Source organism: Kitasatospora sp. NPDC059646, assembly GCF_042734615.1.
Taxonomy (GTDB): domain Bacteria; phylum Actinomycetota; class Actinomycetes; order Streptomycetales; family Streptomycetaceae; genus Kitasatospora.
Genome location: NZ_JBHWDS010000050.1, coordinates 1 through 55,539, shown reverse-complemented (window position 1 = coordinate 55,539; position 55,539 = coordinate 1). Strand labels below are relative to the sequence as shown.

The following is a 55,539-nucleotide window of genomic DNA, read 5'->3' as shown; positions in this document are numbered from 1 at the left end:
GGGCCGCCCGCCGCTTCCCGGATCAGCGCAGCAGCAGGTCGACCACGCCCGTCAGGTCCTCGCTCCCGTCCGCCTCGGCGAGGCGGCGGCGCATCAGGTCGAAGTAGGGAGTGAGCAGTTCGGAGCTGACGCCCTGCCGTTCGGCGGTGGCCAGGAAGGTGGGGGTGCCGGCGACCTGCATGGCGAGGTTGGAGACGACGTCCGTCGTGTAGTCGCCGGTGCGGAGCCGGTCGGCGGTCTCGTGGACGGCGGGCGTCATCGCGGTGAGCCAGTCGGCGAGGAGGGGCGCCAGCGTGGCCGGGTCGATGTCCTCCTTGCGGATCAGGGCGTAGGCGTGTGCGACACCGGCGAACATGCCGTACATGGCGCTGAGCAGGGCCACGTCGTGCAGGGCGGCGAAGCCGGGGTCCTCGCCGACCCAGCGGGTGCCGGCCGGGACGGCCAGGGTGGGCCGGTGACGGTCGAACAGGTCGCGCGGGCCGCTGTAGAACACGTAGCCGCCGGCCTGCGGGACGCCGATCATCGGGGGGACGGCCATGATGCCGCCGTCCAGGTAGCGGGCGCCGCGCTCGCGGGCCCAGGCGGCGCGGGCGCGGGCCTGCTCGGGCGTGGTGGTGGTCAGGTTGACCAGGTCGCGGCCGGTGAGGTCGGCGCCGGCGAGGGCCTGGTCGATCGAGGCGTCGTCCAGCAGGCAGACGACGACCAGGGTGTTCGCGGCGACCGCCTCGGCGGCCGTGGCGGCGGCGGTCGCGCCGTCGGCGGCGAGGGCCGCGGCGCGGGCCGGGGTGCGGTTCCAGACGGTGAGGGGGTGGCCGGCGGCCAGCCAGGTGCGGGCCAGTGCGGTGCCCATCGCGCCGAGGCCGAGCAGCGTGACGGGGGCCTTGCCGGTGGGGTCAACGGTGGTGTGTGCCATGCCGATTAGGCTGGTCCAGGGCCCGGAGGTGATCAAGTACGCACTTCGAGGTGGGTGGTTACCCCGGGGTGAGCGAGCAGGTCGGAGGGGTGGGGCATGGCGACGTCGAACAGGCCGGCCACGGTGGACGGGCACGTCTGCGGGATCGACACCGCGATGGAGGTGATCGGCGGCAGGTGGAAGGTGCTGATCCTGTGGGCGCTCCACGAGCACCCGTGCCGCCGGTTCGGGGAGCTCCGCCGGCTGCTTCCGGGGGTCACCGAGAAGGTACTGGCCTCGCACCTGCGGGAGTTGGAGGCGGACGGCGTCGTGCGGCGCGTCTCGTACGAGGAGGTGCCGCCGCGCGTCGAGTACTCGCTGACGGCGGACGGCGAACGTCTCAACGACGCGCTCGAACCGCTGGCCGCCTGGGGCCGCGGGCGGCGGACCGGGGGAGCCCCGGAGACGGGCTGACCCGGGCCCCTGCCCGCCACCGGCCCCGCAGCCCGGGGTTGTCGGGCCGGAGGGGTGGCGTCGGGCCGGTCGAGTCGATCCCGGTGGGGCTCGGCGAGTGCGGGCCCGCACCGGGTGCCGGACGGTGCGGAGGCGTCAGTGGCCGAGCGGGACCGTCCAGTTGAGGAGGGTGCCGCCGGCCGGGGGCGCGGTGAGGGTGAAGGTGCCGCCGAGGGTGCGGGCGCGTTCTTCGAGGTTGCGCAGGCCGCTGCGGCGGCCCTGGGCGGGGATGCCGACGCCGTCGTCCTGGACGGTGAGGGCGACCTGGGTGCCGGTGGCCTGGAGGGCGACCTCGACGCGGCCGGCCTTGGCGTGCCGGGCGGCGTTGCTGAGGGCCTCGCCGAGGACCGCCACCAGGTGGTCGGCGACCGCGGGCGGGACGTCGGTGTCGAGCAGGCCCTCCATGCTGAGGCGGGGGGCGAAGCCCAGCGCGGAGTGCGCCTCCTCGACGACCTGCACGGCGCGGGCGCGCAGCCCCTGGCCGAGGGCCGCCTCGCGGACCCGCAGCCCGAAGATCGTCGACCGGATGATCTTGATGGTCTCGTCCAGGTCGCCGACCGCCCGCAGCACCCGGTCCGAGGCGCCGGGGTGCTCGATGAAGCGGGACGCGCTCTGCAGGGTCATGCCGGTGGCGAACAGCCGCTGGATGGCCAGGTCGTGCAGGTCCCGGGCGATCCGGTCGCGGTCCTCCAGAACGGCCAACTGCTCGGCGTCGCGCCGGCGTTCGGCCAGTTCGAGGGCGAGCGCGGCCTGGTCGGCGAAGGCCAGCAGCGGGTCGAGCTCGCGCTCGGTGAACTCCGGCTCGCCGAAGCCCCGTACCAGCAGCAGCACGCCCTCGGTGTGGCCCTCGGCCCGTCCGAGCGGCACCGCGACGGCCGGCCCCAGGCCCGCGTACCGGTCCGCCACGGCCGGGTAGCGCGGGTCCTGCGCGAGGTCGGGCGAGGTCACCGGGGCGCCCTGGGCACAGGCCGCGCCGGAGATGGTGCCCTCCAGCGGGACGTCCGCGCCCATCCGGCCGGTCAGGTCGCCGCCGTAGGAGAGGTCCGTGCGCAGGCCGCTTCCGTCGGGCAGCACGGTCAGTACGTCGGCCTGTCGGGCGCCGCTGATGTCGCACGCCCGCTGGGCGATCAGCTCGACCACCTGGGTGCGGGAACTCCCGGACAGCAGGCGGCGGTTGATCTCGGCGGTGGCGGTCAGCCAGCGCTCGCGGCGCTGCGCCTCCTCGTACAGGCGGGCGTTGTCGATGGCGACGCCGGCCGCGACGGCGAGGGTGGCGATCACCGACTCGTCGTCGTCGTCGAACCCGGCGGCGCCGCGCTTGTCGGTCAGGTAGATGTTGCCGAACACCTCGTCGCGGACCCGGACCGGCAGGCCCAGGAAGGTGCGCATCTCGGGGTGGTGGGCGGGGCAGCCGGTGGACGCCGGGTGCTGGGTGAGGTCGTCCAGGCGCAGCGGCTCGGGGTGGCGGATGAGTTCGCCGAGCAGGCCCTTGCCGGTCGGGTAGGGGCCGATCCTGGCGATCGCCTCGTCGTCGAGGCCGACGGTGAGGAACTGCGACAGGCTGTCGCCGTCGGGGCCGATCACGCCGAGCGCCGCGTACTCGGCGTCGGCGAGGACGGCCGCCGCCTCGACTATTCGGCGCAGCACCTGGGTGAGTTCCAGCTCGCGGCCGACCGACAGGACGGCTTCGAGCAGGCTGTGCACCCGGTCCCGGGTGCCGCGTGCCACGTCGATCCGGGCCTGCAGTTCGGCCAGCAGTTCGTCCAGCCGAAGCTGGGGAAGCCGCGACCGGGGTTCCTCCTGGCGCACCGCGTTCCTCCTCGTCCGTGGGCCTGCTGCCGCCCGATTCTCGCAGACGGCCCGGCGGGGGTGGACGGACGGGGTGGGCCGGAGTGTCGTGGGGCGGCGGGCCGCGGGCGGGCGCCCCACGGCCGGGCCGCCCGCCCGGCACCGGGCGGGGGCGGTTCGTCCCCGTCAGCCCCCGTCGCGGGCGGTGCGCACCGCGAGGGCGGCGAGCGCCTCGGGGGCGCCGGCCTGGTGGCGGATGCCGGGGAAGGCGTTGACGTCGACGGCGATCGGGCCGTCGGGGCCGGGCAGCAGGTCGATCCCGTACACGTCGAGGCCGAAGGCCGGCCCGGCGGCGAGGGCGACGGCGCGTTCCTCCGGGCCGGGCGTCCAGGGGCGGCGGGCGGGCCCGCCGGGGTGGAGTTCGGAGCGGCGCTGTTCGGCGAACAGGCGGCCGTCGACGACCCACAGTTTGCGGTCCCAGCCGTCGCCGGCCACCGGGTGCTGGGTGAGGACGGGCTCCTCGGGCCACTGCGCGGCGAGCGCCCGCCACTGCTCGGCGGTGTCGGCGCGGGCGACCAGGTCGCCGCGGCGGCTGTGCCGGCTCTTCACCACCACCGGGCCGTGCCAGGGGAGCCGGCCGAGGACTCCGTCGGCGACGGTGGCCGCGAACGGCAGGCCGGCGCCGCGGGCGCGCTGTTCCATGGCGGCCCGGTCCTGGCAGGACGCGGTGGCGGCGGCCGAGTTGAGCACGGGCGTGCCCGCCCGCTCGTGGCGGCGGGCGAGCCGGAGCGCGTCCGGGGTGCGCGCCTTGAGCAGCAGCAGGTCGGCGTCCTGCCCGGCGTCCACCGTGAGGTGCCCCTGCCCGTGCAGGATCCGGCGGGTGGCGGCGAGCAGCGGATGGTCGGGGTCGCGGGCCAGGAGGGCGATCCGCAGGGCGGTCACCGGGCGGCCGGGGCGGGGGCGAGCAGCGGGTCGGCGCCGGGGGTGGGCCAGGAGGAGCCGGTGCGGGCGAGCCGGACCACGGCGTCGGCCACCCGCTGGACGGCGCGCGGGACCTGACGGAAGCTCGGGAAGTCGTTGATGTCGACGACGACGGGGCCGTCCGGTCCGAGCAGCACGTCCAGGCCGTACAGGTCCAGGCCGAACACCTCGCCGACCTGCGCGGCGATCGCGGCGACCTCGCGCGGCAGCGGGACGGGCCGTTCGGTGGCGGGCCGGTGCGGGTGCAGCGGCGAGGTGCGCTGGGTGGCGAAGAACTCGCCGCCGGCGCAGTACACCTTGAGGTCGAGCCCGTCGTTGGCGACGTACGGCTGCGCGATCAGCAGGCCGCCGTCGGCGGGGGCGGTCACCCCGGCCAGCTGGGACGGGTTCCGCACCAGGTGGACGGCGCGGCCGGAGGAGCCGTCGGCGGGCTTGACGACCAGCGGATAGCGTTTTCCGGGTATCGCGGCGAACGCGGCCGGGTCGGCGGCGGCCCAGGTGCGCGGCATCGGCAGGCCGTGCAGGGCGGCGACGACGGCGGCCTGCGCCTTGTCGCGGACCGGGCGGATCGCCCGGGCGTCGTTGACGGTGGTCAGGCCGGCCGCGGCGGCGGACTCCAGCAGGCCGAGGCCGGGCCCGCCGGAGACGGTCTTCAGCACCCACGCGTCGTGCTTGCCGCTGCGGACCAGCCGGGCCAGGTCGAGCAGGTCGGCGCCGGGACGCAGCACGTCCACCCGGTGGCCGGCGGACCGCAGTTGGTGCACCACCGCCATCGGCATCCCGTCGTTGCGGTAGTGCTCCTCGACCAGGAAGCAGAACCTCATCTGTGCCCACCCATTCCCCTCTGTCCCCCCGTGCGCTCGCCGTGGGGCCGTTCGCATCGGTCCACCCTGTCACGGTTCTTCGGCCCGGAAGCGCCCAGGGTGTCCGGGAACGGCCACAGGCACGTCACAGCCGCATTGCCGCAGGTCTGGAACCCCTTGCCCGGGGCATGACGTTGGCATGACGTCGTCTTGGCACGCTCTTGAGGGGGACCGTGTGCATCCACAGCTGCGCCCGTACGGCCGGCACGATCTGACGGACCGTCCCGCGCCGGCCGTCCTGGCCTACCCGGCGGGTGACGTCCTGGTGGTCTCCGGCCTGCCCGGCAGCGGCAAGAGCACCCTGATGGCGCGCTGCGCCCGGGCCCGGGTGATCGACTCGCAGCACACCCGGGCCCGGTTCGCGGCGGCCCTGCCCGGCGTCCCGTACGCGCTGTACCGGCCGCTGGTGCGGATCGCCCACTACCTGCGGCTGCGGGCCGCGCTGCGGGCCGGCGGGCCGCTGGTGGTGCACGACTGCGGGGCGCTGCCGTGGGTGCGCCGCGCCATCGCCCGCACCGCCCGGCGCCAGGGCCGCGGCATGCACCTGCTGCTGCTGGACGCGACGCCCGCGCAGGCCGTGGACGGGCAGCGGCGGCGCGGCCGGCGGGTCTCCCGGTACGCGTTCGCCCGGCACCGCCGGGCCGGCGCCGCGCTGCGCGCCCTGGTCGCGGCGGACGTGCCGCTGCCGCCCGGGGTGGCGTCGGCGGTGCTGCTGCCGCGGGCGTCCGCAGCCCGGCTGGCCGTCATCGCGTTCACCGCGCCGCCCGGCCCGGCGGCCGAGCAGCTGACGGCGTCGCAGCTCACGGGCCGTCAGCAGGTGCCCGCCCCGCGGCCGGCGGCGGAGTCCGGCCCGGCCCGGGCGGTGGCGGGCGCTGCGGCGAACGGCTGAGCCGCCCCGCGCGTCGCCCGCCGCCCGGCCCGGCGCTGGCTAGTCTCCGGCCATGGCCACCCCCGAGCGCACCCCGGACGCCGCCGCCGCGGACGTCGCGCCCCCGCCAGAGCGCCCCGAGCCGCCGGACGGGCCGCGGCCGCAGCGCGGCCCGCAGGTGCGGCGGATCGCCGACCGGCTGTCCGTGCAGTTCCGCGTCCCGATCGAGCCGCAGTACGACCAGGCCGGGCACCGCTGGACGCTGCGCTGGTACGACGGGCCGACGGTCGCCGCGGTGCGCTGCGCGCTGGAGCGGCTGTTCCCGGCCGAGGAGCGGCTCGCGGTGCGGCGCGACCTGACCACCCGGGCGCTGGCGCTGGCCGCGATCCGGGAGACCCGGGCCGGGGCGATGCACCGCTCGGTGGGCAGCTGGGGCCAGCGCTACCACCTGGAGCAGCAGCTCGCCGACCAGGAGCACCCGGACCGGCCCGCCGACCCGCGCGAGGCGGCGATGCTGGAGCGGCTGCTGGCGGCCGCGTCGGCCGCCGCCGGGCGGGGCGCGAACGGGCCTGACCTGGCCCGCGCGTTCGACCTGGTGGCCCGGGACGGCGTCGCCTGGCTGCTGCCGGAGCCGTCGCTCGCCGGGCCGGCCGACCCGGACGGCCTCGCGCTGACCCCGCTGGAGTTCCTGACGTCCCGTTACGCGACGGGCGTGCACCGCACCGCGTGGGAGACCGCGCTGGCCACCCTGCCGCTGCGCGCCGCCGTCTCCGCCGCCCACCAGGACCCGGAGGCCGACCCGGACGCGGCCCGCGCCGCCCTCACCCTGCTGCCCGCGCTGCGCGCCCGGGCGTCCGCAGAACTCGACGCCGTCGAGGCCCGGTTGGCGGCAGTGGCGGCCGGCGCGGACCCCTCCGGCAGCGTGTCGACCCCTATTCTGCCTGCTCACGAGCGCTCGCGGTAGGACTCGGAGCACACCCGTTCTCCCTTGTCCCACCGGCCCGTTCGGCCGCAGACTCGTCCGCATTCCCCCCTTTCGGACGAGTCGACGGGAGACGTGTGTCCGCCCACGTGGATCAGGAACTGGCCCTGCGCGCCCGGGTGCTGCTGGCCGGCAGTGAACCCCCCACCCCCTGGCAGGCCTACCGGGCGCACCGCCTGCTGGCCCTCGACAATCCGGCAGTGCACCTGCCGAAGCTGGCCCTGGCGGCGATCGAACTGACCCGCCACCACCCGGTGCTGCTCCGCCGGGACCTCCAACTGCGCCTGCTGGACGAGGCGTTGGAGGCCGCGGCGGCCATCGCCGCCGACGACCCGTACCGGCCGCGGGCGCTGGCCCGCATCCACCACGAGCACGCGAAGCGCCTCGCCGAACTGGGGATCGCGGCGAGCTGACCCGCCCGGCCGGGGTGCGGCGACGGCGCCGCGGGCCTACACCTTGCCCCGGAAGTGCTGCTTCTCCACCAGCACGCCGTCCTTGAAGCAGAACCGCACCACGTCCTGGTCGCCCTCGGGGCCGGACGGCACGTCACCCGCGAACCAGCGGCAGTGCGCGCCGTCCGGCACCGGCGGGCCGATCCGCTTGAACTCGCCGGTGAGGAAGTCGCTTCCGACCGGCAGCCGGCCGTTCACCGCCTCCTCGGACTGGCCGACCTCGACCGAGTCGTACAGCTTGGTCGACACGGTGGCGTCCCGCATCGAGCTGATGAACATCAGCACGCCGACCGCGGCGACCACTCCGACCACCACCAGCACCGCGCCCGCGCCCAGCGCGCAGCCCAGCGCCGGGCTCCGGCGGCGCTTCTCCGGGCCGATCAACCGGTCGGCCAGCGCCTGGAGTTCCTCGTCCTCGGGGACGGCGGCGAGCGCCCCCTCGGAGGCGTACGGGAGCCGGCCGCCCAGCCGGAAGCCGCCGTCCGGCAGCCCGCCGGCCTGCACCACGCCGCCCAGCAGCCGGGCCCGTTCGCGCAGGCCGGTCAGGCCCTGGCCGCCGGAGACCGCCGAAGTGCCGTCCCCGCCGGGCCCGTTCACCACCTCCACGATCACCGCGTCGCGCTCGTGGCGGACCGTCACCACGATCGGCGCGCCCGGCGCGTGCTTGTGCGCGTTGGTCAGGCCCTCCTGGGCGATCCGGTACGCGGCGTGGCCGACCGCGGCGGCGAGCTCGCGCGGCTCGCCCTCGTGCCGCAGTTCCACCTGGGCGCCGGCCGCCTGCGAGGACTCCACCAGGCGGTCGATCGCGTCCACGCCGCCGGCCGCCGGCGCCGCGTCCTCCCGCAGCAGGCCCACCACCTGGCGCAGCTCCCGCATCGCGCCGGTCGCGGCCTGCCGGAGCACGCCGACCGCCTCGCGCTGCTGCGCGCCGAGGGTGCGGTCCACTTCGAGGGCGCCGGTGTGCACGGCGATCAGGGCGAGCTGGTGGCCGAGGCTGTCGTGCATGTCCTGGGCGATCCGGTGGCGTTCGCGCAGCCGCGCCTGACGGGCGATCATCACCCGCTCGCGGACCAGCTGTTCGTTGCGTTCGCGCAGGCTGTCCAGCAGGGCGCTGCGCTGCGCCCGGTACCGTCCGAACAGCGCGGGCAGCACGCCGACCAGCAGGTATCCGACGACGCAGACCCCGAACAGGGCGGGCAGCGGCAGGTGGTCGCGCTGGTTCTGCAGCACGCCGGTCGCCAGGTTGAGCACGAAGCCGGCGGCGAAGTACGCGGGCGCGTGCCACGGCCTGGTGATCCGCCGGCCCGCCGAGTAGCCGGCCGCGACCAGCAGCGGCAGGAAGCCGCTCGGCCCGCCGGCGCCCGCCGCGGCCAGCACCAGGACCGGGCCCGGCAGCCCGCGCCGCAGCAGGTACAGCACCGCGCAGACCGCGACCACCGCCCCCGACGGCCACCCCCCGCTGTCCACCGCCTGGAACAGCGCCGCGAGCCCGCACACCACGAGCCCGCCCAGCGCCTCCCGGGCCACCGGCCACCACGACCAGGGCCCCGGGAACGCCCGCCCCACCCACTTTCGCATCACACCCCCGACCCTAGCCGCCCGCCCTCCCCCGCCCGGACGCGCCTCCGGACCCACGCCCCGGGACGGCCCGGCGCGGGCGCTCAGGCGGTGTCGGCGAGGCGGGCGATCAGGATGGCGACGTCGTCGGCGCGGTGGTCCTGGTGGTGGGCCTGGCCGAGCAGGAGGGTGGCGAGCGGGTCGAGGGCGGGGGTGGCGGCGTGGGCGAGGGTGGTGCGGAGCCGGTCGATGCCCTCGGTGATGGTGGAGCCGGCGGATTCGACCAGGCCGTCGGTGTAGAGGACGAGGGTCGCGCCGGGCGGCAGCCGGGTCCCGGTGACGGGGAAGTCGAGGTCGTGGTCGATGCCGAGCAACGGGCCGCCGTCCAGGTCGAGTTGGTCGGTGCGGCCGTCGGGGGTGCGGAGCAGCGGCGGCGGGTGGCCGGCCCGGACGGCGCGCAGGGTGCGGGTGGCGGGGGTGAGGCGCAGCAGGCAGCAGGAGGCGAGCAGGCCGGCGTCGAGGTCGACCAGCAGGTGGTTGGTGCGCCGGGCGACGGTCTCCACCGGGTCGTCGCTGCTGGCGAACGCCCGTACGGCGCTGCGGAGTTGGCCCATCAGGGCGGCGGCCTTGACGCTGTGTCCCTCGACGTCGCCGATGATCAGGACGACGCCGTCGGAGGTGGGGATGGCGTCGTACCAGTCGCCGCCGATGTCCATGCCGCGGGTGCCGGGGAGGTAGCGGGCGGCGATGTCGAGGCCGGGGATCTCGGGCAGGCGGTGCGGCAGCAGGGCGCTCTGCAGGCCGCGGGCGACGGCGGCCTGGGCGTCGTAGAGGCGGGCGCGTTCCAGGGCCTGGGCGATCAGGCCGCCGAGGGCGGTGAGGACGGAGCGGTCCTCGGCGGTGAAGGAGCGGGCCCGGTCGAAGCCGAGGATGAGGCTGCCGACGGGGTGGCCGGAGGCGATCAGCGGGAGGAACGCCCAGGCCTGCATCTCGTCGCGGGGCAGGCCGGGGTAGGCGGCGGCGAGTTCGCGCTCGGACTCGAAGAAGATCGGCGCACCGGTGGTGAACACCTCGGTGCCGGGCAGCCGGGCCCGGATCGGGGTGCCTTCGAACGGGTCCAGGAAGCCGGGCTGGTAACCGCTTTCCGCGACCAGGTGCATGCGTCCGGCGTGGGCCAGGTACAGGGCGAGTTCCTGGCCGCCGAAGCCGGGCAGGATCTGGTCGATGACGGCGGAGGCGACCTCCTTGACGGTGACGGCCTCGGTCAGCGCGGAAGCGAGTTGCAGCACGTGGTAGACGCTGCCGACGGACGCGGGGGTGGCCGGCGGGGCCTCGGGCAGGGTGACGTCGGCGCTCGGCGCGGCGGGGACGATCCGGCCGGTCAGGCCGTGCGCGTCAGGGTAGAGCGAGAACGCCAGCCAGTGGCCGAGGGGCCGGCGGGCGAGGAAGGCGGTGGGCTGCTGGGAGAGCATCGCGGAGCGGTAGCGGTCCTCGTAGGCGGGGTCGGCGAGCCAGGGCAGCACGTCCCAGGGGCGGTGGGTGAGCAGTTCGTCGCGGGTGGCGTGGAGCAGCAGTTCGGCGCTGCGGTTGAGGTAGCCGGTCCGTCCGTCGGGGTCGAGTGCGAACACGCCGTCGCGCAGTCGCTCGACGGCGGCGGTGGCGGCCGCGGCGGCGGTGGCGTCGACCACGGCGACGACCAGCCGCGGGGCGGGCCCGGGGACGGGGTGGCCGTGCAGGTCGAGCAGGCGATGGCCGCCGCCGGGGTCGCGCAGTCGGACCCGGCGGGTGAACGGGAGGCCGTCGTGGGCGGCGCGGCGGGCGGCGTCCCGCATCAGGGCGACGTCCTCGGGCGAGATCCGCTCCAGCAGGGTCGCGCCGCGGCCGTCGAACTGGCCGAGGCCGAGGATCTCGCGCAGGTCCTCGTCCACGGCGAGGCGCTGGTCGGTGAGGTCCCAGTCGAAGAAGCCGAGCCGGATGCCGTCGCCGCCGGGCACCGGCAGCGGTACCACGGCGGGGTGCCCCTCGGCGTGCACCCGGTCGCCGTACGGCAGCAGCGCGGTGGCGAGGCGGTTGCCGGCGGTGCGCAGCTGGCGGCGGGTGGCGGCGGGCGGGCCGGTGCCGTCGGCGGGCCAGAACACGGCGATCACGCCGAAGGTCTGGTCGCCGGCGGTGACGGGCGTGGTGGCGGAGGCCTGCCCGTACGGGAGTCCGACGGCGAGCTGCGGGTAGCGGCGCATGGTGTCGTCGGCGTCGGCGAGGACGATGGTGCGCCCGCCGCGGTAGGAGTCGGCGGCGGGCAGCGGCGCGGCGACGGCGATCCGGCGGAACGGTTCGAGCAGTTGCAGCGGGATGCCGACGACGGTGGCGACGGCGAGCGAGCGGCGGTCCTCCGAGCGCAGGTACAGCACGCCGCCGTAGGCGGAGGTGGTGCGGACGGCGCGCAGCAGGCCGTCGGCGAGCAGCGGTTCGGCGGCCGCGTCCCAGCGCGGGCCCGGGTCCTCGGGCGGGGCGCGGTCGGTCCCGGGCTGCGGGCGGGCGGGGTCCTGCGGCGGGCCGGTGCGCGCAGCCGGGTCGGTGTGCGGTGGCGGTCGGGAGGGGTCCGCCGGGACGCCCGGGCGCATGTTCTTCTCTGTACGCCGGTCGCGCGGGGGGTGTCAAACGGGGGACGGCGGCGGTCCGTCCGGGTGACCACCCGATTGCATCTGATACGACAAGGGGATCGTCTGCTGGTATGCCGACGAAGAACCGTGACCGCGGCGCCCCGCGCCACCGCCGCCTGGCCGCCCTCACCGCGCTCGCCGCCTTGGCCGCCGGCTGCTCCTCGCTCCATCCCCGCGACGAGTCCGCCACCCGCGCCTCCGCCCCGGCCGCGCCGCCCGCCGCCGCCCGGCCGGCCGCCGTCCTGCCGCAGGGCGCGACCGGGCAGGAGCCGAACAGCCGGCTCGGCGCCGCCGAACGCGACCTGACCCGGCGTCAACTCGCCCTCGCCGCCGAACGCTGGGGCCTGGCCGCCGTCCCGCTCAAGGCGCCCGCCCCGCCCGCCGACCGGCCCGCCCTCACCGCCGGACCGAACGTCCTGCTCGCCGACGGCCTGCCGCCGGTCGTCCGCCGCGTCCCCACCGACGACAACGTGGTCTTCCTGACCGTGGACGACGGCGCCGAGAAGGACCCCGAGTTCGCCGCGATGGCCGCCGAGCTCCACGTGCCGATGTCCGTCTTCCTCTCCGACTACCTGGCACGCTCCGACTACGACTACTTCCGCGCCCTGCGCGACCACGGCGTGAGCGTCAACAACCACACCATCAACCACCCCGACCTGCGCCGCCTCGGCGCGGACGCCCTCCGGAAGGAGATCTGCGGCCAGCAGGACCGCCTGGAACAGGAACTCGGCGCCCGCCCCCGCCTGTTCCGGCCCCCGTACGGCGAGTACACCGACGCCGCGCTGCGCACCGCCGCCTCCTGCGGCATCACCGCCGTCCCGCTGTGGACCGAGGAAGCCTTCCCCGACCACCTCGAGTACCGCTACGCCGACCAGAAGCTGCACCCCGGCGACATCGTCCTCACCCACTTCCGCGCCCCCGCCCCCGGCTGGCGCGGCAGCATGGCCGACATGCTCCGCCGCGTCGTCGACACCGCCACCGCGCAGGGCTTCGCCGTCGCCCGCCTGGAGGACTACCTCTGACCGCCCGTCAACCGCGCCGCCCCGGGGCGGCGTCCGGCTCCTCGGGCTCGCCGCTGTGCGGGCCCGGTGTCGCCGGGTGCGCGGGATCGCCGGTGCGCGGGCCCGGAACGGTGGAGACCGCGACCCGGGGCAGCGCCTGCGGGTGGCGCTCGCGCAGGAACGCCACCAGGTGCTCGCGCAGGTCGCAGCGGAGCGTGAACGCGTCGTCCGCGTTGGCGGCCGTGGCCAGCGCCCGGACCACCAGGGTGCTGGGAGTGGTGTCGACGACCTGCAGGGCGCTGCCCTCGCCGTCCCAGCACGGGTGCTTGGCGAGGTAGTCCTCGAACTCGGCGCGCAGCAGGTCGACGGGCGTGCTGTGGTCCAGGTGCAGCAGGGCGGTGCCGGTGATCCGGGACGAGCGGCGCGACCAGTTCTCGAACGGGCGGCCCGCGAAGTACGACATCGGCATGACGATCCGCCGCTGGTCCCAGGTGGCGATCACCACGGCGGTCAGGGTGATCTCCTCGACGGTGCCCCACTCGCCGCCGACCACCACCACGTCGCCGATCCTGGCCAGGTCGCCGAAGGCCATCTGGATGCCCGCGAACAGGTTCGACAGCGCGCTCTGCGCGGCGATGCCGGCCACCACGCCGACCAGGCCCGCCGAGGCGAGCAGGCTGGTGCCGACCACCCGCACCGCGGGGAAGGTCATCAGCATCGCGGCGAGCGCGAGCAGCGCGATCCCGGCCTGCAGGATGCGCCCGAGCAGCCCCGCCTGGGTGCGGGCCCGCCCGGCCCACGCCGAATCGCGCCGGCGCACCGCGAGGCGGACGGCGCCGTCCAGCACCAGCACGGCGGCGCGGGCGGCCAGCCAGGCGCAGGAGCCGATGGTGGCGAGCACCAGCAGGTGGGCGATGCCCTCCGGCGCCCGCACCCACGGCCCGGCGGCGAGCAGCAGACCGCAGGCCGCGACCGCGAGGATCGGCCGCCGGCAGCCGCGCAGCAGGTCCGGGAGAGTGCGGGAGCGGGCGGCCAGCCGACGCGCCGTCACCTCGGCGACCCGGTCGCAGCAGTAGAGGACCAGCGCCACCGCCGCGCCCGCCGCCGTGAGCCGCACCGCACTCCACCACACGCCGTCCGCCTCCTCGATTCCGTGCCCCGGCCCCGTCCGGCCGGGCCCCGGCAGGGCAGCCGGGGCCGAGAGGCCGCCTTTCCGCAGCGCGCCGGTTCACACCCCCGGGCGACGGACCGGATCCGGTCGAAATGGGTTCGCCGTCGCCGGGCATACGCGGGATGCCGATCGGCGACAGGCCGCCGGAGGCAGCGAGGAGGACGGGCCGTGAATCCGATCGAACGCGCGCTGCGCGCCGTCGACCGCACCCAGCAGCAGTACCGGCCGCTGGCCACGGTGTTCGGCGTGATCAAGAAGTACGGGGACGACCGGGGCGGGCTGCTGGCCGCGCTGATCACCTACTACGGCTTCGTGTCGCTGATCCCGCTGCTGCTCCTGCTGTCCACGGTGCTGGGCTTCGTGCTGCACGGGCATCCGGAGGCGCAGCAGGCGGTGGTGAACTCCGCGCTGGCCGACTTCCCGATCATCGGCGACCAGTTGCGGGAGAACGTGCACTCGGTGCAGGGCAGCGGCCTGGCCCTGGTGATCGGCATCGCCGGTCTGCTCTACGGTGCGCTGGGCATCGCGCAGGTGCTCCAGCACGCGATGGCCGAGGTGTGGAACGTGCCCGGCGTGCGGCGGCCCGGCTACTGGCCGCGGCTCGGGCGCAGCCTGGCCCTGTTCGGCGCGCTGGGCACCGGGCTGGTGGTCAGCACGGCCGCGGCGGCGCTGGTCGGCGCCTCGGTGAGCGGGACGCTCGCCCGGATCGGCGGGCTGCTGCTGTCGGCGGTGCTGAACTCCGCGCTGTTCCTGGCCTGTCTGCGGATCCTCACACCGAAGGACGTGACGACCCGCCGACTGGTGCCGGGCAGTCTGCTCGCGGGACCGCTGTTCACCGTCCTGCAGGCGTTCGGCGCGGCCCTGGTGGCCCATCAACTGCGGCACGCGTCGGCCGTGTACGGCTTCTTCGCGACCGTGATCGGCCTGCTGTCCTGGCTGTACCTGGCGTCGCAGATCACCGTGTACGCGGCCGAGACGAACGTGGTGCTGGCCCGCCGGCTGTGGCCGCGTTCGCTGCTCCAGCCCCCGCTGACCGGCCCCGACCAGGAGGTGCTGGCCTCGCTCGCCCGCCAGGAGGAGCGCCGCCCGGAGCAGCGGGTGGACGTCGAGTTCCACGATCCGGAGACCGGCTCCGAGACCGGCTCCGAGACCGGTTCCGGCTCCGGGCCGGATCGGGACGACGGCCCGGACAGCCCCGGCCCGAACAAGCGGACGTAGCCCCGCACCCCGCCCCGCCGGCCGCCCCCGCCGGCGGGCGGACGTCGAAGCCCGTCGTGGAGGGCGGCTCCGGCGCGCGAGGCAGCCTCGCACAGCTTCTGCCCATACGCTCCGCATTCGTTCAAATCGCTTCGCTTCCCGCCCAGTTGACCGGACACTGGCAGCGACGGCCGGGTGACCGGCCGCGTCTGGCTTCCTTGTCGGCGCCGCCACCCGGCGGTGCCGACCGCCGAGGAACGCGGGAGGGCCGATGAGCATGCGGAGCGAGGCGACGGGGCCCGGCCGGCCCGGTCGGTGGCGGTGGCGGTGGGTCGCGGTCGCGGCCGTGCTGCTGGTCGCGGTGGCGGCGGGCGTGGTGTGGTGGCAGTGGCCGGCGGCGGAGGAGGAGCCGCCGGTGGTGGCGGGCACCGTCCAGGCGGTGGTGCTGCCGGCCGACGAGGTCAGCCGGGCCGTGGGCAGCACGCTGAACGCGCTGACCCGGGCGAGCGAGCCGGCCCCGCCGCTGCCGGCCGACCCGCCGGGCTGCTCGGTGGCGGTCGGACCGGCCACCACCGTGGTGTACCAAGGGGGTTGGACGGCGTTCGTGTCCGTCGTTCAGCAGGACGCCGCCGACGCGGCGGACCACACCGCCACCCAGACCGTCGGCCGGTACGCCGACGCCGCCAGTGCCGGGGAGGTGTTCGGCACGCTCACCGACGGCGTCAAGGCGTGCACCGCCGCGGTGCGGGACGCCTCCGGCGCGAACGCGTCCCGCTGGACGTACCGGGTGAACAGTGCCACGGACTCCGCGCTGTCCTGGACGGCCACCCAGGACCGGGGCGGCGGTTGGGCGTGCTACCGGGAGGCCCGGCTGACCGGGTCGACCGTCCTGCAGGCGGCGGTCTGCCAGTCCGGCGACGGCGGCCCGGCGGCCCGCGCGCTCGCCGACCGGATGGCGGAGCGCGCCAAGTGACGGGCCCGCTGCGGCGTCTCGCCGCCCTCGCGCTCGCGCCCGTCACCGTCCTGTTCGCCCTGGTGCTGCCCGCCGGGCCCGCCGCGGCGGCCGCGGCCGACGACCCGCCGGCTGCCGCCGCGATCGCGCCGGTCGCCCCGAGCGCCGCCTACTCCCCCTCCCTCAACAAGCAACTGGCGGCGTTCAACCGCCAGTTGGCGGAGCTTCCGACCGACCGGAGCCTGGCCGACAAGCAGGCCGAGCTGGACCGGCGGACCACCGCCTACAACGAGCAGTCGAAGGCGGTCCTCGACGCGCTCGACGCCAACGACAAGAAGATCGACCAGCACAACGCGGAGGTGGCGCAGTACCCGAACGGCGCGCCGCCCGCCGTCGCCGATGCGCTCAACGCGGAAGCCGCGGCGATCAACTCCGAGCAGCAGCAGCTCAAGGACCGGGCCGGGAAGATCGCCGACGAAGGCGACGCGATCACGTCCGAGCAGCGGGACCTGGACCGGCGGAAGAGCGACCTGGGCAGCAGGCGCAGCACCTTGCAGAGCACCCGCGGCCAACTGGTGACGCAGATGGCCGCCGAGCTGCTGGCCCGGCTCGCCGCCCCGGCCGCCGCCACCGGGCCCGCCATCGGCAGCGACCGCAGCCGCCCGTCCGGTGGCACCCCGTCCGCCGGCGCCCCGCGCGTCGACGGCGGGGACCGGCCGGCCGGCTCGGTGCGCCGCCAGCCGCTCGAACGGTACGCCGACCAGCACGGCGTGCGGATCGACGGCCGTCCGGTCGACGCGGTGCTCTCCCCCGCCGCCCTGGGAAAGCTCTCACCGGCGAACGCGGGCGTGCTGGAGCCGACCCGCAGCTACGACGGGCTGGTCGAGCAGCGCGACGGCAGCTACCGCGCACTGACCCTGCGCGACCCGTCCCGTCCGCCGACGGCCGCCCAGCGCGCGTTCGACGCCACCGTCAACGGCGGCGGCTCGGCGGTCACCACGGTGAACGGCAGGAAGGCGGTGATCAGCGGCGTCGACAGCGTCGACGCCCCGGCCGACGCGCCCGCCGCCCCGCCGCAGCGCAACCTCGCCCTCGGGCTCGGCGGCCGGGTGCAGCCGTTCGCCGACCGCAACGGGTACGAGCACCTGATGGACTTCGACATGACCCAGGTGCGCCGGGAGCTGCTGGGCCGGCTGAACGACCCGAACTACCGGATCCACGTCTCGCTGAAGGACCTCAAGGACCTGCCCAACACCCTGGCCCGCGGCTGGGCCTGGGAGCACAAGAACGCCAGGGGGAGGATCCCGTTCGAGAACGGCAGGCTCCCCGAGTGGGCGCTGACCTGGGAGCGCGCCCCGAGCGTCACCGACTGGGAGATGTACCTGATCCACACCCTGCCGGGCGTGCTGGAACGCACCACGTTCTACGACGAGAACGACAACGTGGTGCCCGACCCGTTCCTGACCGGGAACAACGACTGATCGGGAACAACGACTGACCGAGGACGACCGACCGGTTGAACCCGATGGACAACAACCGACCGGCCCCCGCGTCCACCTGCCGGACGGTCCGGTGGGCGGGCGGCGCGGCGTGGTCGACTGGGCGTCACACACCCACCGCCACGGCATCAGGAGGCCTCATGCTGCCCTCGCTCGACGGACTGCAGTTCGCGCCGGTCGCCCGCCCCGCGCAGGGGGAGGTGGACCCGGGCACCCGCTTCACCTACCGCGAGCGCGACGGGCTGGTGTGGGCCGCCTACCGGGGCGGCGAGATCGTCCACGGGCACCTGGTCGGCACCCGGACCGGCGACACCGTCGAGTTCCGGTACGTGCAGCTCAACCGGGCCGGGGAGACCAACTCCGGGCACTGCGTCAGCCGCCTGAGCCGCCTCGCCGACGGGCGGCTGCGGCTGGACGAGCGCTGGCGCTGGGAGTCCCGGCCCGGGTCGGGCACCAGCGCGGTCGAAGAGGTCCTGCCCGGCCGCTGACCGCACTGTCGGTGGCGGCCGCTAGCGTCCCGGCCATGAAAGATCGTGAGAGCTACGCCCCGCTGGTGTTCGTCGAGTACGACCACCGACCCGGCTCGTACTGCCTGATGCTGACGGACGATCGGATGGTGGCGGTGGACGAGGTGTTCGAGGCGGCCGACCGGCAGAACGGCGGCTACGGCTGGGAGGCGGTGGCCCGTTCCGCGGTCCGCTCGCGGGCGCCGCACCTGGAGGGCCGGTTCCGCTACGACCCGGAGGCGGGCATGTTCGTCGCGTACGGCGAGGACGCGGCGGCGCTGCGCGAACTCGGCGCGCTGCTGTCCGGCGCGTTCCGCGACCGCCCGACGCTGCGCGAGCTGATCGACGCCGCCGAGCCCGACTGGTTCGACTGATCCCCCGTCCCTCCCCCGCCGCCGCGCGGACGCGCGAACGCCGACGGCCGCCCCTCCCGACATGAGGGGCGGCCGTCGGCGTGTGCGGGTGGTCCGGTTTCACGGACCGGTCGGGCGGAGGTGCCTCAGATGGAGAGGACCTGGCCCGGGAAGATGACGTCGGCGCTGGCGCCGATGGTCTGGGCGTTGGCCTTGAACAGCGCGTCCACGGTGGTGCCGTGGGCGGCGGCGATGGCGCTCAGGGTGTCACCGGACTTGACGGTGTAGCTGCCGCCGTCGGTCTTCGCGGCACCGGAGTTGTGCTTCTTCCAGGACTGGCCGCCCTGGTACTTGTCGGCCTGCGACGCGCCCTGGGCCTTGGCGCCCTGGGTCTGGTCGGCGGCCGCCGGGGCCTGGCCGCGGGTCTGCGAGCGCGAGGCCGCGCCGTCACCGGCGGTGGTGTTGGTGGAGGCCGCGTCGCTCTGCGTGGTGGCCGGCTTCGAGGACTTGGTGGAGCCGGTGGCGGCGGTCGAGCCGGTGGCGGCGCTCGACGAGGACGAGGTGTCGACCTGGGCGGCGGCACCGCCCTGGGTCAGACCGGCCTGGATCGAGCACACCGGCCAGGCGCCGGGGCCCTGGGAGGCGAGCACCTTCTCGGCGACGGCGATCTGCTGCGCCTTGGTGGCCAGGTTGGCCTGCGGGGCGTAGGCGGTGCCGCCGTACGCGGCCCAGGTGGAGGAGGTGAACTGCAGGCCACCGTAGAAGCCGTTGCCGGTGTCGATGGACCAGTTGCCGGTCGACTCGCACTGGGCGACCTTGTCCCAGGTGGACACGTCGGCGGCGGAGGCCGAGGTCGCCGTAAGGAGGCCGGCCACCGGGAGAGCGGCCACCGCGGAGCCCGCCACGATGGCGGCCCGGACGCGGTTGCGGTTGCGGCTGCCCTTCTCGGCGGTGGTGGCGGTCTTGGCGGCAGCGGTCTCGTTACGGAAGATCATGCGATTCCTTTCGGATGCCCCGGGCAGGCAAGGCGGAACCAGAGCCCCTGGCGGGCCTGCTGTCTCTCGCGCTTGTGGATCGGACGGTGCCGTCTCTTGCCGACGTGCTCTCCGTCGCGGTCACCCTGCCCGTGCGGGCGGCTCGGTGGCCGCTCCGGGGCGTTGGTGTCGGGTGATCCCGGGTAGTGCGCCCTGCACTGGTTACGAAGCTACGGGCGTCCGGGCCGAACTCCAAGCATTCCAAGGTCTGTGCAGGTCAGAGCCATGTTACCGGCGGTACAGCGGGGTTTTCCGGCGGCCCGGCCCGCGAAATTCCGGGCCCGGGCCGCGCGCGCTGTGACCGGCCTCACCGGATTCGACCGCCTTCCGCCGGGGAACCGCGCACCCTGTGTGACGGACGGCCGACCGACCGCCGACCGTCCGGCCCCCCGGCTATGGGCCGGGCCACAGCGACCACGGCCGGTGCACCCGGCGGTCACCCGCCGTGGCCGGCGCGCCGTCGTTCGGCCCGCCGAACTGCCGCGTCAGGACAGCGCGGTGAGGACGCGGGGCCCGTCCTCGGTGATCGCCACGGTGTGCTCGGAGTGCGCGCCGCGCGAGCCGTCCGCGGACCGCAGCGTCCAGCCGTCGGGGTCCACCCGCAGCTTCGCGGTGCCCGTGCACCACCACGGCTCCAGCGCGAGCGTCAGGCCCGGGCGCAGCTCCAGGCCGCGGCCCGGCCGTCCGACGTTGGCCACGTGCGGGTCCTCGTGCATGGTGCGGCCCAGGCCGTGGCCGCCGAAGTCGGTGTTGATGCGGTAGCCGGCGCCCTGGCCGACCGCGGCGATGGCCGCCGAGAGGTCGCCGATCCGGTTGCCGGGGACGGCCGCCGCGATCGCCGCGTCCAGCGCGGCCCGGGTGGAGTCGATCAGCCGGACGTCCTGTTCGGCGGGCGTCCCGGCGACGACGGTGACGGCGGAGTCGGCCACCCAGCCGTCGATCGACACCGCGAAGTCGAGGCTGATCACGTCGCCGTCCCGGAGCACGTAGGGATGCGGCTGTCCGTGCAGCACCGCGTCGTTCACCGACAGGCAGATCACGTTGCGGAACGGCCCGCGGCCGAACGACGGCGCGTAGTCCCAGTAGCAGGACACCGCTCCGCGCTTCTCGATCAGCTTCCGGGCCCGGTGCTCCAGGTCCATCACCTCCCGGCCCGGCTCGACCATCCCCGACAGCTCCGTCAGCGTCTCGGCGACGAACCGCCCGGTGGCGGCCATCTTCTCGATCGCCTGCGGCGTCTTGAACTCGATCACGACACGACTCCCTGCACAGCGGCGTCGCGCCGCCCGCTCGGACTGCCGGTATTTGAATACCGGCCGGACGCAGACACCCTAGCAGCCAATCGGTATTTAAATACCGCCCAACGGGGTCGAAGCGGAACGGCGCCCGGTTCGAGTCCGGTTGCGGCAGCAGCCGGCCCCCTACGGCCGGGCGGCGTGCAGGAGGGCCTCGATCGCGATGCGGGCCCGGTGGGGTGCGGTCGGGTCGCCGGTGATGGCGGCGGTGACGATGGCGCCCTCGGCGAGCAGTTGGACCGGGGCCGGGTCGGGGATGCCTGCGGCGCGGGACCAGTCGGCGAGGTGGCGGTGGAAGGCCTCCTTGTGGGTGCGCACTTCGGCGAGGACGGCCGGCGAGGACGGGCCGAGTTCGCCGAAGGCGTTGATCCAGGCGCAGCCGCGGAAGCCCGGCTCGGCGCACCATGCGGCGAGCCAGTCGAAGGCGGCCAGGAGTCGGGCCCGGGGGTCGGCGTGCGCCTCGACGGCGCTGGTCAGGCGGCCGCGCCAGCGCAGGTCGCGGCGGCGCAGGACGGCGACCACCAGGTCGTCCTTCGCGGGGTGGAGGCGGTAGATGCGCTTGAGCGGCAGCCCGGAGGCGGCCCGGACCTCGTCCATGCCGACGGCGCGGATGCCCTTCTCGTAGAACAGCGCCTCGGCGGCGTCGAGGAGCTTCTCGCGGTCCTGCCGGGTCTGTTCCTCGGTGGGCGGGGCGGGCATCGGGCGGCTCCCTGCGCGGCATTGACGTGGAGAACGGTCGTTCCCTAGCCTAGCGTCCACGCCCGGTCGAGAACGCTCGTTCTCGACCGGCTCCGAAGGACCCGCCAAGCCCAACGAGCCGGACCCGCCGAGGAGGCCGCCGTGACCGAGGACCGCCCGCCCCACCCGCCGTTCACCCGCGACAGCGCGCTCGCCAAGGTCCGGGCCGCCGAGGACGCCTGGAACAGCCGCGACCCGCAGCGCGTCGCCCTCGCCTACACGCCCGACTCGGTGTGGCGCAACCGCGACGCCTTCCTCACCGGCCGCGCCGCGATCGTCGAGTTCCTGACCGCGAAGTGGGCCCGCGAACACGAGTACGCGCTGCGCAAGAACCTGTGGGCGTTCGACGGCGACCGGATCGCCGTCCGCTTCCAGTACGAGTGGCACGACGACGAGGGCCAGTGGTGGCGCAGTCACGGCAACGAGCTGTGGGAGTTCGACGCGAACGGCCTGATGCGCCGGCGCGAGGCCAGTATCGACGACGTGCGGATCGCCGCCGCCGAGCGCCGCATCCTCGGCCCCCGGCAGGACGGCGAACCCGAGCTGCCCGTGCGCTGAACCCTTCCGCCGCCCGGCGGAGGAGACGCCGGGCCGCCGCGTTCAGTAGCGTGGCGGCATGGTGCGAGTCCCCCTCACCCCCGAACAGATCGACGCCGGCCGGCGCCTGGGCGCGCTGTTCCGCGAAACCAGGGCCGGCCGCGACCCGGTCGCCGTCGCCCAGAGCGCCGGCATCTCCCCCGAGACCCTCCGCAAGATCGAGATGGGCCGGCTCCCCAGTCCGGGCTTCGGCACGGTGGTCGGCCTGTGCGCCGCGCTGGACGTCCCGCTGGACGACGCCGCCCAGGTGTGGCTGGGCGTGGTCGCCGACGAGCGCCGCGCGGCGGGCTGACCGCCGACCGTCGGACCCTCGCACCACCGCCCGTCCGGCGGCCCCGAGCACCGCGTACCGCTCGCCCGGCACCGGTCCGCCCCGGAGCCCGGCGTCCGCCGACAGCGGTTCGATCCACGGCCCGGGCGCCAACGGCCGTACGGCGCCGGCCGGTTCGGCCGCCCCGCCGCCGCCCGCCCAGGGCGGTTCGCCCGCGCCCGGCGGGTACGGCCCGGCTTTCGCGCCCGGCGGGTACGGCCCGGCCTTCGCGCCCGCCTCCCGTCGGCGGTCCTCGACCCGCACCGGCCGGCCGCCCGGGGGCGGCAGGGTCGGCCGGCGGCGGAGCGCGGTCTCCGGGTCGGGCAGCGTCCAGCAGGTGCCGGCCGAGCACCGCGTCGAACCGCTCCGCGCCGCCGGGCGGCCGCACGGCGGCGCCCGTCGGGAACCGCCCCGGCAGGCGCGTGCCGGCCGGCTTCGCCCGGGCCGCGCGACCGTCCCCGCCGCCGGGTCCACTCCCGTGACCCGGTGTCCGGCCTCGCCGCGCGGCAACGACAGGGAGCCCGTCCCGTGCCCGGCGTCCAGGACGTCCAGCGGCCCGCCCGGCAGCCACCCGGCGGGCCTCCGCTCCCGTGCCCGGGGCAGCCGCCCGCCCGTCCGCTGCCCACCGCTTCCCCGGGTCGCCGAACCGGCTTCCCGTCGGCGAGTTGAGGGCTCCCGCGACTGATCCCGCGTCAGTTCGGCGCCGCCGCCGGCCGGGCGGGGCTCCGGCTGAGCAACTGCGCGGTGCGGTCGGTGAGTTCGAGCAGCCAGTGCGGGTCGCCGTGCCGGCGTCCCCAGTGGGCGGCGGTCACCGCCCGGACCTGCGCCCAGCGGCGGACGCGTTCCGGGTCCAGTTCGGCGGCCTCGGCGTAGATCGCCAGGCGGCGCAGCAGCGCGCGGTGCGGGTCGGCGGCGGCGAGCAGGTCCTCGACGCGGGTGCGGAGCAGGGTGAGGCCGTCGTACGCGGGGTCGCCGACGTGGCCCTTGGGGTCGATGGCCAGCCAGGGTTCGCGTCCGGCGCGCAGGACGTTGCCGAAGTGCAGGTCGCCGTGGACGAGGGTGTCGGGCTGGTCGGGCCCGAGTTCGCGGAGGGTGGCGATCGCGGCGTCCACCACCCGTCGCGGCAGCGGCCGGGGCAGCCGGTCGGCGTCGCGGCGGAGGTCGTCCGCCCACGGCCCGGCCTGCTCGCTCAGTCGCGGCAGGCCCGGCGGCGCGGCGACGGCGAGCGTCCTGGTGAGGCGGCCGGCGACGGCGACGGCTTCGTCCACGTCGGGGTGGTCGGCCAGGGTGTGCGCGTCGGCCCGTTCCAGCAGCATGGCGAGCCGGTCGTCGTCGCGCCGGTGCAGCCGCACCGCGCCCCGGCCGCCCCACGCGGCGTACGCGTCCGGTTCGTGCACGTTCCCCGGGTGCGGGAACGAGACCTTCAGCACCGCCGGCGCCCCGTCGGCGCCCCGCACCGGCAGCACGAGTCCGACCTGCCCGTGCGTCGGCGCCCCGTCCGGCCGGCACCCCCACTGGTCCAGCAGCGCCTCGACCAGCCCGGGCAGCGCGGCGATCCACGCCCGGCCCGGCTCTCCCTCCCGCGCGACGGTGCCCCGCGCGAGCCCCTCCGGAATCCCGATCACCGCCGCACCCTACCCCCCGCTCAGCCCGTCAGGGCCAGTCGCAGGGCCAGCACCGCGACCAGGCCGTAGCCCGCCGCGTAGGTGGAGCGGCGGACGGTCGGGCCGAGCCTGGCGCCGGCGAAGGCACCCGCGGCGGCCAGGACGTGCTGCCAGGCGAGGGACGCCAGGAAGACGCCGGTGACGAAGGCGCTCGCGCCGGCCCGGACACCGGTGCCGCGGGCGGCGACGAGGGCGGTGAAGTAGAGCGCGGTGGTCGGGTTGACGAGGGTCAGGAGGGCGAAGCGGACGAAGGCGCGGGCCGCGCCGCGCGGTGCCGGGGCGGCGTCCGGTTCGGCGGTGCGGCGCAGGCCGAGCAGGCCGCGGACGGCGATCGCGCCGAGCAGCAGGGCGGAGACGGCCCGCACCGCGCCCTCGTGGCCGGCGAGCAGCTCGGCGACGCGGGGGCCGGCCAGGACGGCGACGGCCGCGTACGCACCGTCCACCGCCGCGACGGCCGTGGCACCGCCGGCGGCCGGCGCCCAGCCGCGGCGGCCCTCCTGCAGCAGCAGCACGCCGACCGCGCCGAGCGGCACCGCCACTCCCAGACCGGCCACCGCGCCTTCGACCACCGCACCCGTCGTCATCCCCCGACGATGGCGGGCGGGCCCGGCCGCCCGCACCTCATTTTCGGCCCGCACCGCCCCGCCGGTGGGCGGCCCGCAGCGCGCGCACCGAGCGGTACGACCGCACGGACAGCGCCGACCGCGCCGACAGCACGGAGGCGGCGCTGCGCCAGGACCCCACGGACAGCACCGAGCACGCCGACCCGACCGAGCCCAGCGACAGCGCCGAGCAGACCGACCCGACGGACAGGAAGGAGCACACCGATCCGACCGACAGGAAGGAGTACGCCGATCCGATCGACAGCAGCGACCCCGTCGAGCCGATCGGGCGTCCCGCGTCGACCGCCCTGCGCCACGCGTTCCGACCGTCCGCCATGCCACGACCTCCCGTTGTTCCCGATGGTGTGTCAGGAGTACCCGTCCGCGACCCGGCCGATCGCCGCGCCCACCCGGTCGGCGCGTCGGCGCCCGCGCCTGCTTGGATGGGGGCCGGTCGCCGACGGGGCGGGTCGTCGCTGGTCAGGAGGTTGCGGTGGGTGCCGAGGTGCTGTCGCTGGGCTTGTTGGGCCTGGTGCTGTGGTCCGCGGTGCGGCGGCCTTTCGGGTGGCCGGAGGCGGTGGTGGCGGTTCCGGCGGCGGGGCTGCTGGTGGCGGTCGGGGCGGTGTCGCCCGCGGCGGCGTGGGCCGAGCTGGCGCGGCTCGGGCCGGTGGTGGGGTTCCTGGCCGCGGTCCTGGTGCTGGCCCAGCTCTGCGACGACGAGGGCCTGTTCGAGGCGTGCGGCGGCTGGATGGCGAGCGCCTCGGGCGGCCGGCCGGGGCGGCTGCTGGGGCAGGTGTTCGTGGTGGCGGCGGTGGTGACCGCGGTGCTCAGCCTGGACGCCACGGTGGTGCTGCTGACGCCGGTGGTGGCGGCCACGGCGGGCGTCCTCGGGGTCCGGGCCCGCCCGCACGTGTACGCGTGCGGCCACCTGGCGAACACCGCGTCGCTGCTGCTGCCGGTGTCGAACCTGACGAACCTGCTGGCGTTCACCGCCAGCGGCCTCACCTTCGCGCGGTTCACCGCGCTGATGGCGCTGCCGTGGCTGGTCGCCGTCGGCGTCGAGTACCTGCTGCTGCGCCGTTTCTTCGCCGCCGACCTGGCCGTCCCGGCGTCCCGGCCTGCGCCCGTCGAGCGCCCCCGGCTGCCGCGGTTCGCACTGTGGACGGTGGCCGGAACGCTCGCCGGGTTCGTGGTGGCCTCCGCGGTCGGCGTCTCCCCGGCGTGGGCGGCGGCGCTCGGCGCGGCGGTGCTGGCGGTCCGTGCGCTGGCGGCGGGGCGGACGAACGGCCGCCGGCTGGTGCGCGCGGCGTCGGTGCCGTTCCTGGCGTTCGTCCTCGCGCTGGGCGTGGTGGTGAAGGCCGTGGTCGACAACGGGCTGGCGGGGTGGCTGGCCGCCCTGGTCCCGGCCGGCGGGTCGCTGCCGACGCTGTTCGCGCTGGCCGCCCTGGCCGCGCTGCTGGCGAACCTGGTGAACAACCTGCCCGCGACGCTGCTGCTGGTGCCGCTCGCCGCGCCGGCCGGGCCGGGGGCGGTGCTGGCCGTCCTGCTGGGCGTCAACATCGGCCCCAACCTGACCTACGCGGGCTCGCTCGCCACGCTGCTGTGGCGGCGCATCGTGCAGACCCGGGCGATCGACGACGGCGGCCTGGCCACCTTCACCCGGCTCGGCGCGCTCACCACGCCGGCCACCCTGGCCGCCTCCGTCCTCGCCCTGTGGGCCTCGCTGCGGCTGATCGGCGCCTGACCGGCAGCCGGTCGGCGCCCGACCCCGCCCACAATCCGGCCCCGAACGGCGCCGGACCGCCCCGGCTCGGCCGCTGACCAGCGGCGGAGCGGGCCCGGCGGGCATCCGGGGGACGCCTGTCCGGCATCCGGGCGGCGCCCCGCCCGCCCGAACAGCCGAGCGGATGCGCAGCCCGGATGAAACCCCGGCAGCCTCACCCGCCACTCCTGGCCCGGGCCGCCCCGGAGGCCGTAGGGTCGGCTCCGCCCCGGGTCGGGGAGATTTCCCCGCACTTTTCCGTTATCCGTCGGCCGCCGGCGGATCTCCGAAGGTGTGAGGGCAGGACGCGAGAACACGAGGACGGACCGGGCTGTGGACAGTGGGCGGGTGGCGGCGCTGGTCGGCCGGGCGCAGCACGGCGACCGGCAGGCGGTGGCGGAGCTGGTGGGCGGTCACCTTCCGCTGGTGTACAACGTGGTCGGCCGGGCGCTGTCGGGGCATCCGGACACCGACGACGTGGTGCAGGAGACGATGCTGCGGGCGGTGGACGGGCTGCCGGGGCTGCGGGATCCGGCGGGGTTCCGCAGCTGGCTGGTGGCGATCGCGGTGAACCAGGTGCGCCGCCGCTTCCGTGACCAGAGCGCGGCGGGCGCCGCGCAGGCGGTGCCGGACCCGGTGGCGGTGGCCGATCCGGCGGCGGACTTCGTCGGGCTGACGATCGTCCGGCTGGGGCTGTCGGAGCAGCGGCGGGAGGTCGCGGAGGCGACCCGCTGGCTGGACGAGGGCGACCGCGACCTGCTGGCGCTGTGGTGGCTGGAGGCCGCGGGCGAGTTGTCGCGGGCGGAGCTGGCGGCGGCACTGGAGGTGTCGCCGCAGCACGCGGCGGTGCGGGTGCAGCGGATGAAGGGCCAGCTGGAGGCGGCCCGGGTGGCGGTGCGGGCGCTGGGTGCGGTGCCCGGCTGCGCGTGGCTGGCGGAGCTGACGGCGGGGTGGGACGGGGTGCCGAGTGCGCTGTGGCGCAAGCGGATCGGCCGTCACGTGCGCGAGTGCGCGGTGTGCGGGGAGCACCGGCGCGGTCTGGTGCCGGCGGAGGGGCTGCTGGCCGGTCTGACGCTGGTGCCGCTGCCGGACGGCGGGGTGGGCCTGCCGGCGGAGTGGACGGGTGCCGCCTCGCCGGCTCCGGCGCGCGGCCCGGTCTCGCACCGGCGGGGTTCGGGCGGCGGGGCGGCCGGGGGCGGCTCGCACCGGGCCGGTGGGCGGTCGGCGGACGGCCCGGCGGACCGGCGGGGCCGCCGGGAGGCGCGTCGCCGCGGCCGGCGCCGGGTGCTGGTGGGCGGCGGCGCGGTGACGGTCGCGGTGGGGCTGCTGGTGGCGGTCGCGCTGCGGGACGGGCCGGCGCCGGCGGACGTGGCGGACGCGCAGGTTCCGGTGGCGGCGGGTCCGGGGGCGGCGGAGGCGCTGGTTGATCCGGCGGGCGGCACCGCGCCGGCCCGGTCCGTCCCGCCGTCCGGGTCGCCGAGCGCCGCGCCGTCGCCGTCCGCGCCGCCGTCGTCGCCGCCGTCGAGCCAGGCTCCGGTGCCGGCGCCGCCCGCGTCCCGGCCTGCCGCGTCGCCGACGGCGGCGGCTGCCGCGAAGCGGTCGGCGGATCTCGGGCAGCAGGTGCTGGACCTGGTCAACGTGCAGCGCGCCCAGGCGGGTTGTCCGGCGATGCGGTCGAACGCGCAGTTGACGGCGGCGGCGCAGGCGCAGTCGGACGACATGGCGGCGCGCTCGTTCTTCGACCACACCAACCCGGACGGCGAGGGTCCGCAGCAGCGGATCGACGCCGCCGGGTACGAGTGGAGCGGCTGGGGCGAGAACATCGCGCGGGGTCAGAAGGACGCCGCGGCGGTGATGAACAGTTGGATGAACAGCCCGGGCCACCGGGCGAACATCCTCAACTGCAAGTTCACCGAGCTCGGGGTGGGGGTGCGCCAGGGCGCCGGCGGGCCCTGGTGGACGCAGGACTTCGGCACTCCGGGCTGATCGGGCGGCGCGCCGCCCGCCCACCCGTCCGGTCGCCCCGCCCGCCGGGCGGGCGGTCAGTCGGCGACGGCCTTGGTGCCCTCCCGGGGGCGCGGGACGGCGTCGGCGGCGTCCGCGGCCGTGGCCACGGCCGGCGCGGGCTCGGCGAGGACGGCCGCGCGCAGGTCGGCGAGGGCGTCGTCGACGGAGTCGTGGACCTCGAAGATCCGCTGGATGCCGAAGAGTTGGAGGATCTTGCGGGTGTGCGTCTCGGGGCCGGGCAGGACCAGCCGGAGCCGGCCGCCGCGGGAGGACAGCATGCGGCGGGTGGCGACCAGGACGGCGAAGCCGGTGGAGTCGCAGAAGTCGACCCGGCTGATGTCCACCACCATTCGCAGGCAGCCCTCGGTGACCAGTCGCTGGAGGCGCTCGCGCAGTGCGGAGACTCCGCTGATGTCCACCTCGCCGGCGACCTGGACGACCGTCCAGCCGTATCGCTCCCCGTAGCTCACGCTCAGTGCCACTCTGGTGCCTTTCTCCTGGGATCGCTGGGGGTATGCGGCCTCTGCCCGATTCCGGCGGCGCGAACCCTGTTCCGAGTGACGATTTCGCGGCTGGAGGGAGGAATTTCCGCGAAATGTCATGGCCAGGGTCCGTTCGACGGTCGAATTCGATGCTCCACCCGACGATCTGCACAGGATTTCCTCCGCTTGGCGGTACCCGGCGCGGCGCGCGCCGTCCCGGCCGGGACGCGCCGGCCGGGGGCCGGTGCCAGGCTGGGTAGGGAGTGCCCGGCGAAGGGAGAGCGCCATGATCACCACCGATTTCGTGCCCGGCTCACCGTGCTGGCTGGACCTGGGCGCGCCGGACGTGTCGGCCGCCGCGGACTTCTACGGGGCGGTGCTGGGCTGGGAGTTCGAGCCGCTGGAGGGCTCCGCCGACGGGTTCGGCCTGGCCCGCTCGGACGGGCGGGCGGCCGCCGGGATCGGGCTGCTCACCGAGCAGGGCGCCCGGTCGGCGTGGATGGTGTACTTCTTCACCCCGGACGTCCACGAGACCGCGGCCTCCGTGCTGCGGGCGGGCGGCACCGTGCGGGTGGAGCCGCGGGACGCCGACGGCTGGGCGTCGGTGGCGCAGTTCAGCGACCCGCAGGGCGGCCAGTTCGCGGTGTGGACGCCGGGGCGGGCCCGGGGCCTGGAGGTGGCCGACGACCCGGGCGCGCTGTGCTGGACGGAGCTGTACACCTCGGACGCGTCCGCGGCGCTGGCGTTCTACCAGGCGGTGTTCGGCTGGCAGCGCGAGGACATGCCGATGCCCGGCGGCGGGGACGCCACCTACTCCATCGTCACCCCGGCCGGGCAGCCCTCGGAGCGGATGCACGGAGGTGTGCTGCAGGTGCCGCCGGAGCAGCTGGCGCTGTCCCGGGGCGCGGCGGCCTGGCATCCGGTGTTCACGGTCTCCGACTGCGACGCGGCCGCGGCGACGGTGCGCACCCGGGGCGGCGAGGTGCTGGTCGGCCCGTCGGACGCGCCCGGGATCGGGCGAATGGCGGTGTGCGCGGACGGCGCGGGCGCGGACTTCGTCCTGATGACCCCGGCAGCGGTCCCGGCTTCCTGACGGGTGGTCAGCTCTCTTTCGCCGAACCGTTTTTGTCGATCTCGCGGCCTTCGCGCAGGCGCTGCGCGACGGCGTCGGGCGCGACCAGCGGGGCGGGGTAGCCGGCCGGGCGCCGGCCGGCCCGCCACGGGCGGTGGATCTCCCGGCCGGGCAGCTCGGCGAGTTCGGGCACCCAGCGGCGGACGTACGCGCCGTCGGGGTCGTACCGGTCGGCCTGGGCGAGCGGGTTGAGGACGCGGTTGGGGCGGGTGTCGGTGCCGGTGCCGGCCACCCACTGCCAGTTCAGCTGGTTGTTCGCCAGGTCGCCGTCGACCAGGTGGGCGAGGAAGTGCCGGGCGCCGAGCCGCCAGTCCAGGTAGAGGGTCTTGGCGAGGAAGCTCGCGGTGAGCAGCCGGGCCCGGTTGTGCATCCAGCCGGTCTCGGCGAGCTGCCGCATCCCGGCGTCGATGATCGGGAAGCCGGTGCGGCCCTGCTGCCAGGCGGCGAGTTCGGCCTCGTCGGTGCGCCACCGGTCGTGGCGGGTGCGGTAGTCGGCGTGTGCGGCGGCCGGCCGGGCGGCCAGCACCTGGTGGTGGAAGTCGCGCCAGACGAGTTGCCGGACGAAGGCCTCGGCGCCGGGGCCCTCGCGCCGCTCGGCGAGGTGGGCGAGTTCGTTCGCGGACAGGCAGCCGAAGTGCAGGTAGGGCGACAGGTGCGAGGTGCCGTCGGCGGCGAGGTCGTCGTGCAGTTGCGCGTACGACTCGGTGTGCCAGCGCTGCCAGGCCCGGCGGGCGGCGCTCTCGCCGGCCTCGGGCAGCCTGCGGGCGTTCGGCCGGGCCTCGCCGATGGCCGTGCCGCGCGGGCCGTCCGGGGTGCTCAGGGTGCGCGGCGCGGGCAGCGGGGTGCGGCGGCGGACCTGCTGCCAGGCCCGGTGGTAGGGGGTGAACACCGCGTAGTGGTCGCGGCCGGCGGGCGTCACCGCGCCGGGCGGGACGGCCGTCACCGAGCCGTCGTGCACCTGCAGCCGGTCGCCGAGGGCGCGGCGCAGCCGCTGTTCGCGCCGCCGGGCGTAGCCGCTGACGCCGGCGGCGACGTGCACGCTGACCGCGTCGACCTCGGCGGCCAGTCGGGCGGTCTGTTCGGCGGTGTCGCCCCGGCGGTGCAGCAGCCGGCTGCCGGCGCGGCGCAGCGAGGCGTCCAGGTCGGTGAGGCAACCGGCCAGGAAGGCGCGGCGGTTGGGGGCGTCGAATCCGGCGGCGGAGATCGCCGGGTCGGTGACGAACAGCGGGACGACCTGGTCGGCGGCCGTGCGGGCGGCGTGCAGGGCGGGGTTGTCGTGCAGGCGCAGGTCCTGGGTGAACAGGACGACGGCGACGGTCATGGGGTCTTCCGTTCTCGGGCCCGGCGGATCGAACTCCGGTGCCGGGCGGGTGGGGTGACGCGGCGTCGGGCCGCGCCGGGGACGGCCGTCCCCCTTGCTCTTTCGGACCGGACGGCGGCGGGCATGAGCGCCGGCGGCGAAGTCCCGGGCGGACGAAATTCCCGGGGAACCGGGAACATCCCGGCGCGCGGCCTCGTTCCCCCAGGGTCCAGTCGCCTCATCGCCCCTGGGAGCGTTGTGCCCGAGACCGCGTCCGCCACGTCCACCCTCTCCCCCGCACCGACCGTCCTCCCCGTCCTCCCTGCCCCGAGCGTGCAGGCCGAACGCCTGATCGGGCTGGGGGTGCACGAGATCGCCGGCCTGTCCGCCGCCGAACTCCGCGCCTTCGCCGCGGCCGCCGACGCCTCCGGCGCGGGCGGCGAGGGCGTGCTGCTCGCCGTCCACCCGGACCGCGCCCCGGCCTCGGCCCTCGCGCCGCTGCTGCGCCGCGACGACAAGCCGGGCTTCGTGGTCGTCGACATGGCCGACGTCGACCTGTTCACGCCGATCGACACGGTCGCGCTGCCCGACGCCCCGCTGTACCTCCTGACCGGCGTCGACCGCGGCGACCGGATGGCCAACTGGAGCCCGGACGAGGCGCTTCCGGCCCTCGCCGCCGAGGAGCGCACGCCGCTGCTGCTCACCGAGGGCATCCACTGGGTGCTCCAGCAGCCCGCCGCACTGGAGCGCAACCGCTGCTTCATGACGATCGGTTCGCGGCTGCGCAAGGCGAACGGCGCGGTGGACGCCCGCACTCCGGCGGTGTGGATCAGCAACGGCACCGGTCGGGACGGCCGGGAGCGCCGCAACGCGCCGAAGGTCGGCTGGTGCTGGGCGGGCAACCGGCACACCTGGCTGGGCTTCGCCTCCGCAACGGGCCGTCAGGTCGGCGGTCGCACCGCCGGCTGACCGGGCCGTTCCGCGGATCCGCCGGCGCCGGGCGGGGCACGACACGTCCGGCACCGGCGGATCCGGCCGCCCGGCCGGTACGGTCGGCTGCGGACCACCGCGGGCCGTCCCGGCCCGCGCACCCTCGACGCGGCAGGAGCAGGCACCGTGCAGCAGCTCACCTACGGAGACATCAAGGCGGCCGGCGACCGGATCGCCGGCCGGGTCCGGCCCGTTGCGGTGGCCCCGCTCCGCACCGGCGGCGACGGGCGCGGCGGCGAGGTCTGGGCCGCGCTCGAACTCCTGCAGCACACCGGCTCGTTCAAGGCCCGGGGCGCGCAGAACTTCCTGCAGGCGCACCGCGAGGCCGGCACGCTCCCGGACGCGGGGGTGACCATCGCGTCCGGCGGCAACGCCGGCCTGGCGTGCGCGTGGGCGGCGCAGCAGCAGGGCGTGCGGGCCACGGTGTTCCTGCCGGAGAACGCCCCGGCGGTGAAGGTGGCCCGGCTGCGCGGGTACGGGGCGGACGTCCGGCTGGTGGGCGCCGAGTACGCGGACGCGCTGGCGGCGTGCGAGCAGTTCGCGGCGTCCGCCGGGGCACTGGCCTCGCACGCCTACGACCATCCGCTGATCGCGGCCGGCGCGGGCACCCTGCTGGACGAGATCCTCCATCAACTCCCTGCCGTGGACACGGTGGTGGTCTCGGTCGGCGGCGGCGGCCTGCTCGCGGGAGTGGCCACGGCGGCGGCCGAGCACGGGGTGCGCACCGTCGCCGTCGAGCCGGAGGGGTCGCGGGCGCTGCACGCCGCGCTGGCGGCGGGCCGGCCGGTGGACGTGCCGGTGCACTCGGTCGCCGCCGACGCGCTGGGCGCCCGGCGCGCCTCCGCGGCCGCCGTTCAGGCGGCCCGGCAGAGCGGTGCGCGAAGCATCCTGGTGCCCGACACGGAGATCGTCCGGGCCCGCCAACTCCTGTGGAGCGAGCACCGGTTGGCCGTCGAACACGCCGCCTCCACCGCCCTGGCCGCGCTCACCGGCGGCGCGTACCGGCCCGCCGACGGCGAGCGGGTGTGCGTGGTGCTGTGCGGCGCCAACACGGACCCTGGCACGCTCGACCGGGCCGCGCCGTCGAACTGACATGCCGTCAGTCGGTGTCGGCCGCCCGCGATTTCCGCCCTGTCGGACGGCGGCGCTACGGTGCCGCCCATGACTTCACCCTCCATCGCCGCGGCCGACTGGGACCGCCGGCTGGCCGACGCCTTCGGCATGATGCTCGGCCGGCCGCTGCACGAGTTCGACCCGGGCGCGGTGTACGCGGCCGGCGTGAGCGGCAACCTGATCCGCGAGGTCGAGTTCGACCGGGACGCCGCCTGGGTGCGGCCGCAGGCCCTGAGCGGCGCCGAACCGGTCGTCTGGGACTGCTCGTTGTTCGACGACAGCCCGCGGACGCCGGTGTTCGACGCCGCCGGTTCGGTCTTCGCGGTACCGGCGGAACAGGACGCGCCCGCCCTGCCCGAGCCGTTCGCCTCCGCGGTCGCCGCCGCCTGCTTCGCCGAGGGCCTGATCCGCGGCGCGGACCTCGCGCCGCTGGTGGTCGAGCACGGCGTCGATCTCGCCGCGCACCCCGGCAGTTGGGCGGTCTCCTTCGCCCGGCTCCGCTCCGACGACACCCTCCTGGACGCGCTCCGCGCCGCGCTCGACACCGGCCGCACGCCCGAGGACCTGGTGCCCTTCGAGGCCGCCCCGGAGGAGCACTGGGAGGACGGCCTGGCCGCCGTGGAGCCGCCCGAACTCCGGGACCACCTCGGCTACTTCCTCACCGACGGCGAGGAGGGCCTGAGGCCGATGCTCGACGACGCCCCCGCCTGGGGACTCGACGCGTACGGCTGCGAGCCGGTGATCGGCTGGGAGGACGGCTTCGGCCAGGTCGACCTGGCGGTGATCCGCCTGAGCGGGCCGGTCGCCGGACGGAACCCCGTTTGCCGCTAGGCCTGTTCGGCGACCGCTTGGCGGTACAGCACGGTGCGGAAGATCCCGGAGACCGTCGAGCCCAGGAGCAGCGCGGCGGCCAGGACCAGTCCGGCGAGGACGGCGGCGGCGACGGCCGGGCCGGGGCGGTTCGACTCGACGGCGAGCATCAGGGCGACCAGGCCGCCGAGGACGGCCAGGGCGAACGGGAGGGCGATCCACGCGGAGCCGAAGATCTGCGGTCGGAAGGTGGTGCGCAGCAGCCGGCCGGAGCGGCGGGCGGCCTCGCGGATCGGCAGGTCGTCCAGCACGATGCCGGGCAGCACCAGGTAGGTGGCCAGCGACCAGGCGCCGTCGGCGACGACGCCCACCAGTTCGCCGACCACCGGGATCCGCTCCAGTTGGCGGGCGGCGACGAGCACGGTGCTGCTGAGCAGGCTCCAGCCCAGCAGCCTGCGCCAACCGGCGACCGACGCCCGGAGGTTGGCCCCGTACCGGGCGGGCGTCCCGTCCAGTGCGTCGGCCACCGCCCGGGTCATGGCGGCGGTGCTGACGGTCAGTCCGAAGCCGAGTGCCAGGTATCCGGCCACCAGGGCCGCCGCCGTTCCGGGGCCGGCCCCGTCCGTGCCGTTCAGCACGACGGGTGCGACGGCGGCCGATCCGATCAGCAGGACCTGTGCCGCGCCGAGCAGCGGGAACACCACCAGCCCGCCGCGCTGCCGCAGCACCGCCCAGGACGCCCGTACCGGATGCGCCGTCGCCATCGCCCGTTCCCCGCTCTCCACCGAAGTGCCGTGTCGATCAACGGCGGGGGCGAGCGTACCGGCCGGCGGCGACGGCTCCGGCGGCGGGTCGGCACCGTCCGCGCGGGCGCGGTCAGGCCAGTTCGAGCACCAGCTTTCCGGTGTTCGCACCGTCGAACAGCATCTGCAGGGTGCCGGGGAAGTCGTCGACGCCGCCCTTGACCAGGTGCTCGCGGGCGGTGAGGCGGCCGTCCGCGAGCCAGCCCGCCAGCTCGCGGGCGGCGTCCCGGTAGCGGGCGGCGTAGTCGAACACCACGAAGCCCTCCATCCTGGCTCGACGGACCAGCAGCGCGAGGTAGTTCGACGGGCCCTGCACGGCGTCCTCGTTGTTGTACTGGCTGATCGCGCCGCACACCACCACCCGGGCGTGCAGCGCCAGCCGGGTCAGCGCGGCGTCCAGGATCGGGCCGCCGACGTTGTCGAAGTACACGTCGATGCCGTCCGGGGCGTGCGTGCGCAGCGCCCGGCGGACGTCCTCGGAGCGGTGGTCGATCGCCGCGTCGAAGCCCAACTCGCCGGTCAGCCACTCGCACTTGTCGGCGCCGCCGGCGATGCCGACCACCCGGCAGCCCTTCACCTTGGCGATCTGCCCGACCAGGCTGCCGACCGCGCCGGCCGCGCCGGAGACCACCACCGTCTCGCCCTCGCGCAGCGCGCCGACCTCCAGCAGCCCGAAGTACGCCGTCATGCCGGGCATGCCGAGCGCGCCGAGGTACGTCGGCAGCGGCGCGAGGTCCGGGTCGACCCGGTGCGCGCCGCGCCCGTCGGACAGCGCGTACTCCTGGACGCCGAACGTGCCGGTGACGAACTCGCCCACCCGGAAGGCGGGATGGGCCGACTCCACGACCTCCAGCACCGATCCGGCGCGCATCACCTCGCCGATCCCGACCGGCGGCAGGTAGGACGGGCGGTCGTCCAGCCAGCCGCGCATCGCCGGGTCCACCGACAGGTACCTGGTCCGTCCGAGGAACCACCCCTCCGGCGGGGACTGCACCGGCTCCTCGGTGGACGCCCAGTCCTCGGGGCGGACGGCGCCCACCGGGCGGCGGGCGAGGCGGATCTGACGGTTCACGGCCGACATGGCGCGCTCCTGCGGGACGACGATCACGGCTACGGACCGGGCCGCCGACGCTCGGGGGTGCGGTCGGCGGCCCACCTGCCCGAGTCTAAGCAAGCGCTTAGTCATCTGACCAGACGCCGGGCCCGGTCCGGTTCACGGCCGGCACCGGTTCGCTTCGCGGGACGGGCCCCGTTCAGTGCGCGGCCGGGGCCGGGGCCGGGTGCCGGTCGCGGAAGGTGAAGGCGTCCGGGCCCGGGCCGTGGTCGCGGATCCGGGCGAGCCGGTCCATCACCTCGGCCACGCTCGGGCGGTGGCCCGCCGGCACCCACCACAGCGCCTGGTGCGGGCCGTCGGGGCGTTCGAACCACTCGCGGCGCCGGCTCAGCACCCGCAGGTGGTCGCTGCGGTAGGTGTACTCCCACAGCGCCTCGGCCGACTCCCACACCGAGGCGTTGATCAGGAAGCGTTCGTCCGCCACCTCGGGGTGCGCCGCGACCGCCTCCGCGTCCACGGTCCCGTCGTCCACGAACCGCCAGACGAAGCCGGGGCTGCGGTCGGCGAGGGCGTTCATTTCGTCCAACTGGCCGACGAAGTCGGCGACCCGCGGGGAGTCCCGGGGTGCGACGAGGCGGCCGACGTTGACCTGAGCAAGGTGAAAGCCAGTCATGGCGCAAGCATGGACCGGACCTTCATCTAAAGTCAACGATCATCGTTTTTAGAGAGCGCCACGCAGCAGCCGCCCGCGCACGCCTCCATCGCCGCCGTCCACTCCTCCCCCGCCAGACCGTCCAGCAGCGCCAGGTTCATTCCGCACACCAGCCCCGGGAACTCCTGCGCCAGCGCGTGGAACGGGCAGTTGCGCAGCCGCAGCACCTCGCCGTCGCGGAACGGCGCGTAGCCGCGCGCCCGGAGCTCCTCCTCCAGGTCCGCGCCCGCGCCGGCCTCCGCCGCGCCCGCCGCGCGGGCCGCCGCCTGCAACTCCAGGTCCAGACCCGCCCGTTCGACGGTCTCCGCGAGCAGCCGGCCGGCCGCGTCGTACGACCGGGGCGGCACCGACACCGCGAACTCCCCGTCCGACCGCCGGTACAGCTTCGCCGGACGCCCCGCCCCCGGCCCCGTCCGCCCCGTCAGCCGGCGGTACGACACCGCCAGCAGCCCGGCCTCCACCAACTTGTCCAGGTGGAACGCCGCCAGCGACCGGGAGACCCCGGCCGCCTCCGCCGCCGCGTCCCGCCCCATCTCCTCCGGCGCCGCCGCCACCAGCCGGTACAGCCGGCGGCGCACCGGGTCGCCCAGCACGCCCAGCGCCGCGTACGAGTCGTCCTCTGCAGTCATCCGGCGAGTCTATGACCAGCCGTCGCAGCTCAAAGACCGCGAGCCGCGCGAATCCGCCCGGGGACCGCCCGCCGGCGCCGGGCTCCGGGGATTGCCCGACACCACTATCTACACCTCTGTAGAGTGACTCCGACCGATCGGACTCGAAGGAGGCCCGCAGTGCACCCGCAGCAGCTGCAGACCGACCCCGCCTGGTCCCCGCCGGAACCCGAGGTCAGCCCCGCCTACCAACCCGTCGAGGTCCGCCTCGACGACACCGACACCTGGACCCTCGGCCGCATCAACGCCTGGTGGCACGCCCCCGACGGCACCCCCTGGTGCCGCCTGCGCCTGATCGGCGCCGCCCCGCACTGGCGGCCCTACGATCCCGAGCGGATCCTGCTGCTGCCCGTGTACGGCACCTGACGGCCCGTCGGCGTTCAGGCCGCGTCCTCCTCGGGCCCCGGCGCCAGGTCGACCAGCAGCGGCACCAGCTCGGGCGCGACCCGGGCGAACTCCTCGACCAGCTCGTCCCACGGCGTCAGCGCCAGCGCCTCGACCAGCAGCAGCCGGCCCTCGGCGCCCGGCCCGCGGCGGGCCGCGAGCATCGCCAGCGCCCGGCCCCGGCAGGCGGGATCCCCGAGGCCGTCGGCCAGCGCCCGGGCCTCGGCCCACCGGTCGTTGTCGGCCAGGCAGGCCGCCAGGTACGGGGTGGTGCGGTCCTTCAACGGCGAGGCCTCCAGCAGGGCCAGCCAGGTCTGCGCGCGCGGGAGGTCGCCGGCGGCGGCCGCGGCCCGGACCACGGCGGCGACGCTGTTGTCGTGCTCCACCTCGTGCCTGACCCGCGCCACCAGCCGCTCGGCGGCGTCCAGTTCGCCCCGCTCGGCCAGCGCCTCGACCACCTCGTGCCGGAGCACGTCCGCGTCCCAGCCGTCCTCGAACCCCTCGATCAGCTCCAGGCACCGGTCCAGCTGCCCGGTCGCCGCGCAGGCCCGGATCGCCGCGCTCCGGTACCAGAGCCGCCGGGTGGGGCCGGCGGCCGCCTCCACCAGCGCGAGCAGTTCGGCCGTGATCCGCTCCGCCGCTGCGCCGTCCCCGATCCGGACGCAGGCCGCGGCCACCTCCGCCAGCGCGTCGCCGCGCTCGGCCGGGTGCGGCAACTGCCGGGCCAGGTCGGCCTCGTCCGCGAGCAGCCGCCCGGCCTCCTCGGCCTGCCCGACCGCGCTCAGCCCCAGTGCCAGGGCGATCCGGTGGAGCGTTCCGGCGAACCGCCGGTCCGTCAGCTCCGGCCGCCGCCGGAAGCGCCCGAGCAGCCGGGCGCCGCTGTCGCGGTGCCCCAGGCGGCCCAGGGTCGCCGCCGCCTCCGCGACGGCCCGGGCCCTCGGCGTCGTCCGGGCGCGCCGCCGGGCGAGCAGGGCGGCGGCGCTCGCCAGCTCGCACGGGTCCTGCCGGTGTCCGGCCTGCCACAGCACGTCGGCCGTCTCGACCAGCAGCAGGGCCGCGTCGCGGTCGGTGGCCAGCTGCGGGGCCAGCGCGTACCCGTGCTCCACGACGTGGGCGGCGGCCTCCTCCGGCCGGCCGTCGCGCAGCAGCCGCCGGGCGATCGCGTGCCGCACCAGCCAGGCGTCGTCGGGCTCCGCGATCTCCGCCAGGGCCGCCGCCGCCCCGTCGAGGTCGCCGTTGTGGGCGCGCGCCCGCGCGATGCGGGCGAAGGCGTAGGCCCGGTACTCCGCGGTCAGCTCCGACCGGTCGACCGACTCCCGTGCCTCCCGGTGGAATCCGCCGCGGGCCAGGTCCTCGGCGATGTCCGGCAGCGACCACTGCGCCTCGGCCGGGTCCAGCCGCGCCGCCTCCGCCGCCGCGTCCCGCTGGAGCCTTCGCAGCGCCGCGGCGAACGAGCGGCCGCCCGACGCACGTCGCACGACCACGGCCCGCCAGGTCGCCCGCAGGCGGGGGTCCCGCTCGCCGGACGCGATCTCCTCGGCCTGCCTCAGCGCCTCGTGCGCCCCGCGCCGGTCGCCGAGCAGGTCCAGTGCGGCGGCCCGGGTCGCCGCCAGTTCCAGGCGCCGGAGCCGGCTCTCCACGGCGGCGGCCGCCGCCGTCGCGTCCTGCGCGACCGCCTCGGCGAACTCCCGGTGCTCCGCCCCGACCCGGTCGGCCGCCAGCGCCCGGAGCAGTGCGGTCAGCGCGCCCGCCCGCCGCTCGGGGTCGGACAGGCTGCGGGCCGACTGCCAGGCCTCGCCGAAGCGTCGGGCGTCGACCAGCCCGCGGGCGATCCCCTCCCGGCACCTGTCCCGGTCGGCCGCCGCGTCCAGCCCGTCGGCCACCGCGTTCGCCCGGGGCAGCTCACCGGCCGTCGCCAGGACCCGGGCGACGGCGGTCAGCGAAGTGATCCGGTCGTACGGGTCCCGGTGCGAGCGCGCCAGGTTGACCGCCCGGTCCAGGTGGCCGAACTTCGCCCAGCAGGCGACGAGTTCGGTCGGCACCCGGGAGGTGAGGTCGTACAGGGCGTCCCGGGAGACCGCGACCCGCAGCGTCCCCGCCACCGGGACCTCGCCCGCCGTTCCGCCTCGCGCCACCAACACGTCCATCGCCGCGCCCAGTTGGCCGAGCGCGTCGAAGTCCGAGCCGGCGGTCTCCCACAGCCGCTGCTGCCGGGCCCGGTCGGTGACCAGCTCCACCAGCCGTTCGGCGTCGCCGAGTTCGCCCAGCAGCCGCCCGTAGCCGCGCAGCAGGTACTCGGGCGTCCCGGTCGGCCAGCCGGCCTCGCGGTGGCCGTCCGCCCAGCGGTGGAGCCGCACCCGGTGCTCGGCGAGCTCCTTGCGGGTCGTCAACTCCTCGGCGCTGCGCCGGATCTCCTCGTGCGCCAGCAGGTACACCCCGGGCCCGTCGGCGTCCCACTGGCCGGCCCGCCACTGGAAGCTGCGGCCGTCCACCGCCGACAGTTCGCGCTCCACCAACCGCCGTGGCGTGTCCGTCAGTTCGGCGAGGTCGGGGGCGCTCAGGCCACCGCCGGCGGCGACCGTGAGGCCGACCAGCTCCCAGCCGAGGCCGCCCGCCTCCTTGAGGCGCAGCAGGTCCTCCTCGGCGTCCCGCCGGATCGCCTGCGCCGCCTCCGAGAGCTCCAGCGGATGGTCGATGCCGGTGGTCCGCAGCGGGTGCCCGGGCGGGACGTCGCCGGGGACGGGCGGGTGCGGGCGGCCCGCCACGACGAGGCGCAGGCCGTGCGGCGGGGTGCGCGGGAGGAGTGCGGCGATGCTGTGGCAGTCCGGGCCGGGGCGGACCCCGCGGTCCTCGTCGAGGCCGTCGACCACCAGCACCAGGCGGCGGCCCTGCTCGGCGCAGTGGGCGGCGGCCCGGTCCAGGGCGAGCCGGAACTGCTCGTCACGGGTGTGCGGCGTGCAGAGCGGCTCCTCCTCCCCGAGCAGGGCGTACAGTTGACGCTGCACCACCTCGCAGAACGCGGCGGCGTCCGCCTGGCCGGCCAGGCGCGAGGTGATGAAGAACGCCGCGACGTCCGTCCCGGCGGGCGGGTGCAGCACCAGCTCGGCCAGCAGCGCGGACTTCCCGGCCCACGCCGGGGCCAGCCAGCGCCAGTAGCCGCCGGGTCCCGGCTCGGTGCAGAAGGCGTGCAGCTGCGCCAACTCCTGCTCCCGGCCGACGAATTCCGCCGCCGCGAGGGCCTGCACCTGGTGCAGGTACCCGGAGACGGCGATCGGCCGCCCCGCGACCAGGTGAACATCGCCCTTGTGCACCCCGCTGTTGGCGTAGCCGCCCGTCCGGGCGCTCGCCTGCCCGCTCCCCCGTACCAGCGCCCCTACCACGACCCGGCCCGATCAGCCGTTCCGGTGACCGGAGTTGGCGGTGCCGCCGCTGTCCGCGCGGGCCTCACCGGTGTCGGCCACCCGGACCTGACCGGCGGTACTTCCGCCCTGGTAGCCGGTGTTGGCGCTGCTGCCGGGCCCCGCGGCGACGGCCGCCCCGGTGCCGGTGACCTCGACCGTCCCGCCCCGCGCCCCCGCGACCAGCGGGTACACGGCGGCGCCGAGCGCGGCGACCGCGACCACGGCGGAGACCACTCCCGCCACCTTGTTCGCCTGATCCCACGTCAGGAACGCCAGCGCCCCGGCGAACAGGGCCACCGCGAGCCCGGTCACCACGATCACGGTCCGCTGCACGACGCCCTCCCCGACCCCGCCGACTGGTCCCCCTACTTCACCAGAGTCCGTCCCCCGCGCGCAAAACCGGCGGCGGCCGCCCGCCGGTGCTACGGGGTGTCGCCGACGTGCTCCCAGCGCTGCGGGTCGCCGGGGCGGGGCTCGTAGTGGGAGCGGCCGGTGTCGCCGTAGCGGCTGAGGTGGGTGGACAGGGCGGCGCCGTCGGCGAGTTGCTCGGCGTCCCAGCCGGTGACGTCCAGCAGGAGGCCGTCGAGCGGGCCGCCGCACAGCTCGCGGTAGGTGCGGCCGGCGCGCGGGCCGGGGTCGTCGTGCTCCGCGCCGTAGACCCGGCCCCGCAGGAGTTGCTCGTCGTGATCGTCCATCGGTCCAGGCTGCCACCCGCGACCGACAGTCCCGCCCGGGCCGGGGCCGGGGGTCAGCGCCTGGTGCCGCAGGACGGGCAGAAGGCGGAGTCGGCGGGGACGTCGGCGTGGCAGGAGGTGCACTGCGGGGGCCGGGCGAGGCGGAAGCCGCAGGACGGGCAGAACGGGGTGCCGTGGGTCTCGGCGCTGCACTGGGGGCAGACGAGTTGGCGCGCGGCGGTGACGTCGAACTGCTGGGCCCGGGACTGGCCGTGCTGGTAGGCGTTCTGGGTGACGGCGTCGTTGAGGCCGCGCTGCTGGGCGGCGAGGGCCTCGGCCGCGGTGTCGGGGGCGCAGCCGAGGCACAGGCCCTGGGCGGCGTTCCAGCAGCGGGCGCAGACGTAGTGGGTGCAGCGGGCGCAGCGGTGGAAGTGCTGCTCGGCGTTGGTGACGGCACGTGCGAAGGCGGCGTCCCGGCCGCTGCCCCAACTCGCGCCGGCCAGGCCGTCGGCGGCGTTGGTGAGGCCGCTGGAGGCGCTGCCGCCGAGCAGGCTCCAGGCGGCGCTGACGCCCTTGTTGATCCAACTGGCGGCCTGCCCGGTGCGGAACGGTTCGAACGGGGAGCGCCAGTTGTCGTAGCAGCGCGAGCAGGAGAACTCGAACTGGAAGCCCGCGCCGGTGCCGTGCTGCTCGCTCAGGTCCCGGTAGTTGTTGCTGAAGTGGATCTCGCTCATGGCCGCCGCCCCGTCCTCACACTTCTCACACGTGTTCGTGGTGGCGCACAGGCTCCCACACGCCGGTGCGGGGCCCGGGACCGGGGTGTGCGCGTCCGCCCGCCGGCGCCGTGTCAGCCGCCGAACAGGACCGGTCCCAGCACGGAGGGACGGAAGAGCGTGCTCGGCGGTTCCACCAGGGAGGTGACGCGGTGGAAGGCGGCGGAGACGGTGGCGTCGGTGGCGGCGCGGGTGAGGACGCGGTCGAGGAAGCGGTGCTGGAGGCGGACGACGGGGCCGCGCGGGCCGCCGGTGGTGCCGGCGAAGCGGACGTCCTCGCCGGCGGCCATCATCCAGGGGTCCTTGGTGGCGGCGGTGATCGCCCGCCGGGCCTCGCGGACGGCGGCGGGGCCGAGTCCTCCGTGCCGGCGGGCGGCGTCGCGCAGGGCGCGGGCGCCGAGCGCGGCGACGGTGATGCCCTGCCCGTAGACCGGGTTGAAGGTGCAGGAGGCGTCGCCGAGGGCGAGGAAGCCGGGCGGGTCGATCCGCTCGTGGTGCCGGCGGACGCTCGGGCCGGGGACGAATCCCCGTGCGGGGCCGACGGGTTCGGCTCCGGCGAGGGCCTCCGCGATGGCGGGGTCGCGGAGTTGGCCGAGCTGCTTCTCGAACTCCTCGGGCTGGATGGAGGGTTCGAAGCCGCGCATGCCGCCGATGCCGATGATCCAGCGGTCGCCCTCGACGGGCAGCAGGACGCCGAACCGGCCGTGCTCGGGGGCGTGGCTCTGCACGTACAGGGCGATCTGGTCCTCGCGGCCGGGCGGGCGGTGGTAGAACCGGCTGGCGTAGGCGACGCCGGCGTCGACCCGTTCGACGGGGGTGGTGCGGAAGCCGAGGTCGATCAGCCAGCGGCCGGAGCGGGTGCCGCGGCCGGCGGCGTCGACCACCAGTTCGGCGGGCAGGTCGGTGACGGGGGCGCCGTCCCGGCCGCGTTCGCGGATCCGCACGCCGGTGATGCCGCGCCGTCCGCCGAGCAGGCCGACCGCCTCGGTGCCCTCCAGGATCTCGATCGACGGCTCGGCCCGGACCCGTTCGAGGACGACGTGGTCGAGCAGCGGTCGGCTGCAGCTGAGCATCGCCAAGTCGCTCTCGAACTGGGCGAGTCGGCCCACCGAGGTGAGCCACCGCAGCCCGCCGGGGACGGCCACCCGGTGGGCGCCGGCGGCGAGCAGTTCGGCGACGGCGCCGGGCATCAGCTCGTCGACGGTGCGGTGCCCGGCCTCCATCAGCAGGTGGCCGTGCCGGGCCTGCGGGACGCCCGCGCGGAAGTCCACGCCGTCCGGGTAGCGGTCGCGTTCGACCACCACCACCCGTTCCGCGACTCCGCGCAGCGCCCAAGCGGCCAGGCACCCGGCCAGTCCGCCGCCGATCACCACCGCCGTTCCGCGGTCCCCGACCGCCCTCCCCGCAGGACTCATGCCCCGTACAGTAGGCGACGCGACGCGCACCGTCACCGGTACGCGCACACCCGCCTCGCCGCCGGTCCGGTCCGCCGGGCGCTGGGCCGCCCGGGTGACCTTGCGGGCGCGCGAGCCGGTGCGCGGCCGGTTCCCGTCGTGGGATGGGACGGTGACCTCTGAGCAGATCCTGACCGGGGCCGGGCTGACGGTGGTGCTCGCCGTGGCGTCCCAGCTGGTGGCGGCCCGGCTGCGCGTCCCGGCGATCATCCTGCTGCTGCCGGTGGGCTTCGCGGCGGGCGCAATCACCGACGACATCCACCCGGACCGGCTGCTCGGCCCGGCGTTCTCCCCGCTGGTCTCGCTCGCCGTCTCCGTGGTGCTGTACGACGCCGGGCTCGGCCTGGACCTGCGGCGGCTCACCGGCGGCGCCCGGCACGCCGTGGTCCGGCTGGTGTGGGTCGGCGTCCTGGTGACCGCGCCCGCCGCGGCGCTGCTGTCCGTCCCGCTGCTCGGGCTGTCGGCCGCGGCGGCGACGATGCTCGGCACGATCCTGGTGGTGTCGGGGCCGACGGTGGTCGGGCCGCTGCTGAACTTCGTCCGCCCGACCGATCGGGTGCAGCGGATCCTGATGTGGGAGGGCTCGCTGATCGACGCGGTCGGCGGCATCCTCGGCGCGCTGGTCTTCCACGCGCTGGTCGACCAGCGGCACCGGTCGCTCGGCCGCGGCCTGCTGGAGTTCGCCGCCGGCGTCGGCGTCGGCCTGGTCGGCGGACTGCTCGGCGCGGCCGTCCTGTGGTGGCTGCTGGTGCGCGTCCGGCTCGGCGAAGTGCTGGGATCCAGCGCACAGTTGGCGGCCGTGGTGGGCGTCGCGGCGGGCTGCGACGCGCTGCGCGACGACACCGGGCTGATCGCGGCGGTCGTGATGGGCGTGCTGGTGGCGACCGTTCCGGCGTTCGACCTGCCGGCCCGCCGGCCGTTCTTCGAGACGCTGGTGTCGCTGGTGGTCGGCGTGCTGTTCGTGTCGATCTCCTCCACCGTCTCCTGGTCCGCGCTGCGCCCGGTGCTGCTGCCCGCGCTCGCCCTGGCCGCCGTGCTGGTGGCGGTGGTGCGGCCGCTGGTGGGCTCGCTGTCCACGGCGGGCTGCGGACTGACGGAGGGTGAGCGGGCGTTCGTCGGCTGGATGGCGCCGCGCGGGATCGTCGCCGCGTCCACCGCCGCGACGTTCTCCGCGGGCCTCGCCGCGGCGGGCATCGGCGGCGCGCCGAAGATCCTCCCCGCGACGTTCACCGTCATCGTCGCCACCGTCACCGTGTACGGGCTGACCGCCGTCCCCGCCGCCCGGCTGCTCCGGGTGGTCCGGCGGGCCCGGTCCCGGCCGCTGCTGGTCGGCGGCGAGCCGTGGGCGGTCGAACTGGCGGCGGTGCTGCGCTCGGCCGGGCTGGACGTCCTGCTGTGGGCCGGCCGCGACGAGCAGCGCGCCCGCATCGCCGCCGCCGGACTCCCGCTCGCGGACGGCGAGTTGCTCGCCGCGGTGGGCGGCGAGGCGGTCGAGCAGGAAGGCGTCACGGCGGTCTACCTGCTCACCGCCGAGGACGAGTTCAACGCGCTCGCGGCGGCACTGCTGGGCGACGACTCCGCGGTCCCGGTGACCCGCCTGGCCGCGACCCGCCCCGGCCCCGGCGTGCACGCCCCCGGCCCGTCCGCCGCCGTCCTGCCCGCCGCCCTCACCGCGACCGAGCTCGCCCGCCGGCACGCCGCCGGCGCCCGGATCCTCCGCCGCCCCGCGCACGGGCCCCTGCCGCCGGGCCACGACCTCCTGTTCACCCTCGACCACGCCGGCCGCCTCCGCCCCGCCACCCCGCACGGCCGCCCGGCCGGGTCGGCGGACATCGCCGAGCGCATCGTCCTGGGCCCGGCCTGACGGCGCACGGCGCCCTCAGGCCAGCAGCACCGGATTGGTCAGCGCCGCCACCCGCCCGTCGCCGCGCCGGACCTCCACCCGGACGAAGGACGTCTCGGCGGCCGAGGTGGTCCATCCGGCCGTCCACGGCGCCCGGCCGCGCTCGGTGTGGACGCTCGCCTGTGCCCCGGGCACGCCGGACAGGCGCAGCCGGAGCGAGACGGGAGCGCCGCCGGTGGCCAGGCGCTCGCCGATGCCGGCCCGGCGGCCGGCCGCCTCGGCGGTGAACTCCAGCCGCACGGCGGCGGATTCGGCGATCCAGCTGCGGCCGGCCCGGAGCGCGGCCAGGACCGCCGGGGCGCTGAGCTCCTCGGCGTGCACGACGGTCTGCGGGGTGCCGAGCTGCCCGTCCAGGTGGGTGTCGCTGCTGCCGAGCGCGGGCTGCCAGGACCCGGCGTGCACGCCGACCGCCAGCCGGCGGCCCCATTCGGCGAGCGCGGCGGCGTTGTCGGCGTTCCACGGCAGGTCGGAGGCCCACTGCCCGTTCCACACCTCGACGGCGTCGAAGTCCTCCAGCGGGAACATCAAGTCCCCACCGGGGTACGGCGCGTGGGGGTGCGCGGCCACGCACAGCCCGCCGGCCGCCCGGACCTCGCGCAGCGCCCGCCCGAAGGCGGGGTCGCCCACCCGGTGCCGCCAGTCGACGAGTTGGCCGGGGCGCAGGCCGAGCGCCAGCCAGTGGCCGGTGCGGGTGGTGACCTCCTGGCCGAGCAGGACGAGCAGGTCGTCGCCGCCGAGCCCGGCCCACGCGTCGTACGGGGCGGCGCGGTTGTGCTCGGTGACGGCCAGGAAGTCCAGTCCGGCGGCGCGGGCCCGCGCGGCCAGTTCGGCGGGGGTGAGCTCCCCGTCCGAGTGCACCGAGTGGACGTGGCAGTCTCCCCGGTACCAGCCCGGGCCGCCGCGGCCCGGCCGCCTCGTCGCCGGAGCGCCCGCCATGGTCCGCCCCCCTTCTCCGCGACGTCAACGCCGCGGCGCGGGGGCGGAGTTCCGGGCTCAGCCGAGGGCGAACCACGGGGCGGGGTCGTCCTCCAGGGCCTTGGCCAGCAGGAAGGTGTCGTTCCGGGTGAGCGGCGGGAGCGCGTTCAGCGGGAACCAGTCGACGGCGAGGGACTCGTCGTCGTTGACGCGGGCGGTGCCGGTGAGGGGGCGGCAGCGGAACGCGATGTTGAGGAACTGGACCTGGTCGCCGTTGGCGCAGACCGAGGCGGGCAGCGTGTGGACGCTGGTGATCCGTTCGGGGCGGACGGTGACGCCGGTCTCTTCGAGCACCTCTCGGACGATCGCGTCCGCGGGCTGTTCGCCGGGCTCCATGATGCCGTGGAGCAGCGCCCAACTGCCGCTGTCGCTACGGCGGTTGAGCAGGATCCGGCCGTCCTCCACGACTGCTGCGGTGACGCCGGAGAGCCACAGCGGGGCGTGTCCGATGTGCTCGCGCAGGTCGAGGATGAATTGCGGGGTGGCCATGCACCGCACCCTAGGCAGCGGCCCCGGCGCACTGCAACCACCGTCGCCCTGTGTGTCGGCCGCCGGAACGCGGCACGCCGCCGCCGGCCCCGCGACGGGGCCGGCGGCGGCGTGCGAACGGTGCTGACGCGGCGTCAGGCCAGCGTGGCGAGCGCGTCGTTGAAGGTCTTCGACGGGCGCATCACGGCGGCGGCCTTGGCCGGGTCGGGCTGGTAGTAGCCGCCGAGCTCGGCGGGCTGGCCCTGGACGGCGATCAGCTCGTCGACGATGGTCTGCTCCTGCGCGGCGAGCGTCTCGGCGAGCGGCGCGAACGCGGCGGCGAGCGCGGCGTCCTCGGTCTGCGCGGCCAGCTCCTGGGCCCAGTACAGGGACAGGTAGAAGTGGCTGCCGCGGTTGTCGATGCCGCCCAGGCGGCGCGACGGCGACTTGTCCTCGTTGAGGAAGGTGCCGGTGGCGCGGTCCAGGGTGTCGGCGAGGACCTTGGCGCTGGCGTTGCCGGTGGTGGTGGCCAGGTGCTCGAAGGAGGCGGCCAGCGCGAAGAACTCGCCGAGCGAGTCCCAGCGCAGGTAGTTCTCCTTGACCAGCTGCTGGACGTGCTTCGGGGCGGAGCCGCCCGCACCGGTCTCGAACAGGCCGCCGCCCGCCATCAGCGGGACGACCGACAGCATCTTGGCGCTGGTGCCCAGCTCCAGGATCGGGAACAGGTCGGTCAGGTAGTCGCGCAGCACGTTGCCGGTGACGGAGATGGTGTTCTCGCCGCGGCGGATGCGCTCCAGGGACAGCTTGGTGGCCTCGACCGGGGACAGGATCTGGATGGTCAGGCCCTCGGTGTCGTGCTCGGGGAGGTACTTGTTGACCTTCTCGATCAGCACGGCGTCGTGGGCGCGGTTCTCGTCCAGCCAGAACACCGCCGGGTCGCCGGTGGCGCGGGCGCGGGTGACGGCCAGCTTGACCCAGTCCTGGATCGGCAGGTCCTTGGTCTGGCAGGCGCGGAAGATGTCGCCGGCCTGGACGGGCTGCTCCAGGACGGTCTCGCCGTTGGCGTCGACCAGGCGGACGGTGCCGGCGGCGGCGATTTCGAAGGTCTTGTCGTGGCTGCCGTACTCCTCGGCGGCCTGGGCCATCAGGCCGACGTTCGGGACCGAGCCGATGGTGGCCGGGTCGAGCGCGCCGTGGGCGCGGCAGTCGTCGATGACGGCCTGGTAGACGCCCGCGTAGGAGCTGTCCGGCAGGACGGCGAGGGTGTCGGCCTCCTTGCCGTCCGGGCCCCACATGTGGCCGGAGGTGCGGATCATGGCCGGCATCGAGGCGTCCACGATGACGTCGCTGGGGACGTGCAGGTTGGTGATGCCCTTGTCGGAGTCGACCATGGCCAGGGCCGGGCCGTCGGCGAGCTCGGCGTCGAAGGAGGCCTTGATCTCGGCGCCGTTGGGCAGCTTGTCGAGGCCGGCCAGGATGCCGCCGAGGCCGTTGTTCGGGTTGAGACCGGCGGCGGCCAGGTCGGCGCCGAACGCGGCGAAGGTCTTCGGGAAGAACGCGCGGACCACGTGGCCGAACAGGATCGGGTCGGAGACCTTCATCATGGTGGCCTTGAGGTGCACGGAGAACAGCACGCCCTCGGCCTTGGCGCGGGCGACCTGCGCGGCGAGGAACTCGTTCAGCGCGGCGGCCCGCATCACCGAGGCGTCGACCACCTCGCCGGCCAGCACCGGGACGCTCTCGCGCAGCACGGTGACGGCGCCGTCCTCGCCGACCAGCTCGATGCGCAGCGCACCGTCCTGGGCGATGACGGCGGACTTCTCGGTGGAGGCGAAGTCGTTGGCGCCCATGGTGGCGACGTTGGTCTTGGAGTCGGCCGACCAGGCGCCCATCCGGTGCGGGTGGGTCTTGGCGTAGTTCTTCACCGACAGCGGGGCGCGGCGGTCGGAGTTGCCCTCGCGCAGCACCGGGTTGACGGCGGAGCCCTTGACCTTGTCGTAGCGGGCGCGGATGTCGCGCTCCTCGTCGGTCTTCGGCTCGTCCGGGTACTCCGGCAGGGCGTAGCCCTGGGCCTGCAGCTCGGCGATGGCGGCCTTCAGCTGCGGGATGGAGGCCGAGATGTTCGGCAGCTTGATGATGTTGGCGCCGGGGGTCTTGGCCAGCTCGCCGAGCTCGGTGAGGGCGTCCGCGATGCGCTGGTCCTCCTGGAGGTACTCCGGGAAGACGGCGATGATCCGACCGGCCAGCGAGATGTCGCGGGTCTCCACGCTCACCCCGGCGGTGGAGGCGTAAGCCTGGACGACCGGCAGGAACGAGTACGTGGCGAGGGCGGGGGCCTCGTCCGTGTGGGTGTAGATGATGGTCGAGTCAGTCACCGTAGCTCCAGCTTCCACGTCTGCAACGTCTTGACGTCAAGATATCTCGTCCCGGGGGCTTCTCCGCAACCAACCCCCCGCGCAGGTCACCCGCCGGGGCAGCGACCGGGGCCCGCGCGGACGTCCCGCGGGCCCCGCGCGGACGTCCCGCCGAGGCTCAGCGGGCCTCCGCGGGAAGCTCCCGGCGGGCCTCGGCACGGGCCGCGATGTTGCGGGCCATTCCACCGAACACCGCGGCGTGGAACGGGGCGACCGACCACCAGTAGGCGTGTCCGGCCAGGCCGTGCGGGTGGAACAGGGCGCGCTGGCGGTACGTCGCGCCGTCGCCGTCGGGGGTGACGGCCAGTTCCAGCCAGGCCAGTCCGGGCAGCCGCATCTCCGCGCGCAAACGCAGCAGCCGGCCGGGTTCGATCTCCTCGACCCGCCAGAAGTCCAGCGAGTCGCCGACCCGCAGCCGGCCGGGCGAGCGGCGTCCGCGGCGCAGTCCGACGCCGCCGGCGAGCCGGTCGAGCGCGCCGCGCACCGACCAGGCGAGCGGGAAGGAGTACCAGCCGTTCTGGCCGCCGATGCCCTCGACCACCTGCCACAGCGCCTGCGGGGAGGCGTCGACGTGCCGCTGCCGGACGTCCTGGTAGAGGCTGCCGCCGGCCCAGTCGGGGTCGGTGGGCAGCGGGTCGCTGGGCGCGCCGGGCAGCGAGGCGGAGGACCAGCGGGTGCTGACCTCGTCGTCGCGGATCCGGCGCAGCGCGAGGGTGACGGCCTCGTCGAAGCCGATCGCGCCGCCGGGCGGGTCGGGGATCCAGCGGGCGAGGTCGCGCTCGGCGCACACCACCTCGTGGCGCAGCGATTCGACCAGCGGCCGGGCCAGCGCGCCGGGGACGGGCGTCACCAGGCCGACCCAGTGCGAGGACAGGCCGGGGGTGAGCACCGGCACGGCGACGATCAGCCGCCGGCGCAGGCCGGCCAGCCGGGCGTAGCGCTGCATCATGGCGCGGTAGGTGAGCACCTCGGGGCCGCCGATGTCGAACACCCGGTCGGTCTCGGGGACGTCCGGCAGGCCGGCCGCGCCGACCAGGCAGCGCAGCACCTCGCGCACCGCGATCGGCTGGATCCGGGTGTCCACCCAGCGCGGGGTGACCATGACGGGCAGCCGCTCGGTGAGGTACCGCAGCATCTCGAACGAGGCGGAGCCGGAGCCGATCACCACGGCGGCCCGCAGTTCGGTGACGGCCGCCCCGCCCTCGCGCAGGGCGCGGCCGGTGGCGATCCGGGAGCGCAGGTGCGGGGAGAGCTGCCCCTCGGGCACCTCGGCGGGCGCGAGGCCGCCGAGGTAGACGATCCGCCGGACGCCGGCCCGGGCGGCGGCGCGCCCGAACGCGCGGGCGGCGTCCCGGTCGACGGTCTCGAAGTCCGGGCCGGTGCCGAGCGAGTGCACCAGGTAGTAGGCGACGTCGACGCCGTCGAACGGCCCGTCCAGGGTCTCGGGGCGGGTGACGTCCCCGGTGGCGGCCTCCACCGCGCCGCGCCACGGGTGGTCGCGCAGCCGGGCGGGGTCGCGGACCAGGCAGCGCACCCGGTGGCCCTCCGCGAGCAGTTCCGGCACCAGCCGTCCGCCGAGGTACCCGGTCGCCCCGGTCACCAGACACCGCACTGTCACCGCCTCCTCGTTCCGCCTCCGCCGGCCCCGATTCCGGTCAGTCCGTTCGATCATCCCCGCTCGGGCGGTCCGGGCGCCTCTGCTGGAGGCGGGCGCGCCGGTGGGCGGCGACGCGTTCGCGGGTGGCGCAGCGGCGCGAGCAGTAGCGGCGCTCCGGGCCGCTGCCCCGGGTCAGGTAGACGTTCCGGCAGCGCGGCGCGGCGCAGGTGCCGCCGGGCGGGCGGCCGCGTTCCCAGAGCAGGACGGCGAGGGCCAGGCAGGACGAGGCGATCAGCCACTGGTCCCACGGCGCGTCGTCGTCGTGGTCGAGGTGCGGGTGCCAGCCGACGGCGCCGCCGTGGGTGGTGAGCCGCAGCGGGCCGGTGTGCTCGCGCAGCAGCCGGTTGAGGGCGGCGGCGGCGCGGTCGGTGTCGGGGGCGGCGAACACCTCGCGCAGGCGGGCGGCGGCGGTGCGCAGCGCGTCCGCGTCGCCGGCGGTGAGCCGGACGGGTTCGGGTTCGCCGTGGGCGCGCAGGATCGCGGCCAGTCCGTCCGGGTCGGGGGCGCCGGCGGCGAAGGCGTTGACCACGGCGGCGGCGCGGGCGGCCGAGGTCGTCACGGAGGGCCGCGCCGGCGGCTCGGCGGGTTCGGTGGGCACGCCCGAATGTAACGCACCTTGTCAGGTTTTCCGTTACCGACGTAGCGTCCGGCGGGTGACCGGAAGTCCTTTTCTCCGGCGGTGCCTGGCGGGCGCCGCGGCGGCCCGCACGGGTGACGAGATGTCGGGGCCGGCACTGCTGCTGGCGGGTTTCGCCGCGGCCGGCTCGGCGGGCGAGGCGTCCGCGCTGCTGGCCGCGTCCACGGCCGCGTCCGCGCTGGGCGGCCCGCTGCTCGGCGTCCGGCTGGACCGGGCCCGCCGCCCCGGCCGCCTGCTGGCCGCCGCCCTGGCCCTGTACGCGGCGGGGCTGCTCGCCGTCCTCGGGGCGCTGGGCCGGCTGCCGCTGCCGGCCGTCCTGGCGCTCGCCGCGGCGTCCGGGCTGCTCGGCCCGGCGCTGTCCGGCGGCTGGACGGCCCAACTGCCCCGGCTGGCGCCCGGTGACCGGCTGGCCCGGGCGAACGCCCTGGACGCGATGACGTACGGCGCGGCGGCGCTCGCCGGCCCGGCACTGGCCGGCGCGGTCGCGGTGGCGTTCGGCGCGGGCCCCGCGGTACTGGTCGCGGCCGGCCTGATCGCGGCGGCCCTGCCCGCGGCGTGGACCCTGCCCGCCCGCCCCGACGCCCGGCCGGACGGGACCTCCGCCCTCGGCGAACTCGCCGCCGGCTTCCGGGTGTTGACGAGCCGTCCGGCACTGGCCCGGGCCACCCTCTGCTCGGTCGGCTGCTGCGCGGGCCAGGGCGTGCTGGCGGCCTGCCTGCCGCTGCTGGGCGAACACGCGCTGGGCGGCGCGAGCCGCGGCCCGCTGCTGCCGGCCTGCACGGCGGTGGCCGCCCTGCTCGCCAACGCCGCGCTGGTCCGCCGCCCCGGCCTGCTCGCCCCGGACGCGGCGGTCCGGCTCGGCGCCCTGCTGCAGGCGGCGGCCCTGGCCGTGAGCGCGGCGTCGACGCACCCGCTGCTCCTGGTCGCCGCGGCCGCCCTGGCGGGCCTCGGCGAAGGACCGCAACTGGCCGGCCTGTTCGCCGTCCGCCACCGCGAAGCCCCCGCACACCTGCGCGGCCGGATCTCCACCACCGGCGCCAGCCTCAAGATCACCGCTTTCGCCGCCGGCGCCGCCCTGGCCGGCCCGCTCGCCGCCCGCTCCGTCCCCACCGCACTCGCCCTCGCGGCCGGCCTCTCCGCCGCCGCCGCACTGCCCCCGCCGCGGCTGCCCTGGCGGGCCGCGACGAACGACCACGACTGACCGGCCTGCTCCGCCGCCCGCCACCGCACTGCGCCCGCCGCGCCGCCGGAGCCGCAGGCCGCGCTCCCCGGGCGTCCGCAGCCGCGTGAACGCGTTGCAGGATGTTGTGAACGCTGTGCCAACTCCCCTGCGGCGCGGGCGAACTACCGTGGCGGCCGTAGGGAGATCCACGGCTCGGACGGGTCGCGGAGGTGGACACCGCACGCCGTCCGGCGGCACGCGGCCCGATGTGGCGGGCGGCGCTGCTCCACCGCCCCGGGCCCCGCGTCGGATGTGAGGACGACGCGGGTGCCCGGGGCGGACTTCGGTGGGCTCAGCTCGCGCGGGGGGTGCGGATGCTGCGGCCGGTGACGGTGCCCGGCGTCAGCCGGACCCAGCGGCCGTGGGCCGGCGGCTGCGGCAGTTCGGCGAGCAGCGCGGGTTCGGTGACGTACTCCAGGGGGCCGATCATCAGGACGCTCCAGCCCTCGCCCAGCCCGGTGTCGGCGCGGTCCACCTCGAAGGCGGCGTCGCCGCCCGGGCCCGGCGCGAGCACTCCGTCCGGGCTGGTCCGGTAGAGCACCGTCCGGTCGTGCACCAGGTAGCCGACGGGCCGGACCACGGGGCCGTCGGGGCCGGTGCGGGCGAGCCGGCCGAGGCCGTTGCTGCCGAGGCGGGTCCAGCACTCGGTTTCGGTCAGTTCGCCGAGCACGGGCGGCCCGATCAGCGGCGAGCGGTCGGGGCTGCCGTCGCGGTCGGCGGTACGGAGGCGTTCGGCGGGGCGGCCGGCGACCAGTTCCCGGTACTCGAGGCCGAGCACGGCGGCGAGTCGCAGCAGCGCCGGCGGGTCGAAGTCGCCGCCGAGTTCCAGCACCCGGCGCAGGTAGGCGGTCGACATGCCGGCCCGGGCCGCGGCCTGCGCCTCGGTGAGTCCGAGGTCGGCGAGGCGGTCGGCGAAACGCCGGGCGAGCGCGGTCGTCGGGGCGGTTGCGTGGTCGGCGGTCACCTCGGTCACCTCCCGTTTTGCGGTGGTATGTCCAGGATGCCCGGCCGACGGCCGTCCGGACAGAGGCCTTGGACCCGAACCGGCCCGCGCGCTCCGCCTCCTTCCAAGGGACCAACGGCCCCACCCGTGCGGGCCCCGCGACCCTGGCAGCCGGCCGGGGGTGGCGGAAGAGTGGGCAGCGACTCCCGGAGCGGGCGGCAGGGCCCGCGGGGACTCGACCAGGGAAGGCACTGCCATGACTCGTCCCGTTCTCGCCGCCGTCGACGCGTCCGTCCGCAGCCGGGCCGCCGCGCACTGGGCCGCCCAGGAGGCCGGCCGCCGGGGAGCGCCGCTGCGGCTGCTGCACGCCTGGCCCTACCTGGGACGCAAGGCCAACGACCTGGTGAAGGTCGACGAACTGGAGACCGGCGCGCAGACCATGCTGGGCGACGTCGCCCAGGAGCTGGCCACCGCGTACCCGGGGGTGGCGGTCTCCACCGAACTGGTGCCGGACTCGGCGATCGACGGCCTGACGACCGCCGCCGAGCAGGGCCAGCTGCTGGTGATCGGCACCCGCGGCCTGGGCGGCTTCCGCGGCCTGCTGGTCGGCTCGGTGAGCCTGGGCGTGGCCGGCCGCTCGAAGACGCCGGTGGTCCTGGTCCGTGAGGGCGGCCCGGCGCCGGAGTCGCCCGAGCCGGAGGTCGCGGTCGGCTTCGACGCGCTCGAACCGGCCGACGCCGTCCTGGAGTTCGCGTTCGAGGAGGCCCAGCTGCGCGGCGCCCGGGTGCGCGTGGTGCACGGCTGGGAGCTGCCGCCGACGTACGGCTACGCGGGCTGGATCCCGGTGGAGAGCGAGCGCCAGGAACTGGGCGCGCTGGCCGTCGGCATGGTGTCGGAGGCGGTTGCGCCGTGGCGCGAGAAGTACCCGCGGACCCTGGTGCTGGAGGACGTCCGCACCGGTGGCGGCGCGGCCGCGCTGGTCGAGGCGTCCGCGCAGTCGGACCTGGTGGTGGTGGGCCGCCGCTCGCGCACCCTGAACGTCGGCCCGAAGCTCGGCTCGGTCGCGCACGCGGTGATCCACCACGCGCAGGCCCCGGTCGCGGTCGTCCCGCACGACTGACGCCCCCTCGACCCCCGGCCCCTCCCCCGGGCCGGGTCGCCGGGCCGCCCCGTCGCCGCCCACCGCCTCCGGGTGGCGACGGGGCGGTCGCGCGTTCCCGGGCCGGGTGCCCGCTGATGCTCCTATTGATCGTCAAGCCCTGCGGCTCGGGTGAGCCGTATGGTGGCCGGGTGCGGTACTTGGCGGAGTCGTTCATTCTCGGGGCC

Annotated in this window: 52 protein-coding genes; 22 read left to right on the top strand and 30 right to left on the bottom strand. The window is 76.2% G+C overall.

Annotation, left to right across the window (positions count from 1 at the left end; genetic code table 11):
* Nucleotides 1-22 precede the first annotated feature (22 nt).
* A complete protein-coding gene (locus ACFV1L_RS28620) occupies nt 23-913 on the bottom strand; it encodes an NAD(P)-dependent oxidoreductase (RefSeq protein WP_380371090.1) in 891 nt (296 codons plus the stop codon).
* A 96-nt stretch (nt 914-1,009) separates the two neighbouring features.
* Between ACFV1L_RS28620 and ACFV1L_RS28615 the strand changes: the two genes are divergently transcribed.
* Nucleotides 1,010-1,366 carry a winged helix-turn-helix transcriptional regulator gene (locus ACFV1L_RS28615; RefSeq protein WP_380371088.1) on the top strand — a complete coding sequence of 119 codons (357 nt, stop codon included), beginning with the start codon at nt 1,010-1,012 and terminating at the stop codon, nt 1,364-1,366.
* A 135-nt stretch (nt 1,367-1,501) separates the two neighbouring features.
* Here the strand turns inward: ACFV1L_RS28615 and ACFV1L_RS28610 are convergent, their stop codons facing one another.
* The 3 genes from ACFV1L_RS28610 to ACFV1L_RS28600 all read right to left on the bottom strand — a co-directional run bounded on the left by ACFV1L_RS28610 (nt 1,502) and on the right by ACFV1L_RS28600 (nt 4,998).
* Nucleotides 1,502-3,214 carry a GAF domain-containing protein gene (locus ACFV1L_RS28610; protein ID WP_380371085.1) on the bottom strand — a complete coding sequence of 571 codons (1,713 nt, stop codon included), beginning with the start codon at nt 3,212-3,214 and terminating at the stop codon, nt 1,502-1,504.
* Between the two features lie 165 nt (nt 3,215-3,379).
* On the bottom strand, nt 3,380-4,135 hold the full coding sequence (locus ACFV1L_RS28605) for a RimK family alpha-L-glutamate ligase (protein WP_380371082.1): 756 nt from the start codon (nt 4,133-4,135) through the stop codon (nt 3,380-3,382).
* Complete coding sequence (locus ACFV1L_RS28600) at nt 4,132-4,998, bottom strand: RimK family alpha-L-glutamate ligase (RefSeq protein ID WP_380371079.1); 867 nt, start codon at nt 4,996-4,998, stop codon at nt 4,132-4,134. The genes ACFV1L_RS28605 and ACFV1L_RS28600 overlap by 4 nt, the downstream gene beginning before the upstream one ends.
* Nucleotides 4,999-5,212: 214 nt before the next feature.
* On the opposite strand from ACFV1L_RS28600, the gene ACFV1L_RS28595 reads away from it, so the two are divergent.
* The 3 genes from ACFV1L_RS28595 (at nt 5,213) to ACFV1L_RS28585 (ending at nt 7,300) form a co-directional block, all read left to right on the top strand.
* On the top strand, nt 5,213-5,926 hold the full coding sequence (locus ACFV1L_RS28595) for an AAA family ATPase (RefSeq protein ID WP_380371076.1): 714 nt from the start codon (nt 5,213-5,215) through the stop codon (nt 5,924-5,926).
* Nucleotides 5,927-5,978: 52 nt separating this feature from the next.
* A complete protein-coding gene (locus tag ACFV1L_RS28590) occupies nt 5,979-6,869 on the top strand; it encodes a hypothetical protein (protein ID WP_380371073.1) in 891 nt (296 codons plus the stop codon).
* 95 nt (nt 6,870-6,964) lie between these two features.
* Entirely contained in the window at nt 6,965-7,300 is a 336-nt protein-coding gene (locus ACFV1L_RS28585) for a hypothetical protein (RefSeq protein WP_380371071.1), read from the top strand.
* A 36-nt stretch (nt 7,301-7,336) separates the two neighbouring features.
* Here ACFV1L_RS28585 and ACFV1L_RS28580 read toward each other — a convergent pair whose 3' ends face one another.
* Nucleotides 7,337-8,917 (bottom strand): sensor histidine kinase, encoded by a 1,581-nt coding sequence (locus tag ACFV1L_RS28580; RefSeq protein WP_380371108.1) that lies wholly within the window; start codon nt 8,915-8,917, stop codon nt 7,337-7,339.
* A gap of 83 nt (nt 8,918-9,000) precedes the next feature.
* A complete protein-coding gene (locus ACFV1L_RS28575) occupies nt 9,001-11,517 on the bottom strand; it encodes a SpoIIE family protein phosphatase (RefSeq protein ID WP_380371069.1) in 2,517 nt (838 codons plus the stop codon).
* 110 nt (nt 11,518-11,627) lie between these two features.
* On the opposite strand from ACFV1L_RS28575, the gene ACFV1L_RS28570 reads away from it, so the two are divergent.
* Complete coding sequence (locus tag ACFV1L_RS28570) at nt 11,628-12,578, top strand: polysaccharide deacetylase family protein (RefSeq protein WP_380371067.1); 951 nt, start codon at nt 11,628-11,630, stop codon at nt 12,576-12,578.
* 7 nt (nt 12,579-12,585) lie between these two features.
* Here ACFV1L_RS28570 and ACFV1L_RS28565 read toward each other — a convergent pair whose 3' ends face one another.
* On the bottom strand, nt 12,586-13,689 hold the full coding sequence (locus tag ACFV1L_RS28565; RefSeq protein WP_380371065.1) for a mechanosensitive ion channel family protein: 1,104 nt from the start codon (nt 13,687-13,689) through the stop codon (nt 12,586-12,588).
* A 207-nt stretch (nt 13,690-13,896) separates the two neighbouring features.
* Between ACFV1L_RS28565 and ACFV1L_RS28560 the strand changes: the two genes are divergently transcribed.
* From ACFV1L_RS28560 to ACFV1L_RS28540, 5 genes are all read left to right on the top strand, one after another.
* Nucleotides 13,897-14,946: a YihY/virulence factor BrkB family protein gene (locus tag ACFV1L_RS28560; RefSeq protein WP_380371062.1), complete on the top strand. Its 1,050-nt coding sequence runs from the start codon at nt 13,897-13,899 to the stop codon at nt 14,944-14,946.
* Nucleotides 14,947-15,196: 250 nt separating this feature from the next.
* Complete coding sequence (locus ACFV1L_RS28555) at nt 15,197-15,898, top strand: sensor domain-containing protein (RefSeq protein ID WP_380371060.1); 702 nt, start codon at nt 15,197-15,199, stop codon at nt 15,896-15,898.
* Nucleotides 15,895-17,358, top strand: coding sequence for a hypothetical protein (locus ACFV1L_RS28550; protein WP_380371057.1), 1,464 nt, complete (start codon nt 15,895-15,897; stop codon nt 17,356-17,358). Before ACFV1L_RS28555 ends, ACFV1L_RS28550 begins: the two co-directional genes overlap by 4 nt.
* Nucleotides 17,359-17,516: 158 nt before the next feature.
* Nucleotides 17,517-17,864, top strand: a complete 348-nt coding sequence (locus ACFV1L_RS28545; protein ID WP_380371054.1) for a hypothetical protein — start codon at nt 17,517-17,519, stop codon at nt 17,862-17,864.
* A gap of 35 nt (nt 17,865-17,899) precedes the next feature.
* Nucleotides 17,900-18,256, top strand: a complete 357-nt coding sequence (locus tag ACFV1L_RS28540) for an immunity 51 family protein (protein WP_380371052.1) — start codon at nt 17,900-17,902, stop codon at nt 18,254-18,256.
* 125 nt (nt 18,257-18,381) lie between these two features.
* Here the strand turns inward: ACFV1L_RS28540 and ACFV1L_RS28535 are convergent, their stop codons facing one another.
* From ACFV1L_RS28535 to ACFV1L_RS28525, 3 genes are all read right to left on the bottom strand, one after another.
* Nucleotides 18,382-19,230 carry a transglycosylase family protein gene (locus ACFV1L_RS28535; protein ID WP_380371049.1) on the bottom strand — a complete coding sequence of 283 codons (849 nt, stop codon included), beginning with the start codon at nt 19,228-19,230 and terminating at the stop codon, nt 18,382-18,384.
* A 524-nt stretch (nt 19,231-19,754) separates the two neighbouring features.
* Nucleotides 19,755-20,522, bottom strand: coding sequence for a type I methionyl aminopeptidase (map, locus tag ACFV1L_RS28530; RefSeq protein ID WP_380371047.1), 768 nt, complete (start codon nt 20,520-20,522; stop codon nt 19,755-19,757).
* 168 nt (nt 20,523-20,690) lie between these two features.
* On the bottom strand, nt 20,691-21,263 hold the full coding sequence (locus ACFV1L_RS28525; protein WP_380371044.1) for a TetR/AcrR family transcriptional regulator: 573 nt from the start codon (nt 21,261-21,263) through the stop codon (nt 20,691-20,693).
* A gap of 141 nt (nt 21,264-21,404) precedes the next feature.
* Here ACFV1L_RS28525 and ACFV1L_RS28520 point away from each other — a divergent pair, with 141 nt between their 5' ends.
* Both ACFV1L_RS28520 and ACFV1L_RS28515 read left to right on the top strand, forming a co-directional pair.
* Nucleotides 21,405-21,860: a nuclear transport factor 2 family protein gene (locus tag ACFV1L_RS28520; RefSeq protein ID WP_380371041.1), complete on the top strand. Its 456-nt coding sequence runs from the start codon at nt 21,405-21,407 to the stop codon at nt 21,858-21,860.
* A 58-nt stretch (nt 21,861-21,918) separates the two neighbouring features.
* On the top strand, nt 21,919-22,191 hold the full coding sequence (locus tag ACFV1L_RS28515) for a helix-turn-helix domain-containing protein (protein WP_380371039.1): 273 nt from the start codon (nt 21,919-21,921) through the stop codon (nt 22,189-22,191).
* Nucleotides 22,192-22,901: 710 nt separating this feature from the next.
* Here ACFV1L_RS28515 and ACFV1L_RS28510 read toward each other — a convergent pair.
* The 3 genes from ACFV1L_RS28510 to ACFV1L_RS28500 are packed head-to-tail and all read right to left on the bottom strand — an operon-like array spanning nt 22,902 to nt 24,812.
* Nucleotides 22,902-23,834: an aminoglycoside phosphotransferase family protein gene (locus ACFV1L_RS28510; RefSeq protein ID WP_380371037.1), complete on the bottom strand. Its 933-nt coding sequence runs from the start codon at nt 23,832-23,834 to the stop codon at nt 22,902-22,904.
* 20 nt (nt 23,835-23,854) lie between these two features.
* Complete coding sequence (locus tag ACFV1L_RS28505; protein ID WP_380371034.1) at nt 23,855-24,457, bottom strand: LysE family transporter; 603 nt, start codon at nt 24,455-24,457, stop codon at nt 23,855-23,857.
* Between the two features lie 37 nt (nt 24,458-24,494).
* On the bottom strand, nt 24,495-24,812 hold the full coding sequence (locus ACFV1L_RS28500; RefSeq protein WP_380371033.1) for a hypothetical protein: 318 nt from the start codon (nt 24,810-24,812) through the stop codon (nt 24,495-24,497).
* A gap of 156 nt (nt 24,813-24,968) precedes the next feature.
* On the opposite strand from ACFV1L_RS28500, the gene ACFV1L_RS28495 reads away from it, so the two are divergent.
* Complete coding sequence (locus ACFV1L_RS28495) at nt 24,969-26,219, top strand: SLC13 family permease (protein ID WP_380371031.1); 1,251 nt, start codon at nt 24,969-24,971, stop codon at nt 26,217-26,219.
* A 351-nt stretch (nt 26,220-26,570) separates the two neighbouring features.
* Nucleotides 26,571-28,223, top strand: coding sequence for a sigma-70 family RNA polymerase sigma factor (locus ACFV1L_RS28490; RefSeq protein ID WP_380371029.1), 1,653 nt, complete (start codon nt 26,571-26,573; stop codon nt 28,221-28,223).
* Between the two features lie 56 nt (nt 28,224-28,279).
* Here the strand turns inward: ACFV1L_RS28490 and ACFV1L_RS28485 are convergent, their stop codons facing one another.
* On the bottom strand, nt 28,280-28,726 hold the full coding sequence (locus ACFV1L_RS28485) for an STAS domain-containing protein (RefSeq protein WP_380371027.1): 447 nt from the start codon (nt 28,724-28,726) through the stop codon (nt 28,280-28,282).
* A gap of 286 nt (nt 28,727-29,012) precedes the next feature.
* On the opposite strand from ACFV1L_RS28485, the gene ACFV1L_RS28480 reads away from it, so the two are divergent.
* Nucleotides 29,013-29,819 (top strand): VOC family protein, encoded by an 807-nt coding sequence (locus tag ACFV1L_RS28480; protein ID WP_380371024.1) that lies wholly within the window; start codon nt 29,013-29,015, stop codon nt 29,817-29,819.
* A 7-nt stretch (nt 29,820-29,826) separates the two neighbouring features.
* On the opposite strand, the gene ACFV1L_RS28475 is transcribed toward ACFV1L_RS28480, so the two are convergent.
* Complete coding sequence (locus ACFV1L_RS28475) at nt 29,827-31,179, bottom strand: cryptochrome/photolyase family protein (protein WP_380371021.1); 1,353 nt, start codon at nt 31,177-31,179, stop codon at nt 29,827-29,829.
* A 237-nt stretch (nt 31,180-31,416) separates the two neighbouring features.
* On the opposite strand from ACFV1L_RS28475, the gene ACFV1L_RS28470 reads away from it, so the two are divergent.
* The 3 genes from ACFV1L_RS28470 to ACFV1L_RS28460 all read left to right on the top strand — a co-directional run bounded on the left by ACFV1L_RS28470 (nt 31,417) and on the right by ACFV1L_RS28460 (nt 34,092).
* Entirely contained in the window at nt 31,417-32,127 is a 711-nt protein-coding gene (locus ACFV1L_RS28470; protein WP_380371018.1) for a DUF5701 family protein, read from the top strand.
* 147 nt (nt 32,128-32,274) lie between these two features.
* Entirely contained in the window at nt 32,275-33,240 is a 966-nt protein-coding gene (locus ACFV1L_RS28465) for a serine/threonine dehydratase (RefSeq protein ID WP_380371015.1), read from the top strand.
* A 69-nt stretch (nt 33,241-33,309) separates the two neighbouring features.
* Nucleotides 33,310-34,092: a hypothetical protein gene (locus ACFV1L_RS28460; protein WP_380371012.1), complete on the top strand. Its 783-nt coding sequence runs from the start codon at nt 33,310-33,312 to the stop codon at nt 34,090-34,092.
* Here ACFV1L_RS28460 and ACFV1L_RS28455 read toward each other — a convergent pair.
* The 4 genes from ACFV1L_RS28455 to ACFV1L_RS28440 form a co-directional block, all read right to left on the bottom strand.
* Nucleotides 34,089-34,835 carry a DUF6159 family protein gene (locus ACFV1L_RS28455; RefSeq protein ID WP_380371010.1) on the bottom strand — a complete coding sequence of 249 codons (747 nt, stop codon included), beginning with the start codon at nt 34,833-34,835 and terminating at the stop codon, nt 34,089-34,091. The two genes, ACFV1L_RS28460 and ACFV1L_RS28455, sit on opposite strands and share 4 nt — an antisense overlap.
* A gap of 112 nt (nt 34,836-34,947) precedes the next feature.
* A complete protein-coding gene (locus tag ACFV1L_RS28450) occupies nt 34,948-35,955 on the bottom strand; it encodes an NADP-dependent oxidoreductase (protein ID WP_380371007.1) in 1,008 nt (335 codons plus the stop codon).
* 172 nt (nt 35,956-36,127) lie between these two features.
* On the bottom strand, nt 36,128-36,601 hold the full coding sequence (locus tag ACFV1L_RS28445; RefSeq protein ID WP_380371004.1) for a DUF3291 domain-containing protein: 474 nt from the start codon (nt 36,599-36,601) through the stop codon (nt 36,128-36,130).
* A 32-nt stretch (nt 36,602-36,633) separates the two neighbouring features.
* Complete coding sequence (locus tag ACFV1L_RS28440) at nt 36,634-37,269, bottom strand: helix-turn-helix transcriptional regulator (protein ID WP_380371001.1); 636 nt, start codon at nt 37,267-37,269, stop codon at nt 36,634-36,636.
* Between the two features lie 159 nt (nt 37,270-37,428).
* On the opposite strand from ACFV1L_RS28440, the gene ACFV1L_RS28435 reads away from it, so the two are divergent.
* On the top strand, nt 37,429-37,674 hold the full coding sequence (locus ACFV1L_RS28435) for a hypothetical protein (RefSeq protein ID WP_380370998.1): 246 nt from the start codon (nt 37,429-37,431) through the stop codon (nt 37,672-37,674).
* Nucleotides 37,675-37,688: 14 nt separating this feature from the next.
* On the opposite strand, the gene ACFV1L_RS28430 is transcribed toward ACFV1L_RS28435, so the two are convergent.
* From ACFV1L_RS28430 to ACFV1L_RS28410, 5 genes are all read right to left on the bottom strand, one after another.
* Nucleotides 37,689-41,072 (bottom strand): hypothetical protein, encoded by a 3,384-nt coding sequence (locus tag ACFV1L_RS28430; protein WP_380370995.1) that lies wholly within the window; start codon nt 41,070-41,072, stop codon nt 37,689-37,691.
* A 12-nt stretch (nt 41,073-41,084) separates the two neighbouring features.
* Complete coding sequence (locus tag ACFV1L_RS28425; protein ID WP_380370993.1) at nt 41,085-41,426, bottom strand: hypothetical protein; 342 nt, start codon at nt 41,424-41,426, stop codon at nt 41,085-41,087.
* A gap of 89 nt (nt 41,427-41,515) precedes the next feature.
* Nucleotides 41,516-41,788 (bottom strand): hypothetical protein, encoded by a 273-nt coding sequence (locus ACFV1L_RS28420; protein WP_380370991.1) that lies wholly within the window; start codon nt 41,786-41,788, stop codon nt 41,516-41,518.
* Nucleotides 41,789-41,841: 53 nt separating this feature from the next.
* On the bottom strand, nt 41,842-42,501 hold the full coding sequence (locus tag ACFV1L_RS28415) for a zinc ribbon domain-containing protein (RefSeq protein WP_380370988.1): 660 nt from the start codon (nt 42,499-42,501) through the stop codon (nt 41,842-41,844).
* Between the two features lie 113 nt (nt 42,502-42,614).
* A complete protein-coding gene (locus ACFV1L_RS28410; RefSeq protein WP_380370985.1) occupies nt 42,615-43,955 on the bottom strand; it encodes an NAD(P)/FAD-dependent oxidoreductase in 1,341 nt (446 codons plus the stop codon).
* A 151-nt stretch (nt 43,956-44,106) separates the two neighbouring features.
* On the opposite strand from ACFV1L_RS28410, the gene ACFV1L_RS28405 reads away from it, so the two are divergent.
* Complete coding sequence (locus tag ACFV1L_RS28405) at nt 44,107-45,858, top strand: cation:proton antiporter (RefSeq protein WP_380370983.1); 1,752 nt, start codon at nt 44,107-44,109, stop codon at nt 45,856-45,858.
* Between the two features lie 15 nt (nt 45,859-45,873).
* Here ACFV1L_RS28405 and ACFV1L_RS28400 read toward each other — a convergent pair whose 3' ends face one another.
* The 5 genes from ACFV1L_RS28400 to ACFV1L_RS28380 all read right to left on the bottom strand — a co-directional run bounded on the left by ACFV1L_RS28400 (nt 45,874) and on the right by ACFV1L_RS28380 (nt 52,009).
* Nucleotides 45,874-46,833, bottom strand: coding sequence for a CehA/McbA family metallohydrolase (locus ACFV1L_RS28400; protein ID WP_380370980.1), 960 nt, complete (start codon nt 46,831-46,833; stop codon nt 45,874-45,876).
* A 57-nt stretch (nt 46,834-46,890) separates the two neighbouring features.
* Nucleotides 46,891-47,361 (bottom strand): NUDIX domain-containing protein, encoded by a 471-nt coding sequence (locus tag ACFV1L_RS28395; RefSeq protein WP_380370978.1) that lies wholly within the window; start codon nt 47,359-47,361, stop codon nt 46,891-46,893.
* A gap of 134 nt (nt 47,362-47,495) precedes the next feature.
* Nucleotides 47,496-49,715: an NADP-dependent isocitrate dehydrogenase gene (locus ACFV1L_RS28390; protein WP_380370976.1), complete on the bottom strand. Its 2,220-nt coding sequence runs from the start codon at nt 49,713-49,715 to the stop codon at nt 47,496-47,498.
* 157 nt (nt 49,716-49,872) lie between these two features.
* Entirely contained in the window at nt 49,873-51,426 is a 1,554-nt protein-coding gene (locus ACFV1L_RS28385; RefSeq protein WP_380370973.1) for an SDR family oxidoreductase, read from the bottom strand.
* A complete protein-coding gene (locus tag ACFV1L_RS28380; RefSeq protein ID WP_380370970.1) occupies nt 51,410-52,009 on the bottom strand; it encodes a CGNR zinc finger domain-containing protein in 600 nt (199 codons plus the stop codon). The genes ACFV1L_RS28385 and ACFV1L_RS28380 overlap by 17 nt, the downstream gene beginning before the upstream one ends.
* A 55-nt stretch (nt 52,010-52,064) precedes the next feature.
* On the opposite strand from ACFV1L_RS28380, the gene ACFV1L_RS28375 reads away from it, so the two are divergent.
* Entirely contained in the window at nt 52,065-53,249 is a 1,185-nt protein-coding gene (locus ACFV1L_RS28375) for an MFS transporter (protein ID WP_380370968.1), read from the top strand.
* A 313-nt stretch (nt 53,250-53,562) separates the two neighbouring features.
* Here the strand turns inward: ACFV1L_RS28375 and ACFV1L_RS28370 are convergent, their stop codons facing one another.
* On the bottom strand, nt 53,563-54,234 hold the full coding sequence (locus ACFV1L_RS28370; RefSeq protein ID WP_380370965.1) for a helix-turn-helix domain-containing protein: 672 nt from the start codon (nt 54,232-54,234) through the stop codon (nt 53,563-53,565).
* A gap of 235 nt (nt 54,235-54,469) precedes the next feature.
* Between ACFV1L_RS28370 and ACFV1L_RS28365 the strand changes: the two genes are divergently transcribed.
* Nucleotides 54,470-55,333, top strand: a complete 864-nt coding sequence (locus tag ACFV1L_RS28365) for a universal stress protein (protein ID WP_380370962.1) — start codon at nt 54,470-54,472, stop codon at nt 55,331-55,333.
* Nucleotides 55,334-55,539 lie beyond the last annotated feature (206 nt).

Excerpts from the sequence above, each read along its gene's own strand:
- ACFV1L_RS28460 (WP_380371012.1), top strand. The coding sequence starts at position 33,310 with ATGACTTCACCCTCCATCGCCGCGGCCGACTGGGACCGCCGGCTGGCC.
- ACFV1L_RS28395 (WP_380370978.1), bottom strand. The coding sequence starts at position 47,361 with ATGGCCACCCCGCAATTCATCCTCGACCTGCGCGAGCACATCGGACAC.
- ACFV1L_RS28450 (WP_380371007.1), bottom strand. The coding sequence starts at position 35,955 with ATGTCGGCCGTGAACCGTCAGATCCGCCTCGCCCGCCGCCCGGTGGGC.
- ACFV1L_RS28545 (WP_380371054.1), top strand. The coding sequence starts at position 17,517 with ATGCTGCCCTCGCTCGACGGACTGCAGTTCGCGCCGGTCGCCCGCCCC.
- ACFV1L_RS28400 (WP_380370980.1), bottom strand. The coding sequence starts at position 46,833 with ATGGCGGGCGCTCCGGCGACGAGGCGGCCGGGCCGCGGCGGCCCGGGC.
- ACFV1L_RS28445 (WP_380371004.1), bottom strand. The coding sequence starts at position 36,601 with ATGACTGGCTTTCACCTTGCTCAGGTCAACGTCGGCCGCCTCGTCGCA.
- ACFV1L_RS28420 (WP_380370991.1), bottom strand. The coding sequence starts at position 41,788 with ATGGACGATCACGACGAGCAACTCCTGCGGGGCCGGGTCTACGGCGCG.
- ACFV1L_RS28620 (WP_380371090.1), bottom strand. The coding sequence starts at position 913 with ATGGCACACACCACCGTTGACCCCACCGGCAAGGCCCCCGTCACGCTG.
- ACFV1L_RS28410 (WP_380370985.1), bottom strand. The coding sequence starts at position 43,955 with ATGAGTCCTGCGGGGAGGGCGGTCGGGGACCGCGGAACGGCGGTGGTG.
- ACFV1L_RS28590 (WP_380371073.1), top strand. The coding sequence starts at position 5,979 with ATGGCCACCCCCGAGCGCACCCCGGACGCCGCCGCCGCGGACGTCGCG.
- ACFV1L_RS28365 (WP_380370962.1), top strand. The coding sequence starts at position 54,470 with ATGACTCGTCCCGTTCTCGCCGCCGTCGACGCGTCCGTCCGCAGCCGG.
- ACFV1L_RS28415 (WP_380370988.1), bottom strand. The coding sequence starts at position 42,501 with ATGAGCGAGATCCACTTCAGCAACAACTACCGGGACCTGAGCGAGCAG.
- ACFV1L_RS28575 (WP_380371069.1), bottom strand. The coding sequence starts at position 11,517 with ATGCGCCCGGGCGTCCCGGCGGACCCCTCCCGACCGCCACCGCACACC.
- ACFV1L_RS28525 (WP_380371044.1), bottom strand. The coding sequence starts at position 21,263 with ATGCCCGCCCCGCCCACCGAGGAACAGACCCGGCAGGACCGCGAGAAG.
- ACFV1L_RS28500 (WP_380371033.1), bottom strand. The coding sequence starts at position 24,812 with ATGGCGGACGGTCGGAACGCGTGGCGCAGGGCGGTCGACGCGGGACGC.
- ACFV1L_RS28570 (WP_380371067.1), top strand. The coding sequence starts at position 11,628 with ATGCCGACGAAGAACCGTGACCGCGGCGCCCCGCGCCACCGCCGCCTG.
- ACFV1L_RS28615 (WP_380371088.1), top strand. The coding sequence starts at position 1,010 with ATGGCGACGTCGAACAGGCCGGCCACGGTGGACGGGCACGTCTGCGGG.
- ACFV1L_RS28440 (WP_380371001.1), bottom strand. The coding sequence starts at position 37,269 with ATGACTGCAGAGGACGACTCGTACGCGGCGCTGGGCGTGCTGGGCGAC.
- ACFV1L_RS28540 (WP_380371052.1), top strand. The coding sequence starts at position 17,900 with ATGAAAGATCGTGAGAGCTACGCCCCGCTGGTGTTCGTCGAGTACGAC.
- ACFV1L_RS28505 (WP_380371034.1), bottom strand. The coding sequence starts at position 24,457 with ATGACGACGGGTGCGGTGGTCGAAGGCGCGGTGGCCGGTCTGGGAGTG.
- ACFV1L_RS28385 (WP_380370973.1), bottom strand. The coding sequence starts at position 51,426 with ATGATCGAACGGACTGACCGGAATCGGGGCCGGCGGAGGCGGAACGAG.
- ACFV1L_RS28555 (WP_380371060.1), top strand. The coding sequence starts at position 15,197 with ATGAGCATGCGGAGCGAGGCGACGGGGCCCGGCCGGCCCGGTCGGTGG.
- ACFV1L_RS28535 (WP_380371049.1), bottom strand. The coding sequence starts at position 19,230 with ATGATCTTCCGTAACGAGACCGCTGCCGCCAAGACCGCCACCACCGCC.
- ACFV1L_RS28475 (WP_380371021.1), bottom strand. The coding sequence starts at position 31,179 with ATGACCGTCGCCGTCGTCCTGTTCACCCAGGACCTGCGCCTGCACGAC.
- ACFV1L_RS28600 (WP_380371079.1), bottom strand. The coding sequence starts at position 4,998 with ATGAGGTTCTGCTTCCTGGTCGAGGAGCACTACCGCAACGACGGGATG.
- ACFV1L_RS28580 (WP_380371108.1), bottom strand. The coding sequence starts at position 8,917 with ATGCGAAAGTGGGTGGGGCGGGCGTTCCCGGGGCCCTGGTCGTGGTGG.
- ACFV1L_RS28480 (WP_380371024.1), top strand. The coding sequence starts at position 29,013 with ATGATCACCACCGATTTCGTGCCCGGCTCACCGTGCTGGCTGGACCTG.
- ACFV1L_RS28515 (WP_380371039.1), top strand. The coding sequence starts at position 21,919 with ATGGTGCGAGTCCCCCTCACCCCCGAACAGATCGACGCCGGCCGGCGC.
- ACFV1L_RS28455 (WP_380371010.1), bottom strand. The coding sequence starts at position 34,835 with ATGGCGACGGCGCATCCGGTACGGGCGTCCTGGGCGGTGCTGCGGCAG.